Origin of the sequence: Achromobacter insolitus (assembly GCF_002209555.1) — a bacterium.
Classification (GTDB): Bacteria; Pseudomonadota; Gammaproteobacteria; order Burkholderiales; family Burkholderiaceae_B; genus Achromobacter; species Achromobacter insolitus.
This window is the reverse complement of the sequence record NZ_NJIF01000013.1, coordinates 1-57,671: the sequence shown is the minus strand read 5'-3', so window position 1 is coordinate 57,671 and position 57,671 is coordinate 1. Positions and strand designations below refer to the sequence as shown.

General features: G+C 65.0%; 50 protein-coding genes. 24 read left to right on the top strand and 26 right to left on the bottom strand.

The features are described from left to right. The first annotated feature begins 31 nt into the window (after positions 1-31). Positions 32-349 carry a quaternary ammonium compound efflux SMR transporter SugE gene (gene sugE, locus CEY08_RS27255; protein WP_042792832.1) on the top strand — a complete coding sequence of 106 codons (318 nt, stop codon included), beginning with the start codon at positions 32-34 and terminating at the stop codon, positions 347-349. A gap of 30 nt (positions 350-379) precedes the next feature. Here the strand turns inward: sugE and CEY08_RS27250 are convergent, their stop codons facing one another. From CEY08_RS27250 to CEY08_RS27225, 6 genes are all read right to left on the bottom strand, one after another. After that, a complete protein-coding gene (locus tag CEY08_RS27250) occupies positions 380-1,252 on the bottom strand; it encodes an MOSC domain-containing protein (protein ID WP_076812339.1) in 873 nt (290 codons plus the stop codon). A gap of 94 nt (positions 1,253-1,346) precedes the next feature. Then, a complete protein-coding gene (gene thpD, locus CEY08_RS27245) occupies positions 1,347-2,273 on the bottom strand; it encodes an ectoine hydroxylase (protein ID WP_063962042.1) in 927 nt (308 codons plus the stop codon). A 17-nt stretch (positions 2,274-2,290) separates the two neighbouring features. Continuing rightward, positions 2,291-2,695, bottom strand: coding sequence for an ectoine synthase (locus CEY08_RS27240; protein WP_042792830.1), 405 nt, complete (start codon positions 2,693-2,695; stop codon positions 2,291-2,293). After that, on the bottom strand, positions 2,692-3,999 hold the full coding sequence (gene ectB, locus CEY08_RS27235; protein WP_042792829.1) for a diaminobutyrate--2-oxoglutarate transaminase: 1,308 nt from the start codon (positions 3,997-3,999) through the stop codon (positions 2,692-2,694). Before ectB ends, CEY08_RS27240 begins: the two co-directional genes overlap by 4 nt. A gap of 121 nt (positions 4,000-4,120) precedes the next feature. Continuing rightward, on the bottom strand, positions 4,121-4,681 hold the full coding sequence (ectA, locus tag CEY08_RS27230; RefSeq protein WP_042792828.1) for a diaminobutyrate acetyltransferase: 561 nt from the start codon (positions 4,679-4,681) through the stop codon (positions 4,121-4,123). Beyond that, complete coding sequence (locus CEY08_RS27225) at positions 4,678-5,226, bottom strand: MarR family winged helix-turn-helix transcriptional regulator (RefSeq protein WP_042792827.1); 549 nt, start codon at positions 5,224-5,226, stop codon at positions 4,678-4,680. The genes ectA and CEY08_RS27225 overlap by 4 nt, the downstream gene beginning before the upstream one ends. Positions 5,227-5,484: 258 nt before the next feature. Here CEY08_RS27225 and CEY08_RS27220 point away from each other — a divergent pair, with 258 nt between their 5' ends. From CEY08_RS27220 to CEY08_RS27205, 4 genes are all read left to right on the top strand, one after another. Then, entirely contained in the window at positions 5,485-6,417 is a 933-nt protein-coding gene (locus tag CEY08_RS27220; RefSeq protein ID WP_063639668.1) for a MurR/RpiR family transcriptional regulator, read from the top strand. Positions 6,418-6,460: 43 nt separating this feature from the next. Continuing rightward, positions 6,461-7,801: an aspartate aminotransferase family protein gene (locus tag CEY08_RS27215; RefSeq protein WP_076812335.1), complete on the top strand. Its 1,341-nt coding sequence runs from the start codon at positions 6,461-6,463 to the stop codon at positions 7,799-7,801. A 154-nt stretch (positions 7,802-7,955) separates the two neighbouring features. Then, positions 7,956-8,960 (top strand): TAXI family TRAP transporter solute-binding subunit, encoded by a 1,005-nt coding sequence (locus tag CEY08_RS27210; protein WP_076812332.1) that lies wholly within the window; start codon positions 7,956-7,958, stop codon positions 8,958-8,960. A gap of 152 nt (positions 8,961-9,112) precedes the next feature. Further along, positions 9,113-11,731: a TRAP transporter permease gene (locus tag CEY08_RS27205; RefSeq protein ID WP_088607850.1), complete on the top strand. Its 2,619-nt coding sequence runs from the start codon at positions 9,113-9,115 to the stop codon at positions 11,729-11,731. On the opposite strand, the gene CEY08_RS27200 is transcribed toward CEY08_RS27205, so the two are convergent. Then, on the bottom strand, positions 11,732-12,931 hold the full coding sequence (locus CEY08_RS27200; protein ID WP_076812329.1) for a DUF418 domain-containing protein: 1,200 nt from the start codon (positions 12,929-12,931) through the stop codon (positions 11,732-11,734). Further along, on the bottom strand, positions 12,928-13,548 hold the full coding sequence (locus CEY08_RS27195; protein ID WP_076812326.1) for a TetR/AcrR family transcriptional regulator: 621 nt from the start codon (positions 13,546-13,548) through the stop codon (positions 12,928-12,930). The genes CEY08_RS27200 and CEY08_RS27195 overlap by 4 nt, the downstream gene beginning before the upstream one ends. On the opposite strand from CEY08_RS27195, the gene CEY08_RS30050 reads away from it, so the two are divergent. Continuing rightward, positions 13,459-13,665, top strand: a complete 207-nt coding sequence (locus CEY08_RS30050) for a hypothetical protein (RefSeq protein ID WP_167380329.1) — start codon at positions 13,459-13,461, stop codon at positions 13,663-13,665. The two genes, CEY08_RS27195 and CEY08_RS30050, sit on opposite strands and share 90 nt — an antisense overlap. Here CEY08_RS30050 and parC read toward each other — a convergent pair. From parC to CEY08_RS27180, 3 genes are read right to left on the bottom strand one after another with little or no spacing between them, the layout of a single operon-like run. Continuing rightward, positions 13,662-15,992, bottom strand: a complete 2,331-nt coding sequence (parC, locus tag CEY08_RS27190) for a DNA topoisomerase IV subunit A (RefSeq protein ID WP_063639674.1) — start codon at positions 15,990-15,992, stop codon at positions 13,662-13,664. The genes CEY08_RS30050 and parC overlap by 4 nt on opposite strands. A 35-nt stretch (positions 15,993-16,027) precedes the next feature. Then, positions 16,028-16,633, bottom strand: a complete 606-nt coding sequence (locus tag CEY08_RS27185; protein ID WP_076812323.1) for a YcxB family protein — start codon at positions 16,631-16,633, stop codon at positions 16,028-16,030. Then, positions 16,633-18,594, bottom strand: coding sequence for a DNA topoisomerase IV subunit B (locus CEY08_RS27180; protein WP_042792819.1), 1,962 nt, complete (start codon positions 18,592-18,594; stop codon positions 16,633-16,635). Before CEY08_RS27180 ends, CEY08_RS27185 begins: the two co-directional genes overlap by 1 nt. Before the next feature lie 328 nt (positions 18,595-18,922). Between CEY08_RS27180 and trxA the strand changes: the two genes are divergently transcribed. Both trxA and rho read left to right on the top strand, forming a co-directional pair. Then, complete coding sequence (trxA, locus tag CEY08_RS27175; protein WP_006218534.1) at positions 18,923-19,249, top strand: thioredoxin TrxA; 327 nt, start codon at positions 18,923-18,925, stop codon at positions 19,247-19,249. Positions 19,250-19,366: 117 nt separating this feature from the next. After that, on the top strand, positions 19,367-20,626 hold the full coding sequence (rho, locus tag CEY08_RS27170) for a transcription termination factor Rho (protein WP_042792818.1): 1,260 nt from the start codon (positions 19,367-19,369) through the stop codon (positions 20,624-20,626). A 119-nt stretch (positions 20,627-20,745) separates the two neighbouring features. On the opposite strand, the gene CEY08_RS27165 is transcribed toward rho, so the two are convergent. Beyond that, the gene (locus CEY08_RS27165; RefSeq protein ID WP_076812319.1) at positions 20,746-24,411 is read right to left on the bottom strand and encodes a YhdP family protein; all 3,666 of its coding nucleotides are present in this window, start codon (positions 24,409-24,411) and stop codon (positions 20,746-20,748) included. Between the two features lie 82 nt (positions 24,412-24,493). On the opposite strand from CEY08_RS27165, the gene glnE reads away from it, so the two are divergent. Both glnE and CEY08_RS27155 read left to right on the top strand, forming a co-directional pair. Next, positions 24,494-27,277 carry a bifunctional [glutamate--ammonia ligase]-adenylyl-L-tyrosine phosphorylase/[glutamate--ammonia-ligase] adenylyltransferase gene (gene glnE, locus CEY08_RS27160; RefSeq protein ID WP_063639678.1) on the top strand — a complete coding sequence of 928 codons (2,784 nt, stop codon included), beginning with the start codon at positions 24,494-24,496 and terminating at the stop codon, positions 27,275-27,277. An 83-nt stretch (positions 27,278-27,360) separates the two neighbouring features. After that, positions 27,361-28,035, top strand: coding sequence for an epoxyqueuosine reductase QueH (locus CEY08_RS27155; protein ID WP_063639679.1), 675 nt, complete (start codon positions 27,361-27,363; stop codon positions 28,033-28,035). Here the strand turns inward: CEY08_RS27155 and CEY08_RS27150 are convergent, their stop codons facing one another. From CEY08_RS27150 to CEY08_RS27105, 10 genes are all read right to left on the bottom strand, one after another. Then, complete coding sequence (locus CEY08_RS27150; protein WP_063639680.1) at positions 28,036-28,995, bottom strand: AraC-like ligand-binding domain-containing protein; 960 nt, start codon at positions 28,993-28,995, stop codon at positions 28,036-28,038. A gap of 148 nt (positions 28,996-29,143) precedes the next feature. After that, on the bottom strand, positions 29,144-29,683 hold the full coding sequence (locus CEY08_RS27145; RefSeq protein WP_076812316.1) for a cytochrome c family protein: 540 nt from the start codon (positions 29,681-29,683) through the stop codon (positions 29,144-29,146). Then, positions 29,680-30,201 (bottom strand): methylamine dehydrogenase light chain, encoded by a 522-nt coding sequence (locus tag CEY08_RS27140; protein ID WP_042792811.1) that lies wholly within the window; start codon positions 30,199-30,201, stop codon positions 29,680-29,682. The genes CEY08_RS27145 and CEY08_RS27140 overlap by 4 nt, the downstream gene beginning before the upstream one ends. Next, complete coding sequence (mauD, locus tag CEY08_RS27135; RefSeq protein WP_042792810.1) at positions 30,185-30,823, bottom strand: methylamine dehydrogenase accessory protein MauD; 639 nt, start codon at positions 30,821-30,823, stop codon at positions 30,185-30,187. Before mauD ends, CEY08_RS27140 begins: the two co-directional genes overlap by 17 nt. Before the next feature lie 10 nt (positions 30,824-30,833). Further along, a complete protein-coding gene (locus CEY08_RS27130) occupies positions 30,834-31,391 on the bottom strand; it encodes a MauE/DoxX family redox-associated membrane protein (protein WP_076812301.1) in 558 nt (185 codons plus the stop codon). Continuing rightward, positions 31,388-32,578, bottom strand: coding sequence for an amine dehydrogenase large subunit (locus tag CEY08_RS27125; protein ID WP_042792808.1), 1,191 nt, complete (start codon positions 32,576-32,578; stop codon positions 31,388-31,390). Before CEY08_RS27125 ends, CEY08_RS27130 begins: the two co-directional genes overlap by 4 nt. Positions 32,579-32,610: 32 nt before the next feature. Further along, the gene (locus tag CEY08_RS27120) at positions 32,611-33,492 is read right to left on the bottom strand and encodes a transporter (RefSeq protein WP_042792807.1); all 882 of its coding nucleotides are present in this window, start codon (positions 33,490-33,492) and stop codon (positions 32,611-32,613) included. A 68-nt stretch (positions 33,493-33,560) separates the two neighbouring features. Further along, positions 33,561-35,072 (bottom strand): phenylacetaldehyde dehydrogenase StyD, encoded by a 1,512-nt coding sequence (gene styD / locus CEY08_RS27115; RefSeq protein ID WP_088607848.1) that lies wholly within the window; start codon positions 35,070-35,072, stop codon positions 33,561-33,563. Between the two features lie 255 nt (positions 35,073-35,327). Next, positions 35,328-36,317: a quinone oxidoreductase family protein gene (locus CEY08_RS27110; RefSeq protein ID WP_042792806.1), complete on the bottom strand. Its 990-nt coding sequence runs from the start codon at positions 36,315-36,317 to the stop codon at positions 35,328-35,330. A 70-nt stretch (positions 36,318-36,387) separates the two neighbouring features. After that, positions 36,388-37,365 (bottom strand): DMT family transporter, encoded by a 978-nt coding sequence (locus CEY08_RS27105; protein ID WP_088607847.1) that lies wholly within the window; start codon positions 37,363-37,365, stop codon positions 36,388-36,390. Between the two features lie 73 nt (positions 37,366-37,438). Between CEY08_RS27105 and CEY08_RS27100 the strand changes: the two genes are divergently transcribed. From CEY08_RS27100 to CEY08_RS27080, 5 genes are all read left to right on the top strand, one after another. Further along, positions 37,439-38,335, top strand: coding sequence for a DMT family transporter (locus CEY08_RS27100; protein WP_088607846.1), 897 nt, complete (start codon positions 37,439-37,441; stop codon positions 38,333-38,335). Positions 38,336-38,366: 31 nt separating this feature from the next. Further along, positions 38,367-38,873 carry a MarR family winged helix-turn-helix transcriptional regulator gene (locus CEY08_RS27095; RefSeq protein WP_063639685.1) on the top strand — a complete coding sequence of 169 codons (507 nt, stop codon included), beginning with the start codon at positions 38,367-38,369 and terminating at the stop codon, positions 38,871-38,873. Between the two features lie 98 nt (positions 38,874-38,971). Beyond that, on the top strand, positions 38,972-40,393 hold the full coding sequence (locus tag CEY08_RS27090; RefSeq protein ID WP_088607845.1) for an efflux transporter outer membrane subunit: 1,422 nt from the start codon (positions 38,972-38,974) through the stop codon (positions 40,391-40,393). Between the two features lie 22 nt (positions 40,394-40,415). Next, entirely contained in the window at positions 40,416-41,609 is a 1,194-nt protein-coding gene (locus CEY08_RS27085) for an HlyD/EmrA/EmrK family protein (protein WP_042792802.1), read from the top strand. After that, positions 41,606-43,204, top strand: a complete 1,599-nt coding sequence (locus tag CEY08_RS27080; protein ID WP_063639687.1) for a DHA2 family efflux MFS transporter permease subunit — start codon at positions 41,606-41,608, stop codon at positions 43,202-43,204. The genes CEY08_RS27085 and CEY08_RS27080 overlap by 4 nt, the downstream gene beginning before the upstream one ends. Positions 43,205-43,258: 54 nt before the next feature. Here CEY08_RS27080 and CEY08_RS27075 read toward each other — a convergent pair whose 3' ends face one another. The 3 genes from CEY08_RS27075 to CEY08_RS27065 all read right to left on the bottom strand — a co-directional run bounded on the left by CEY08_RS27075 (position 43,259) and on the right by CEY08_RS27065 (position 46,973). Continuing rightward, positions 43,259-44,218 carry a hypothetical protein gene (locus CEY08_RS27075; protein ID WP_063639688.1) on the bottom strand — a complete coding sequence of 320 codons (960 nt, stop codon included), beginning with the start codon at positions 44,216-44,218 and terminating at the stop codon, positions 43,259-43,261. Positions 44,219-44,249: 31 nt separating this feature from the next. Beyond that, on the bottom strand, positions 44,250-45,317 hold the full coding sequence (locus CEY08_RS27070) for a tartrate dehydrogenase (protein WP_042796889.1): 1,068 nt from the start codon (positions 45,315-45,317) through the stop codon (positions 44,250-44,252). A gap of 126 nt (positions 45,318-45,443) precedes the next feature. Further along, entirely contained in the window at positions 45,444-46,973 is a 1,530-nt protein-coding gene (locus tag CEY08_RS27065) for a helicase HerA-like C-terminal domain-containing protein (protein WP_063639689.1), read from the bottom strand. A 160-nt stretch (positions 46,974-47,133) separates the two neighbouring features. Between CEY08_RS27065 and CEY08_RS27060 the strand changes: the two genes are divergently transcribed. The 7 genes from CEY08_RS27060 to CEY08_RS27030 all read left to right on the top strand — a co-directional run bounded on the left by CEY08_RS27060 (position 47,134) and on the right by CEY08_RS27030 (position 52,426). Beyond that, the gene (locus CEY08_RS27060; RefSeq protein ID WP_042792801.1) at positions 47,134-47,865 is read left to right on the top strand and encodes a YebC/PmpR family DNA-binding transcriptional regulator; all 732 of its coding nucleotides are present in this window, start codon (positions 47,134-47,136) and stop codon (positions 47,863-47,865) included. Positions 47,866-48,007: 142 nt separating this feature from the next. Beyond that, entirely contained in the window at positions 48,008-49,315 is a 1,308-nt protein-coding gene (gene purD / locus CEY08_RS27055) for a phosphoribosylamine--glycine ligase (RefSeq protein ID WP_063639690.1), read from the top strand. Positions 49,316-49,327: 12 nt separating this feature from the next. Next, complete coding sequence (hemF, locus tag CEY08_RS27050) at positions 49,328-50,239, top strand: oxygen-dependent coproporphyrinogen oxidase (protein ID WP_076812295.1); 912 nt, start codon at positions 49,328-49,330, stop codon at positions 50,237-50,239. Beyond that, a complete protein-coding gene (gene nadD, locus CEY08_RS27045) occupies positions 50,236-50,823 on the top strand; it encodes a nicotinate (nicotinamide) nucleotide adenylyltransferase (protein ID WP_076812292.1) in 588 nt (195 codons plus the stop codon). The genes hemF and nadD overlap by 4 nt, the downstream gene beginning before the upstream one ends. A 74-nt stretch (positions 50,824-50,897) precedes the next feature. After that, the gene (gene rsfS / locus CEY08_RS27040; RefSeq protein ID WP_042792798.1) at positions 50,898-51,299 is read left to right on the top strand and encodes a ribosome silencing factor; all 402 of its coding nucleotides are present in this window, start codon (positions 50,898-50,900) and stop codon (positions 51,297-51,299) included. A 7-nt stretch (positions 51,300-51,306) separates the two neighbouring features. Next, positions 51,307-51,777: a 23S rRNA (pseudouridine(1915)-N(3))-methyltransferase RlmH gene (gene rlmH, locus CEY08_RS27035; RefSeq protein ID WP_042792797.1), complete on the top strand. Its 471-nt coding sequence runs from the start codon at positions 51,307-51,309 to the stop codon at positions 51,775-51,777. Between the two features lie 34 nt (positions 51,778-51,811). After that, positions 51,812-52,426, top strand: a complete 615-nt coding sequence (locus CEY08_RS27030; protein ID WP_076812288.1) for a Maf family protein — start codon at positions 51,812-51,814, stop codon at positions 52,424-52,426. Between the two features lie 89 nt (positions 52,427-52,515). Here CEY08_RS27030 and CEY08_RS27025 read toward each other — a convergent pair whose 3' ends face one another. Beyond that, positions 52,516-53,883 (bottom strand): dicarboxylate/amino acid:cation symporter, encoded by a 1,368-nt coding sequence (locus CEY08_RS27025; protein ID WP_076812286.1) that lies wholly within the window; start codon positions 53,881-53,883, stop codon positions 52,516-52,518. Positions 53,884-54,283: 400 nt separating this feature from the next. On the opposite strand from CEY08_RS27025, the gene CEY08_RS27020 reads away from it, so the two are divergent. Together CEY08_RS27020 and CEY08_RS27015 are read left to right on the top strand one after the other, a co-directional pair. Continuing rightward, positions 54,284-56,152 carry a sensor histidine kinase gene (locus CEY08_RS27020; protein WP_076812283.1) on the top strand — a complete coding sequence of 623 codons (1,869 nt, stop codon included), beginning with the start codon at positions 54,284-54,286 and terminating at the stop codon, positions 56,150-56,152. After that, entirely contained in the window at positions 56,136-57,545 is a 1,410-nt protein-coding gene (locus CEY08_RS27015) for a sigma-54-dependent transcriptional regulator (RefSeq protein WP_232033751.1), read from the top strand. The genes CEY08_RS27020 and CEY08_RS27015 overlap by 17 nt, the downstream gene beginning before the upstream one ends. The last annotated feature ends 126 nt before the right edge of the window (positions 57,546-57,671 follow it).

The following is a 57,671-nucleotide window of genomic DNA, read 5'->3' as shown; positions in this document are numbered from 1 at the left end:
TCATGCCGGCAGCATAAGCGTAGGAGTCGTCATGACCTGGATCATCCTGGTACTCGCAGGCCTGTTTGAAATCGTCTGGGCCGTGGGCCTGAAGTACACCCATGGATTCACCCGCCTCTGGCCGTCGGTCATCACCGCCGGGGGCATGATCATCAGCTTCTGGCTGCTGGCCTTGGCAATGAAGTCCCTGCCCCTGGGCACCGCCTATGCGGTTTGGGTGGGCATAGGCACGATCGGCGCCTTCGTGGCCGGCATCGTGCTCTTCGGCGAGTCGACCAGCTGGATGCGCATTGCAAGCGTCATCCTCATTGTGCTGGGCCTTGTGGGCCTGAAGTTGTCCTCGCCCTGAGCCACCGGCGGAGGGCGCCGGGGCTGCTGATCAGAAATCCAGTTCGATTCCGACCTCGTCGCCCACCTTCAGGCGCGCCCCCGCGGGCGCGTCCAGGATGGCGTTCTGGCCGAACACCACGCCGATTTCCAGATTCCGGTATCCCGCCAGGGTGCGGCCGGGCTCTTCATACTGCCGGGCTGTGCTTTGGTCGATATCGGGAATCGAACAACGGGTGCAAGGCTTGACGAACGCCATTTTCACGCCCCCGGCCTCGATCATGGCGGTGTGGTCTTCCTCGAAGGCTTCCCAGTCACCCTGTACGACAATGTTGGGACGAAACCGGTCCATCGGCACCGGGGCCACGCCTTTGGCGCTTAGCCGGGCATTCAGATCGTCCAGTGAAGCCTGATTGGCCACCAGCAGGGGAAAACCGTCGGCAAAGCCGAAGCAATGCGCGCCGGCGAACGATTCGGCCAGATCGGGATGCGCATCCACCCAGCGCGAAACCCAGTCCGGCTTGGCATTGCGTTGCGCCGCCGTATCCACCTTGTACAGCCGGCACGGCGTCTTCAGGAATTCGGAAAACCACTGTCCGGCCGCGGCGCTCTCGCGCCGGGCCGAAATGGTATCGCTCCATACGCCCACGGATTGCGCCCCCGGCTCCAGCCCCGACCCGTCCAAGGCAATAGCCAGGTCGGACATGCCCGGCGCGGACAGGCGCAGCGCATCGGCGGTGAGCGCGGTGCGGATCAGCGCCATCGCGGGCCATTGCCGCTGCGTCATGAATTGGCCGTCGGCGCCGATCAGCATCCAACGACGGTCGTGGGCCAACCCGGCGCGGTCGATGGGCGATTCGTTCAGGGCGATGCCTGCGCAGGATTTCACCGGGTAGATATGCAGACTGAGAATGCGGGCGGACATGGCGTGCGGTGTCTCAAGAGGGCGAAGTGCGCAGAGAATAGCAGACGCCAAAAGGAAAAAGCCCAGGCGGCGCCTGGGCTTTTTCATGGGAGGCTCAGCCTCCGACCAGCTTCAAGGCATCCAGCGGCGTAACCGCCTTGAATCCCTTGCGCGTCGCGATGTGCTCGGGACGCGGCGTCAGCCCGTACTTGGGCGGGTTCAAGGTGTTGTCCATGCTGTTATAGACCATGAACACATTGGCGCGCGGCCAAGGCGAGATATTGCTATTGGAGCCGTGCATCGTGTTGCAGTCGAAGAACACCACCGAGCCGGCCTTGGCGGTCATGGTACGGATGCCGCCCTGCTCCACCAGCAGCTGCAGGCTGACCGGATCCGGCACGCCGTATTCCTGTTTCTTCAGCGACTGCTTGTAGTGCTCGTTCGGCGTCTCGCCCACGCACGAGATGAACTGGCGATGCGATCCCGGCACCAGCATCAAGGGGCCGTTGCACTCATTGTTGTCGGTCAACAGCACCGAGCAGCTCAGGGCGCGCATGGCGGGCATGCCGTCTTCGACGTGCCAGGTCTCGAAGTCGGAGTGCCAATAGAACTCCTTGCCCTTGAAGCCCGGCTTCATGTTGGCGCGCGACTGATGGATGTACACCTCGGAACCGAGGATCTGCCGCGCCACGTTGACCAGCCTGGGGTCGCGCACCAGACGCGACAGGACGGGATTGAGCACGTGCACCATGAAGATGGAACGCACCGCATTGCTGCCTGGCTCCGTAATGGCTTCTTCGCGGCGGACGATCGAAGGATCGCGCGTCATGCGCTCGACTTCCCCAGACAGCGCGCGGACTTCGTCCTCCGAGAACAGATTCTCCAGCAGGATGAAACCGTCGCGCTCGTATTGCTCGACCTGGCCGGCGTTCAGGGCGCTGGCGTACTGGCCGTTTTCATAGACCACCGGATCCTGGCGGGCGATGATGGCGGAACTTCGATCCGTACGGGAGGCGTACGGATCCTGTGCAGGTGAGATCATGCGAACCTCCTTATATGTCAGGCCGCTTGGGCTTCGGGCTCAGGCAAGGCGTAGACGCCTTCTTTGTCGTGCACTTCCTGGCCGGTCAGCGGCGGGTTGAAGACGCAGATGACGCGCAGCGGCTCCTTGCCGCCGCACAGCCAGTGCTCGTCATGTTCGTTCAAGGCGTAGACCACGCCGGGGCCGAGTTCGTACTTCTTGCCGTCCGCGATGGTCTCGATGGAGCCGTCGCCTTCGATGCACCACACCGCTTCAAGATGGTTCTTGTAGTGGATATGGGTACGGCCGCCCGGAAAGATGGTGGTTTCGTGAAAGGAGAAGCCCATGCCGTCCTTTTTCAGCAGCACGCGGCGGCTGACCCAGGTATCGGTGCGGACTTCGTCGGCGGTGCCGATCACATCTTTGACATTGCGTACGATCATTGACGTTTTCCTCCAAATTTCAGAATGCGGGCGGACTGCCCTTCTTCGGCGAGCGCTTCCGCGACACTGGCTTCGATCACGTCCAGGCCTTTGCTCAGCAGCTCTTCTTCGATGGTCAGGGCGGGCAGCAACTTCAGCACTTCGTCGTGCGCGCCAGACGTTTCAATCACCACGCCCTTCTTGAAGGCGTTCTGCGCGATGCGGTTGGCCAGCGCAGGCGTGGCGTTGCACACCAGGCCCTGGATCAAACCGCGGCCGCGCGCCGACAGGCCGGCGTTCGGATAGCTGTGAACCAGGTTCTCCAGCCAGTCGCGCACCTGGCGCTCCTTGCGCTGGATTTCGGTGGCGAAGGCGGTGTTGGCCCAATAGGTTTCCAGCGCCTGTGCCGCCGTGACGAAAGCCAGGTTGTTGCCGCGGAACGTGCCGCTGTGGGCGCCGGGCTTCCAGATATCCAGCTCGGGCTTCATCAGCACCAGCGACATCGGCAGGCCGAAACCCGACAGCGACTTCGACAGCGTGATGATGTCGGGACGTATGCCCGCGGCCTCGAAACTGAAGAACGTGCCGGTGCGTCCGCAACCGACCTGGATGTCGTCCACGATCAGCAGCATGTCATGGCGCTTGCACAGCTTTTCCAGCTCTTTCAGCCAGCGCAGCGTCGCCACGTTGACGCCGCCCTCGCCTTGCACCGTTTCCACAATGACGGCGGCCGGCTTGTCCATGCCGCTGCTGGGATCCTCGAGCATGCGCTCCAGGTAGGCCATGGTGTCCACGTCCGGGCCGAAGTATCCGTCGTAGGGCATGAACGTGGTGTTGCCCAGCGCGTAACCGGACGCGTCGCGGAACTTCATGTTGGCCGTCACGGCAAGCGAACCGCCGCTCACGCCGTGAAAGCCATGGGTAAAGGAGATGACGTTGGGACGCCCCTTGACCTGGCGCGCGATCTTCAGCGCGGCTTCCACCGCGTTGGTGCCGGTCGGGCCGGTGAACTGCAAGGTGTATTGCCAATTGCGCGGCTTGAGCAGCACGCGGTCCACCGTCTCCAGGAAACGCTTCTTCGCGCTGGTGGCCATGTCCAGGCCATGAACCACGCCGTCCGACTGGACGTACTCCAGCAGCTTTTCCTTGAGAACAGGATTGTTGTGGCCGTAGTTCAGCGTGCCGGCGCCGCTGAAGAAATCGATGTATTCGGTGCCTTCCTCATCGATCAGGGTCGAGCCCCGGGCCTGGCTGAATATCACGGGGAACGACCGGATGTAGCCCCGCACCTCCGACTCCATCCGGTCAAAGATTTTCAAGTCCATGATTAATCCTCCCTTTCATCTCATAAGTGGACGGACGGCCTGAGCCCTTCCGGGTGCGCAAGCGCATCCGGATCGGCCAACCATCCCGGTATTCGATAAGACCGCTGGGCTTGCGCCGCCCCTAGGGGGCCGGCAAGGCGAACGGACCTATCCTCAACAACATCTCGTCGTCATGGTCCGCGCCGCCGAAGAGCTGCCGGTCGAAGAACGGCTGCTCGGAGACGTGGGCGCCCAGTTCGCCGGCCAGGCCGGCAAAGCTGCGGCGCGATGCCTGGTTGTCAGGCCCCACCGTGGTTTCGAGATAGCGGACATGCTCGAGACCCTTGCGGCGCAAGAGCTCGCGAAGCATGGCGCGGCCCAGTCGATGGCCGCGTGCGCGGGTGTGCACCGCAACCTGCCAGACAAACAAGGTGTCGGGCCGGTCCGGGATCACATATGCGGAGATAAAACCGTCGATGCGTCCGCCGGCACTTTCGGCCAGGACGCAGGTGTCGCGAAAGTGCTCAGCCAGGAGCAGGTACGCGTAGAGGGAATTCAGGTCGAGTGGCGGGCACTCGGAAATGAGGCGGTGGATGGCGGCGCCGTCTTTGCGGTCGGGCAGACGCATGGTATGGGTCTGCGCGCTGACCGCCGGCGCCACGGCACTTGAGAGGGTTGGGGTATCCAGTTCGTTTTTCTTCATGCAACGATTCCTGATTCAGGGGGTGCCCCGCCCGTGGGCACTTCAAGGATGGGCGACGACACATCGCCATGCGTCTCGACGGCGGCCTGGCCGTCCTGCTCCATGAGCGCCACGATGCGCTCCAGGGACAGTGTGATGGTGGCCTGTTCAAGCTCTGGCAAGGCATTGAGCGCGTCGGCCAGGTGCTTCTGCAACGGCGACGGCGCGCCTTGCGCCAGGTCACGGCCGGCGTCGGTAGCCGTGACGAATACGATGCGGCGGTCTTCGCGGCCGCGTTCGCGGCGGATCAAGCCCTTGTCCTCCAGGCGATCCAGAATCCCGACCACAGTGCTGGGACTGACGTGCATTTCACGGCTGATGGCAGTCGCCGTCATCGGACCGTTGGCGATCACGGTGCGCAGGCACATCAACTGAGGCGCCGTGATGTGGCTGACGGCGGACAGCTGGCGCGAGTGCAAAGCGATGGAACGCGTAATGCGGCGCAGCGCCCGCAAGATGCGCAAATCGTATTGCTGCGAAGGATCGGATGTCACGGCGTCAGTCATGGGATAAAGAGTGTTCGGTCAAATCATTTCTACACAAATGATATGCGCACGATTCATTCCCGTCAAACAAAAACACCCGGGCACGATGTAATTAAATGAACACAAATTTGCAGAGGATGGCAGCAGAATTCCGGAACTTGTCAGCGCAGGCCTGGGACGACACGCATCCGCTCCATAGGGGGAAATCCTTATAAAAACATATGTTTTTTTATTAAACGCAGATTTATCATATGTTTTTTATGCTCCGTTCTGCCGTACATGTCCCTGCCGTCCGACCTCCTCCTGACTCTCCAGGAAAAACTGGAGCAACTGCCACCCGAATTGCAACGGGCCGCGCACTGGGTCGTGGCGCATCCCGCTGAAGTCGGCCTGTGGTCCATGCGGCGCCAGGCCCAAGCCTTGGGCGTTGCACCGGCAACCATGTTGCGATTGGCCCGGGCAGTCGGCTTTTCCAGTTACGAAGACTTCCGCCTGCCGTTCCAGCAGGCGTTGGCAGGGCAAGGCACGCCGGGCCTGCGGGACCGCGCCGCCGCCCTGCAGGCCGCCGCGGGTGAATCCGCCGCGCCCGGACACGACGTCCTGACCGACTATCAGATCCACGCCATGAGTTCAGTCTGCGCGTTGAATCCGCCGTCTACCTTCGACGCCGCGGTGCAGACCCTGCTGGAAGCCCGGCAGGTCGGGTTTCTGGGCACGCGCTCCGCCTTCGGCATTGCCTTCCAGATGCGCTACGCCTACCAATTGGTCCGCCGCAACAGCGTGCTGATCGACGGGCTGGGCGGCGCGCCAGCCGAACAGGCCGACAACCTGGGCCCAGGCGATGCGCTAATCGTCATTTCCCAGGCGCCCTATCCCACCGCCACCGTGCAACTGGCCCGCCAGGCCGCGCAACGCGGCGTGGCGCTCATCGCGCTGACCGACGACCCGCTGTCCCCGCTGGCCGTCGAAGCCCGCCATACCTTGCGCTTCGCCCCGCCGGACCGCGAGGGTGTTCGCGCCCGTCCGGCGCGCCAGGGGCCCGGCTCGTTCTTCCACACCACGGCAGGCCTGCTGGGCCTGGCAGAGCACCTGATCGCGCGCCTGACCGCGCGCGGCGGCGACGAGGTCCTGAACCGCCTCACCGAAGTCGAACAACGCCTGCTCAACGACAACGTTTACTGGAGCGCCGCCCAACCGCGCCGCCCCGCCTGACACCTGGATTCGCCTTTAACCCCTGCACTGCGGAATTGCCTCCATGAGCCACACCCACGTCATGCATCGTTCATTGCGCCAGACGCCCCCCGTCGCCGTCCGCGGCCAGGGCGTATGGGTCTACGACAACGCCGGCCGCTCCTATCTCGACGGCTCCGGCGGCGCCGCGGTCTCCTGCCTGGGGCACAATCATCCCGACATCCAGGCCGCCATGCATGCGCAGGTCGACGCGCTGGCCTATGCCCACACCAGCTTCTTCACGACCGAGGTAGCCGAGCGGCTGGCCGAGCGGCTGGTAGCGGACGCCCCGCAAGGCATTTCGCACGCCTATTTCGTGTCGGGCGGCTCGGAGGCCGTGGAAGCCGCTCTGAAGATGGCGCGGCAGTACTTCGTGGAAATCGGCCAACCTGAACGCCGCCACATCGTCGCGCGCCGGCAGAGCTATCACGGCAACACGCTGGGTGCGCTGGCAGTGGGCGGCAACGCGTGGCGCCGCGCACAGTTCGCGCCGCTGCTGATCGAAGTCGAGCATGTCTCGCCCTGCTACGCCTACCGCGACCAGCGCGAAGGCGAAAGTCCCGAACAATACGGCGAGCGCCTGGCACGGGAACTGGAACAGACCTTCGAGCGCCTGGGCGCCGGCACGGTCATGGCGTTCGTGGCAGAACCCGTGGTGGGCGCCACCGCCGGCGCCGTGACGGCCGTGCCTGGCTATTTCCGTCGCATCCGCGAAGTCTGCGACCGCCACGGCGTGCTGCTGATCGCCGACGAAGTCATGTGCGGCATGGGCCGTACCGGCACCTTGTACGCGGTGGAGCAGGAAGACGTCACGCCCGACCTGATCACCATCGCCAAGGGCCTGGGCGGAGGCTACCAGCCCATAGGCGCGGTCATGGTGCAACAGCGCATCGTGGACGCCATGCAGCAAGGCAGCGGTTTCTTCCAGCACGGCCACACCTACCTGGGCCATGCGATCGCCTGCGCGGCTTCGCTCGCCGTGCAGGACGTCATCCGGCGCGACCAGCTGCTGGCGCGCGTACGCGCCCAGGGCGAAGGCCTGCGCCAGCGCCTGGAAAGCGCGCTGGGCGCGCATCCCCACGTCGGCGACATTCGCGGCCGCGGCCTCTTCATGGGCGTCGAGCTGGTGCAGGACCGGGGCAGCAAGCAGACTTTCGACCCCGCCCTTACGCTGCACGCCCGCATCAAGCGCGAGGCCATGGCGCGCGGCTTGATGGTCTATCCGATGGGCGGCACCATCGACGGGCGCCAGGGCGATCACGTGCTGCTCGCCCCGCCCTTCATCATCTCCGACGATGAGCTGGATCAACTGACCGAACGTCTGCGCGGCGCCATCGACGCCGCCATTTCGCAGGCGCGCGCCTAGCCGCCTGCAAGCGCGGCGACGGGAAACGCCGCCGCGCCGCCCGCCTTGCGCGGGCTCGTGATGATACGCACAGGGCGTTCCGCGGCTCGCGGGGCGCGCCAACCGCCGGCAAAGACCGGCAATATCACGGGGAAAAACCCCAAAAGGAGTTTGCATGACCACGTCCGTCAAACACCCCTTGGGCCATCGCAACGCCTGGGCGCTCGCAGCCGCAGGCATCGCTACGGCATTGATGTCCACGGCGTCGGCGCCCGCCGCCGCACAACAGAAGTTCGTCAGTATCGGCACGGGCGGCGTCACCGGCGTCTACTATGCCGCCGGCGGCGCCATCTGCCGCCTCGTCAACAAGGACCGTTCCAGCCACGGCATCCGCTGCTCGGTCGAATCGACCGGCGGCTCGGTCTTCAACGCCAACACCATCAAGGCAGGCGAACTGGACCTGGGCGTCGTGCAATCCGACGTAGGCTTCAACGCCTACAAGGGCGAAGGCCAATTCAAACAGGCCGGGCCGTTCACCAAGCTGCGCTCCGTGTTCTCCATCCACCCCGAGCCCTTCACCGTGGTGACGCGCAAGGAAGCGAACGTCAAGAGTTTCGAAGACCTGAAGGGCAAGCGCTTCAACGTCGGCAACCCCGGCTCGGGAACACGCGCCTCGATGGAGGAATTGCTGAGCACCATGGGCTGGACCCTGAAGGATTTTTCGCTGGCGTCGGAACTGCGCCCTGATGAACACGGCTCGGCTCTGTGCGACGGCAAGATCGACGGCTTCTTCTATGGCGTGGGCCACCCCTCCGCCAACATCCAGGATCCCACCACCAGCTGCGGCGCCAAGCTCGTGTCGCTGACGGGCCCCTCCGTGGACAAACTGGTCGAAAAGTATCCCTACTACGCTCACGCCACGATTCCGGCCGGGCTGTATCCGAACAACCCTTCCGAGACCAAGACGTATGGGGTCACGGCCACCTTCGTCACCTCTGCCGATGTGCCCGACGCCACGGTCTACACCGTGGTCAAGGCAGTCTTCGACAACTTCGACGACTTCAAGAAGCTGCATCCTGCGTTCGCCAACCTGAAGGCGGCGGACATGGTGAAGAACGGACTGTCGGCGCCGCTGCATCCGGGCGCCGAGAAGTACTTCAAGGAAAAGGGCCTGCTCTGAGGCCTGGCCCCAGGGCCGCTGAAACGGCATGCCTGTGTGGCCGAGCCCTGGCCCGGCCACACAGGCGGCCGGGCCTTGCGCACCGTTACCGCGCGCAGGGACACAACGCGCGCCGCGCCGTCGGCGCGCGCCATGACACGTAGGGGAAATTCATGAATAAAGAGCCGCACACGCCGGCCCCGGACCTCGAACAACTGGTCGCCGACGCCGACCGCGGAGGCCGCAACGTCCGCGGCCTGGCAGGCGCGACGCTGGCGGCGGGCGCGCTGATCTGGTCCGTGTTCCAGCTCTGGTATGCGTCGCCGCTGCCGTTCTCGCTCAACTGGGGCATCTTCAACGACACCGAGGCCCGCGCCCTGCATCTGGGCATCGCCATGTTCCTGGGCTACCTGGCCTACCCCGCCAGCAAGCGCTCGGCGCGCGACCGCATGCCCTGGTACGACTGGGCGCTGGCCCTGATGGCCGGCTTCTGCGGCAGCTATCTGTACCTCTTCTATAACGAGCTGGCGGGCCGCCCGGGGCAACCCACGACCATGGACGTGGCCACCGCCGTCATCGGCCTGGCGTTGCTGCTGGAAGTGACGCGCCGGGCCCTGGGCCTGCCCATGACCGTGCTGGGCCTGGTGTTCGTCGCCTATGCGCTCGCCGGCCCATGGCTGCCCGACGTGCTGGCGCATCGCGGCGCGTCGCTGGAACGGTTGATGTCGCATATGTGGCTGACCACGGAAGGCGTGTACGGCGTGGCGCTGGGTGTGTCGGTGTCGTATATCTTCATTTTCGTTCTGCTGGGCTCCATGCTGGACAAATGCGGCGCCGGCAACTACATGATGCAGGTGTCGTTCGCTTTGCTGGGCCATCTGCGCGGGGGGCCGGCCAAGGTGGCCGTGGTGTCCTCGGCCGTCAACGGCCTGGTGTCGGCCTCTTCCGTGGCCAACGTGGTGACTGGCGGCATCTTCACGATTCCGCTCATGAAAAAGGCCGGCTACGGCGGCGTGCGCGCCGGAGCGATCGAAACCGCGTCGTCCGTCAACGGCCAGATCATGCCGCCCGTCATGGGCGCGGCCGCGTTCCTGATGATCGAATACGTCGGCATCCCTTATACCGACATCATCCGCCACGCGATCCTGCCGGCCGCGATCTCGTACATTGCGCTTTTCTACATCGTCCACCTGGAAGCGCTGAAGCTTGGCATCCAGCCCATGATGGCGTCGGGCCCCGCCCGCACGCCGTTGCAGAAGCTGGCGGGTTGGGGCATGAGCATCAGCGGCACCTTGGTGGTGATGGGCGCGGTCTACTGGATAGGCACCGGCGTGCAGGCCGTGGCCGGCGCTGCGGCCATCTGGGTGCTGCTGGGCATGCTTGCGGCGCTATACGTGTGGCTGCTGCGCGTCGCGGCGCGCCACCCGGACCTGCCGCAGGACATCGACATCAACCATCCCGTGCGCCCGCAGCCGTGGCCGACCGTACGCGCCGGACTGTACTTCCTGATTCCCATCGGCATCCTGGTCTGGTGCCTGAGCGTGGAAGAGCTGTCGGCCGGGTTGTCGGCATTCTGGGCCGCGATGGCCATGCTGTTCCAGATGGTGACGCAGCGTCCGCTGATCGCCTGGTTCCGCAAACAGCCGCTGTCCGGGCCCTGGCGCCAAGGCTGGCGCGATGCCATCGGCGGCCTGGGGGATGGCGCCCGCAACATGATAGGCATTGCCATCGCCTGCGGCACCGCGGGACTGATCGTCGGCGCCATCACGCTGACCGGCCTGGGCCTGCGCATGACGGCCTTCGTCGAGCTGGTGTCGATGGGCAATGTGCTGCTGATGCTGATCTTCACGGCCATCGTGTGCCTGATCCTGGGGCTGGGCATGCCAACCACGGCCAACTACATCCTGATGGCGACGCTGATGGCGCCCGTGGTGGTGGAACTGGGCGCCCAGAGCGGCCTGGTGATTCCGCTGATCGCCGTGCACATGTTCGTTTTCTATTACGGCATCATGGCCGACATTACGCCGCCCGTGGGCCTGGCCACGTTCGCGGCCGCAGCCATTTCCGGGGAGGACCCGATCAAGACAGGCATTCAGGGCGTGACGTACGCGGCACGCACGGCCATCCTGCCGTTCATGTTCGTGTTCAACCCCATGTTGCTGCTGATCGACGTCACCTATGGCTGGGAGCTGGCGCTGGTCGTGACCGGCGCCACACTGGCCTCGCTGACTTTCGCCGCCGCCACCATGCGCTGGTTCCGCGTGCGCTGCACGCTGGCCGAAGTGGGCGTGCTGCTGCTGGTGACATTCATGCTTTTCCGCCCGGACTGGTTCATGGACCATTTCGCGCCGCGCCACGAAAGCCGGCCGGCGTCCGAGATGCAGGCCATCGCCGCGGCTCTGCCCGACAACGGGCGGCTCACCGTGGTGCTGCGGGGAATCAATCTGGAAGGCGATGAACTGACCAAGACCGTGGCAGTCGCCCTGCCCGAATTGACGGACGACGCTGGCGGACAAGACGCGGGACGCAAGCGGCTGGCCGAAGCGGGGCTGACGCTGATGAGCCTGGGCGACCAGACGCAGATCGGCGGCGTGCGCTTTGGCAGCCGCGCCCAGCGCGCCGGCTGGGAACAAGGCTGGGACGTGCTCGAAGTGAAGGCGCCCAACCCGCAGCGCTGGTCCGACTTCTGGGTGTACGTGCCCGCGCTGCTGTTGCTGGCAGGCATGTGGGCGCGCCAAGGCCGTCGCGATGGCGGCGCCGCCGTGGGCCGGCTCCACGCCAAGCCGGTCTGATCAGCCCGTCCGCGCGCGCCGCCAGGCCGGCCATGCGCCGATGGTGAGCGCGCGCAAAAACCACTCCACCGGACCATAGGCGTGGCGTCGCAACCACCATGCGGATAGCGGCAGCTGCGCCGCGAAGATGGCCACGGCAATGCAGAACGCCGCCAGCGGCGAGACCGAGGCGAACAGGCGCAGGCCCCAGGCGGTGAACAGGAATGCGCAGATGATCGACTGCATCAGGTAATTGCTCAGGGCCATCCGCCCTGCGGGCGCCAGCCAGCCCGCGAAGCGCGCGCCAGGGCGCGTGCGCATGGCCAGCAGCAAGGCCGCCGCATATGACATGCTTAATAGCGGCGCGGTCAGGAGGTCTGCCGCCAGCCCCGGCAGTTCCCAGGCCGCGTCGGCCGCGGGCATAGAGGTAAAGGCATACACGGCGGATCCGGCCAGGCCGGGCGCCAGGCCCAGCGCGCACAGCAGCCACAGGGCGCGCGGCTGACGCCATGGATCCGCCAGCGCATGACGGCGCCCCAGTGCGTAACCGGTCAGGAACATCGCGAACACAAACGGTCCCTGCACGAACAGGACGGTGAACCACACGCCTTCAGTGAGTTCCTTTACGTGCTGCGCAATCGTGGTGCCGATAGTGCCCCGATACGCGTCGATAGCCGCCAAGGCGTCCGCGTGGTACTGCGCCTCGTATCCGGGCGACACCGGGTCCAGGTAGCTCAATGCGCCCAGGATGGCCCACAACGATGCCGTCAGCACGATAAGCCACAGCGAGATGCGCAGCGCCCGCCTGGGCTCCATCCGGCGGCATAGCAGCAGCGCCAGCCCCAGCAGCGCATAGGTCAGGAGTATGTCGCCCTGATAGAACAGCACGGCGTGCGCCGCCCCCAGCACCGCCAAGCCCGCAAGACGGCGCAGGAAGCGCGGCGCGAAAGCCGCCTGGCTGCGCTCGGCCGCAGCCATCTGCAAGGTGAAGCTATAGCCGAACAGGAACGAAAACAACAGGTAGAACTTGGTCTCGAACAGCCAGGCTATGAGCCAGCGCACGGTCAAGTCCAACGGTTGCGAAAACGCCGGATCCGCGACGCCTGCGCCGTAAAACGGCGACGAGAACACGCCAATGTTGACCACGAGAATGCCGAACAACGCAAAACCGCGCAGCGCGTCCACCTGCTCCAGGCGCCCAGGATTTGCCGCCGAGCTCATGCACGCCTCCCTGCGGTGTTCCGCTCCGCGCGGGTGGGCAGGCATCGCAGCAATGCCTGCTCCAGGAGGCGCCCTCCCGCCGCCGCGCCGAAAGCGGGATCAACCACCGAACGGCTGTAGACGCCGTCCAGCAACAGCAACAGCGTGTCGGCCATCTCAGCCGCAGGCTGAGGCGGGACCCGCTGCCGCCAGACCGTCTCCAGCAGCAACACCAGACCGGCCTTGCGGGCCGCCTCGTTTTCCATCACCAACGCATGCACGCGCGGGTTGCGCACGGCCTCGGCCAGGATCTCCATGCCCAGCCTGACGTAGGTCGGATCCTGATGCAACGCCAGCTGCGCGGCGACCCAGTCGGTCAGCGCCTGCCTGGCGTCTGGCGCCGCGCACGCCGCCTGCATCTGGGCGCGCGCGGACTCAGTGTCCGCGGCGATCAGCGCTTCGACGATCTCGGCCTTGCTGCCGTAGTAATGGAACAGATTGCCGGGGCTCATCCCGGCGCGGGCGCAAATCTGCGCCGTGGAAGTCGAATGAAAACCCTGTTCGGCAAAACAATCCGCCGCCGCGGCCAGTATGTGGCTTCGCCGCGCCTGCTGTTTGATGGGGTCGATCTTGCGCATTTTATTAATAGATCAATTGGTCTATCTATTAAATATCAAGATCGCAATACCGGTCAACAGGCGAAAAAAATGGCGGGCCGCAGCCCGCCATTACCCTGCGTAGCCGCGGGCGCCTAGCCCAGCACCGGCGACAACACCGGCTGCTTGGGCCGCACATCCAGCGCCCTGCCCTTGCGGGCACGCTTGCCGACGTACGGAGCAAGCGCGTCGCCGGCCAGGATGTCCTCGGTGTGCTTGTTGCGGTAGATGCCGGACGCACGCAGGCCGCCCGCGCCGATAGGCACGGTCTGGTCCAGCTTGTCCGTTCCGTCCAATCCCATCAGGATGGTGCCGCGACCGCCGCCAGACAGTGTCTTGACTTCGTCCAGGCCGAAGACCAGGAATTTGCCCTTGTGGGACAGCAGCGCCAATTGCGTGGCACCTTCGAATAGCGGCACCGGACGCAAGAGTTCGTCGCCCGCTTCCAGAGTAATGAACTGCTTGCCCGCGCGCTGGCGGCTGACCATGTCGGACAGCTTGGCGGCAAAGCCGTAGCCGCCGCGCGTCGCCAGCAGCCAGCGGCTGTCGGCGGACGCTGCAATCGTATGGACGATGCGCGTGCCGCTTCCGAGGTCGATCATGGTGGTAACCGGCTGGCCGTCGCCCCGGGCGGAAGGCAGCCCGGCCACGGGCACCGAATAGACACGCCCGTTGTCGCCCACGGCGATCAACGTATCGGTCGTGCGGCATTCGAAGGCGCCGTACAGGTCATCGCCCTGCTTGAAGCCGAATTGGCTGGCATCGTGGCCGTGGCCCTGGCGGGCGCGCAGCCAGCCCTTTTGCGAGACGATCACGGTGACGGGCTCGTCCAGCACCTTGGTTTCGAGCACAGCGCGCTCTGCGGTCTCGATCAGCGTGCGGCGATCGTCGCCGTACTGCTTGGCGTCGGCCTCGATTTCCTTGATCAACAGTCGCTTGAGCGCAGCGGGGTTGTCCAGCAGTTCCTGCAGACGCACCTGCTCATCGCGCTTGTCCGCCAGTTCCTGTTCGATCTTGAAACCTTCCAGGCGGGCCAATTGGCGCAAGCGCATTTCGAGGATGTCCTCGGCCTGCCGTTCCGACAATTTGAAGCGCTCCATCAGCGCGGCGCGCGGCTCGTCGGATTCGCGGATCGTCTGGATCACTTCGTCCACGTTCAGGTAGACGACCATGCGGCCTTCCAGCACGTGGATGCGGTCGATGACCTTGTCCAGGCGGAAGCGCGTGCGGCGCACCACGGTATTGGTGCGGAACGCCAGCCACTCGACCAGGATGTCGCGCAGGCCCTTCTGGCGCGGCCGGCCGTCGGTGCCGATGCACACGAGGTTGATGGACGCGCTGCTTTCCATGCTGGTCTGGGCCAACAGCGTGTTGACGAATTCGTCGCGGTCCACGCGCGAGGTCTTGGGTTCGAAGACCAGGCGCACCGCGGCATCCTTGCCCGACTCGTCCCGCACCGCGTCCAGCAGGTTCAGCATCACGGCCTTGGCCTGGGTCTGCTCGGGCGTCAGGCTCTTCTTGCCGGTCTTGACCTTGGGATTGGTGATCTCCTCGATCTCTTCCAGCACCTTCTGGCACGAGGTGCCGGGCGGCAGCTCGTTGACCACCAGCTGCCACTGGCCGCGCGCCATTTCCTCGAACTGCCAGCGCGCCCGCACCTTGAGCGACCCGCGGCCGCCCGAGTAGATCTGGGCGATGTCCTCGGCGGGCGTGATGATCTGTCCGCCGCCCGCGAAGTCCGGGCCGGGAATCAGGGCGTGCAGCTCCGTGTCCGGCAACTGGGGATGCTTGAGGAGAGCCACGCAGGCCTGCGCCACTTCGCGCAGGTTGTGCGGCGGGATTTCGGTGGCCATGCCGACCGCGATGCCCGAGGCGCCATTGAGCAACATCACGGGCAGGCGCGCCGGCAACATTTGCGGCTCTTGCTGGCTGCCGTCGTAGTTGGGCACGAAGTCCACGGTGCCTTCGTCCAGCTCGTCAAGCAACAGCTTGGCGATGGGCGTCAGGCGGGCTTCTGTGTATCGCATGGCGGCGGCGTTGTCGCCATCGCGCGAACCGAAATTGCCCTGGCCGTCGATGAGCGGATAACGCAGCGAGAAATCCTGCGCCATGCGCACCATGGCGTCATAGGCGGCCTGGTCGCCGTGCGGATGGTACTTGCCCAGCACGTCGCCGACGACGCGCGCGGACTTCACGGGCTTGGCGCCGGCGGCCAGCCCCATCGCCTGCATGGCGTAGAGGATACGGCGCTGCACGGGCTTCTGCCCGTCGCCGACGTCCGGCAGGGCTCGGCCGCGCACCACGGAAACGGCGTAGTCCAGATAGGCCTGTTCCGCGTAGCGCGCCAGGGTGATGGCGGCGTCGCCGTCGCCATCGCCGCCGGGCGGGTTGGAATCGAACAAGCCGGGTTGATTGCTGTCGGTCATGATGTATTCAGGTAGACAATTTCATCGAAACGGCGTCAAAGCGCCTGCGCGGACGGCATCAGCTGTGTATCGGCGACATGCGCGCGCAATTCGCTGCGCACCCTGTCCAGCGTGGCGGCGTCCTGACCGCGCTTGGGGATGATCACGCCCTGCAAAGTGCCGAGAATGACATAAAGGTGTTCCGGAGTTTCCTCGACCCGCCGCACATCGGACCAGTCCATCCGCCCCGAGGCGGTGGCGGTGGTATCCGTAATGCCCTCGGGACCGAAGTCCAGCTGATGACGGCCCAGGAAAAGCTCGTCGGGCTGCCTTTTCAGCATGCGGCGTGTGTTCATCCTGACCAGCGAGGGCAGCACGAACTCGTAGGCCAGCGCCAGCAGCGCCAGGATGCCCAGGCCCACGGCCAGTCCCTCGAAGTACACGGGCAGGATCTGCGCCCAGTTCGGCCCCTTGCCGTCCCAAGTCTGCCAGATCAGGTAGGCCAGCAAGGCCACGATCATCAGGACCGCGAAACGCAGGTGGGACCGGTAGCGGCGCCGGCGCAGCTCCGGCCGCTTGTACACATAGACGGCGAAGTCCGCATAGTCGTCGGCCGTCATCTGGACGTCCATGCGGGCGGAGCCGGGCGCGGAAGCGGCCATCAGATGTCCAGCTCCGCCAGGTTGCCCTTCTCTTCGATCCAGGCGCGGCGCTGCGAGGACTCGCCCTTGCCCATCAGCATGTCGAACATGCGAGTGGTGTCTTCGGGGGTCTGGTCACCATAGCCCACGGGCAGCAGCCGGCGCGTGTCCGGATTCATGGTGGTTTCCCAGAGCTGTTCCGGATTCATTTCGCCCAGGCCCTTGAAGCGGCTGACGGCCCATGCGCCTTCGCGCACGCCTTCCTTGCGCAACTTGTCCTGCGCGGCCTCGAGCTCGCCCTCGTCCAGGCAATAGATCTTGCGCGCCGGACGCTTGCCCTGCGCCGGCACGTCCAGGCGGAACAGCGGCGGCCGGGCCACGAACACATTGCCGGCTTCGACCAGCTTGGGGAAGTGCTTGTAGAACAGCGTCAGCAACAGCACCTGGATGTGCGAGCCGTCGACGTCGGCGTCGGACAGGATGCAGATGCGGCCGTAGCGCAGCCCCGACAGGTCCGGCGTATCGCCAGGACCGTGGGGATCCACGCCGATGGCGACGGAAATGTCATGGATTTCGTTGTTGGCGAAGAGCCTGTCGCGATCGACCTCCCAGGAATTGAGCACCTTGCCGCGCAGCGGCAGGATGGCCTGGAACTCCTTGTCGCGCCCCATCTTGGCCGACCCGCCCGCCGAGTCGCCCTCGACCAGGAAGACTTCGGTGCGGGTGGAATCGCTGGACTCGCAGTCGGTCAGCTTGCCCGGCAGCACGGCCACGCCCGAACTCTTGCGCTTTTCCACCTTTTGGGCGGAGCGCTGGCGCGCCTGGGCCTGGCGGATGGCCAGCTCGGCCAGCTTCTTGCCATATTCAACGTTGCTATGCAGCCACAGATCCAGCGCGCTCTTGGAAAAGCCGCCGACCAGGCGCACTGCGTCGCGGCTGTTCAGGCGTTCCTTGATCTGCCCCTGGAACTGCGGGTCCAGCACTTTGGCCGAAAGCACGAAGCTGGCGCGCGCAAACACGTCCTCGGGTAGCAGCTTGACCCCTTTGGGCAACAGGCTGTGCAGCTCGGCGAAACCCTTGACCGCGCCGAACAGGCCTTCGCGCAGCCCCGATTCGTGGGTGCCGCCGGCAGGCGTGGGGATCAGGTTCACGTAGGACTCGCGCACGGCGTTGCCGTCCTCGGTCCAGGCCACCACCCACTGGGCGCCCTCGCCTTCGGCGAAGTTTTCGTGATCTGCCCCGGCGTACTGCTCGCCTTCAAAGAAGGGAACCATCAGTTCCGCGCCGGCCAGCGCCTCGGACAGGTAGCCGCGCAGGCCATCCTGATACTGCCAGGTCTTGGTGTCCCCGGTCTTCTCGTTGACCAGGGAAACCTTGACCCCGGGCAGCAGCACGGCCTTGCTGCGCAGCAGGTGCGTCAGTTCGCCCAACGGAATATTGGGGCTGTCGAAATACTTGGCATCCGGCCAGACGCGCACGCGGGTGCCGGACTTCTTGCGCCCGCCCTGGTCGTAGGGCGCCAGCGGCTCGGCCACGTCCCCGCCCTTGAAGACCAGGCGATTGACGGCGCCGTCGCGCCACACCACGACTTCAAGGCGCGTGGCCAGGGCGTTGGTGACGGAAACGCCCACGCCGTGCAGGCCGCCGGAAAAGGCGTAGGCGCCGCCGCCTGCCTTGTCGAATTTGCCGCCGGCATGCAGGCGCGTAAACACCAGCTCCACCACGGGAGCGTTCTCTTCAGGATGCAGGCCGACGGGAATACCGCGCCCGTCGTCCTCGACGGAAACGCTGCCGTCGACGTGCAGCGTGACCTGGATCTGCTTGCCGTAGCCGGCCAATGCCTCGTCTGCGGCGTTATCAATGACCTCCTGCACGACGTGCAGAGGGTTTTCGGTTCGGGTGTACATGCCCGGGCGCTGGCGCACGGGCTCCAGTCCCTTCAGGACGCGAATGGACGCCTCGGTGTAACGTGGAGTGGCCAAGTTATCCCCAACATCTGTGGAAAAAAACCGACATTTTACGGATAAGCCTAGATTCTGCGCGGCTCCCAGTGGGATGAGCACGACCTGAGCAGCTCCGAATTCGGTAGGATGATGACAGTCACAGCCAGCGCACCGGAGCCCATACAGCCCGGATCGCGACAACTGCGCCGCAACATCCTACACAAATCCAGCAACTCCTGTTGTTATTAACAGTGGTATGCCTGTTGTTATTGACAGTGGTATGCTTGAGTCCATTCCACAAACAAGAACAACGGCGAGGCGCGTCCCTTTTTACGCGCCTTTTGCTGCCGAACCGAGAATCACCATCATGAGCGACCAAATCAAGAACGTCAGTGACGCGAGCTTCGATGCCGATGTGTTGAAATCCGGCCAGCCGGTGCTGGTGGACTACTGGGCTGCCTGGTGTGGCCCCTGCAAGATGATTGCCCCGATCCTGGAAGAAGTGGCCACCGAGTACGCTGGCCGCCTGACGATCGCCAAGCTGAACGTTGACGAAAACCAGGGCACCGCCACGAAGTACGGCATCCGCGGCATTCCCACCCTTATGCTCTTTAAAGACGGCCAAGCCGCCGCCACCAAAGTTGGCGCGCTGTCGAAGTCGCAACTGACCGCATTCCTGGACGGCGCGCTGTAAGCCGCGTGCCGTGAACGAAGGCGCCGCCCTCGGGGCGGCGCTCATTCAATACCGCGTGTGCCCGTCCGTGGCGCGCCGCCAGAACTCTCCTTCACTTTCCCCCAAACACCCACCGCGATGCACCTCAACGAACTGAAGGCGCTGCATGTCTCGCAGCTGCTGGAAATGGCCGCCGGCCTGGAAATCGAGAACGCCAACCGCCTGCGCAAGCAGGAACTGATGTTCGCCATCATGAAGCGGCGCGCCAAGCAAGGCGAGCAGATCTTTGGCGACGGCGTCCTGGAAGTCCTGCCCGACGGCTTCGGATTCCTGCGCTCGCCCGAGACCTCCTATCTGGCTAGCACGGACGACATCTACATCTCGCCCTCGCAGATCCGCCGTTTCAACTTGCACACCGGCGATTCGATCGAAGGCGAAGTGCGCACGCCCAAGGACGGCGAGCGCTATTTCGCCCTGGTGAAGGTGGACAAGGTCAACGGCGTGGCGCCGGAAGCGATCAAGCATCGCATCATGTTTGAAAACCTGACGCCGCTGCACCCGAACCGCACCATCCGCCTGGAACGGGACATCAAGAGCGAAGAGAACCTCACGGGCCGCATTCTTGACGTCTTCGCCCCCATCGGCATGGGCCAACGCGGCCTGATCGTGGCCAGCCCCAAGTCCGGTAAGACGGTGATGATGCAGCACATCGCGCACGCCATCACTACCAACTATCCCGACGCCGTCATGATCGTCCTGCTGGTGGACGAGCGCCCCGAGGAAGTGACCGAAATGCAGCGCACGGTGCGCGGCGAAGTCGTGGCTTCGACCTTCGACGAACCCGCCACCCGTCACGTGCAGGTCGCGGAAATGGTCATCGAAAAGGCCAAGCGCCTGGTCGAAATGAAGAAGGACGTCGTGATCCTGCTGGACTCGATCACCCGTCTGGCCCGCGCCTACAACACCGTGGTGCCGGCTTCCGGCAAGGTGCTGACCGGCGGCGTGGACGCCAATGCGCTGCAACGGCCCAAGCGCTTCTTCGGCGCCGCCCGCAACCTGGAAGAAGGCGGTTCGCTGACGATCCTGGGCACGGCGCTGATCGAAACCGGCAGCCGCATGGACGAAGTCATCTACGAAGAATTCAAGGGCACCGGCAACTCCGAAGTCCACCTTGAGCGCCGCCTGGCTGAAAAGCGCGTCTACCCGTCGATCAACCTGAACAAGTCGGGTACCCGTCGCGAAGAACTGCTGATCGCTCCGGATCTGCTGCAGAAGGTCTGGGTCCTGCGCAAGTTCATCCACGACATGGACGAAGTCCAGTCGATGGAATTCATCCTGGACAAGATGCGCGCCACCAAGACCAATGCCGAATTCTTCGACATGATGAAGAAGAAGTAAGCCCAGTCACGGCCTGCGGTCCACGGCGCGCGCGCCCTGGACCCGGCCATGAAAAACGCCCTGGAGCGCTTGCGCCCAGGGCGTTTTTCATGGCCCGGACAGGCCGCTGCCCACGCGGCTCACTGCCCCCCCATGAACTCCTCCAGCGTGCCGGGCTGCGGCGCAGGACGCGGGGTCTGCTTGTTGCCTGCCGGCTTGCCGGACGCGTCTATCGGTTCGATTTTTGGATCGTCCCAGCTGCCGGTGACGGCGTATTCCATGGTCATGGCCCGCGCCAACGGCTGCTTCAGCAGCCACTGCGTCACGAACGCCCCCAGGCCGATCAGCGGGTTGACCGCCAGCGCCGTCACCATGGCCGCCCCGCTGGCGTCCAGGTTCGGAATCACCACGGCCTTCATGTCCCAGCGTTCGCGGATAATGTTGACGCCGCCCGCCAACACGATCGCGGCGACCGGTCCGTTGATCTTGTAGCCCTCGGTCGAGGCCGTGCCGTCTGCCAGCTTGACCTTGCCGCGGATGGTGTCGAAGGGGAATCCATCGCGCAGCAGATTGGTCGGGTTTACGTCCAGCCGCGCCAGCCGCTGCAGCGATTGCAGGGACAGCAGTTCCAGCAGCCGCGCCGTGCGGGAGTTCACATGCATGAAGCGGCCCTTGTCCAGGCTGACGTCGACCTCGCCCGTCAGGTCTTCGATCTTATGGGTCCAGGGCAAATTGCGCCAGGTTGCCTTGCCTTGCATCGTGCCGGTGCCACCCGATACCACCTTTTCGAAGCCGATGCGGTCCAGGAACTTGCCCACGTCCTCGAACTTGGCCGAAGCGTCCACGGTCAGGCCGCGGTTCTGGCCTTCCAGGTTCCAGTTGCCGGTGGCGTTTAGCGAGGCCGCCTCGTTGACGATGGACAGCTTATCCAGGCGCCATTGGCGGCCGCGCTGCAGATTCGTGCCCAGCACCTGGAGTTCGCCCACATTCTTGCCATACAGCAGAAATTCCTTGGCCTGCAGGTCGATCGCCGGAATGTCGGATAGATCGCTGCCGGAGGACAGCGCCTCGTCGGCCTCGTTGGTGTCGCCCTCGCCGCCCAGGGACAGATGCTTCAGGCGCGCGGTGATCTGACCAGCGATGGCACCCGAGGCCTCGCGCCATTCAAGCGAGCCCGTGGCCTGCTTGGACTGCAGATCCACGCGCCACTGCGCGGGTCCCGGCCGGGTCGCATACAGCGTCATGTCGTTCAGGGTAAAGCCACCGGTCCGCAAGACACCGGTTGCCAGGCTGATGCGCTCGGCCGCGGGCAGCATCGGCTTGGGCGCGGGACGGCCCTTGCCAGCAGGCGCGCTGAAGCCGTCGGACACGTGTTCCCAGGCGTCCAGATCCAGCTCAGGCAGGCTGGCATTCAGACTGAAGCCGCGTTCCGGCAGGCTTGCGGGCCGATTGATGCCCAGCGCGCCACGCGCGAAATACGAGGATCCGCCTTCGGACGGCGCCCGCTCGAACAGCGCATTGACGCCATCGCCCAGGCTGGCGGTAAGCCAACGCCGATTCTGCGCGCCGCGGTCCTGCGCGGGCGACCATTCCACTTTCAGCAGCTGCGACGCCTGAGCCGCCTTGCCTACCGGGGCGGGCATGTCGATCGCCATGCCCACCAGATCGGATTCGACGGAGATATCCACCGCGCCGCCACGCTGGTAACCCACCTTGCCCTTGTAGGCAGCCTTACCCGTAAAGCGCGACATGGATGGCGTGTTGCTCAGTTGGGTCAGCGCCGGCCCGGCCAGCGTGCCCTCGAAGCGCAGCGCGTCCGTGCTCTGCGCCAGGCGCCCGAATATCCGCGCCGGGCCGCCCAGGAATTGGGCCCGCAGGTCCTTGGCCTCGACGCCCTTCTCCGAGAATGCCAGGTCGCCATGCATCTGGCTGAGCAGCGGCATCTCCGGCATGAAGGTGAATGTATTGCCCGCAAACAGGATATTCCCCTGCACCTCGGTGTCATCGGTATTCAGCAGGGGCACCTTGAGCTTGAGTTTCACCCGCCAGTCGCCGGTGCCGCGCGCCTCATCCAGGGCGCCGTCCAGCAGCTCGCCCAAGGGCGAGTTGGCCGCCAGCGCCAGATAGGCCGGCACGGTACCCGCGGTCTCGCCGGTCAGCAGCAGTTCGGAGTTCTCTTCCATGTTGGGAATGCTTGCGGCAACCGCCCCCAGTGTCACGGTATGCCCCGACCCGGTATGAGCGACCGCGCCCCCCGCGCTGTCCAGCGCCAGGCTGACTTTGTCGATGCGGAAATTGCCGGACAGGTTCTCCAGCATCGGCCAGCCCTTGCGGCGCTCTCGCGCAGGCGCGTAATCGACCTTGGCGCCGCTGAATGCACCGGCAATCACGAATTCGCCCTGGGATGCTGGCGCGCCAAAAGGAAACTCGTCGAGGTCGCCCTTGAGCGTGATGGAGGCGGACTGCATTTCGCCGGCAGGCAGGCCGACGGCCAGCCACTCGCGGGCGTCGGCGTTGACCTCCAGGGGCAGGTAGCGGTGGATGGCGGACATGGAGCCGCGCGCCATCACGCCGTGCATGTCGACGCTGCCCGCCGCGGTCTTGCCCTCGGGCCGCCACTGTCCTTGCACGCGCACATCGAGATCGTCGTTCACCAGTTGCAAGTGGCCCACGTCCACGAACCAGTGATCGGCGTCCGGCCCCTTTATAGCGGCCTCCAGCGCCACTTCGCGCACCGCCAGGTCGGGCTGTTCGAAGACGCCCGGCAGGCTCAGTGCCAGCTGCTCGACCTTGCCGTTGACCGATACCGCCGGTGCGCCCGGGCTGCGCGCCAGGGGTACGCTGTCCGGTTGCATGAAGTCGCCCGGCAGGCCTTGGAGGCGTGCCTGAAGGTAGCCAGCCTTGAAACCGGGGGCCTCCGCGCCTTGCGGGGTCTGCGCCCATTGCACGCCACGCGCCGCGGTGTCCACGGTCAGATCGGTGAACTTGCCGCGTTCCAGCTGCAACCATGCCCGCCCGCTCAAGCGTCCGGCCACCGCCGGGACATCCAGCCACGGCCGCCACGCCAGCGGCTCCGCGTCGTCCAGCTGAACGTACAGCTGGCCGCCCCAGTTGCCCGGGTTGGCCGCGTTTACCGAGAACAGGCTGCGATTGAATTCCCCGCGCAGTTCCACATTGCGTGCCAACGCGTCGCCCGCCGCGGCCTTGAGCACAAAGCGGTGCGAGAGGCTGCCGTTGCGCGCCAGAAAATTGACGCCACTCAGGGTCAATTCGGGCGCGCCGCGCAATTCGTCCTGCCAACGGATGGTGGCGCCGCGAATACGCAGTTCGCGCTGCGCGCCCAGCCAGCGCAAGGCCGGATGGTCCAGATCGGACCGCTGGTCGCTGGCATTGAGATCGATGTCCTGGCCCGCGACCCACAAATGGTTGGACCGGTCACGGCGCAGAATGAGTTCGGGCCGTTCGAGCTGCAACCGCAGCAGCTTGGGCGACAGGGCCAGGATGCTGCGCCAGCCCAGCACGGCCGAAACCGAGGGCAAGGACAGCACGGGGGCCGCCTCATCGTCGTAGACTTGAACGGAGGCTAGATCGAGCTTGGGGTTGAGGCCTTGCCAGTTCGCCTGGATGGAGCCAATGGCCACTCGGGAGCCCAGCGCCTGGCTGACGTAGGCTTCGATCTGGGGACGCCATTGGTCCACGCGGGGCAGCACCCAATAGCGAACGCCCAGCAGTCCGAGGGCCACGACGCCATAGACGGTCAGCACGGCCCAGAAGACCCAGCAGAGCACTTTTTTTGAAACAGACACGGATCGGTGGGCAGGAGAATATGTCTTGCGGTATCGTCCCCACTTATACCTGAAACGCGCCCATTCCGCCGCCCCTTTTGCCATGTCCACGCCCTCTACGCTTGCCCCCGCCCTCGCCTGGTCCGGCCATCTGCGCCGCAGACTTGATGCCCACCCGGACTTGGCCGCCTGGCTGGCCGATGCCGTGCGTGATCCGGTCACGCCCGAACAGATCGCGCGCTGGCAATCCGAGCTGGCCGGACCGCAAGCCGGCGACGATGCCCTGCCCGTGGATGTCTGCCGCATGGTGCTGCGCAAGCTGCGTGAACGGGTCTTCAATGTGCTCATCGTCCGCGACCTGACGGGCCAGGCCGATCTGGAAGAAGTCGTGGGCGCCATGACCACGCTGGCCGACACCGCGGTCGCGGCGGCGTATCGCAGCGTGGCCGCGGATCTGGCGGCGGTGCACGGCGTGCCGCGGGATCCCGCCACCGGCAAGCCTCAGGAAATGCTGATCGTAGGCATGGGCAAGCTGGGCGGCTGCGAACTGAACGTCTCGTCCGACATCGACTTGATCATGCTGTATGGCGAAGAAGGCGAGACCGACGGTCCGCGCCGCATCAGCCATCACGAGTTCTACGGCCGGCTGACGCGGCGCATGATGCCCGTGCTCTCCGAGGTGGACGCCAACGGCCAGGTGTTCCGCACCGATCTGCGGCTGCGCCCCGACGGCGACTCCGGCCCCCTGGCCTGGAGCCTGGACGCGCTGGAGCATTACCTGATCGGCCAGGGCCGCGAATGGGAGCGCTATGCCTGGCTGAAAGCGCGGCTGATACCGGCCCAGGCGTTCGAAGGCAGCGACAGCGCCGCCCAGGCGCGCCAGCTGGAAAGCCTGCGCGTGCCCTTCGTCTACCGCAAGTATTTCGACTTCGACGCGCTCTCGGCCCTGCGCGCCCTGCGCGAACGCATCCGCCAGGACTGGCAGCGACGCGCCAGCGCGCGCAACGGCATCGACAGCGCCAACAATATCAAGCTGGGCGACGGCGGTATCCGGGAAATCGAATTCGTGGTGCAGTTGGCGCAACTGATCCGGGGCGGCCGCATGCCCGCGCTGCAAAAGCGCGGCCTGCTGGAAGCGCTGCACGCGGAATGCACGGCCGGCCTGGTGCCCGAGGAAGACGCGCGCCGGCTGGAAGAGGCCTACCGCTATCTGCGCCGCACCGAACATGCCCTGCAGTACCGCGAGGATGCCCAGACCCATCTGCTGCCGGGCGACCCTGAGCAGCGCGCCGCGCTGGCCGCGGCGCTGGGCATGAGTCCCGCGGACTTCGAAAGCACGCTGGCCACCCACCGCCAATTCGTCTCGCAGACCTTCCGCAACGTGTTCCGCCTGGTGGGCATGGGCGACGCCGAAGTGCCGGCGCCCGCGCCTGGCGCCAGCGACCCCGGCTCCGGTCAGGACGAGCCCGACAGCAGCAGCGAACTGGCCGAGCAGATCCGCCAGGCCTTCGGCGACGACGCGCAGGATCTGCTGCGCCGTACCGAGACCCTGCTGGGCAGCCACAGGGTGCGCAGCCTGCCCGAAAGCAGCCGCAAACGCATGGATGCCCTGCTGCCCGCCGCCCTGCGCGCCGCCCTGCAAACGCCGGCGCCGCTGCAAGCCGCGGTACGGCTGTTCGACCTGATCGAAAAGATCGTCCAGCGCAGCGCCTACCTGGCACTGCTGGCCGAATACCCTGACACGCTGGCGCGCGTAGCGCGCATGGTTGCGGCCAGCCCCTGGGCCGCGCAGTACCTCACGCAGCACCCCTTGCTGCTAGACAGCCTGATCGACTGGCGCACGTTGTTCGAACCACTGGACTTCGCCCAGATCGCACGCCAGCTGACCGCCGACCTGGACGCCTGCCGCCTGCCTGACGGCGATCCGGACATCGAACGCCAGATGAACCTGATGCGCGACATGCAGCGCCAGGCCAGTTTCCAATTGCTGGCGCAGGACCTGGAAGGCGAACTCACCGTGGAGAAACTGGCCGACCAGCTCTCCGCGCTGGCCGACCTGTTGCTGACCGAAACCATCCGCCGCACGTGGCCGCTGGTCAACAAGGCCGAAGGCGCTGAACCACGCTTCGCCGTCATCGCCTACGGCAAGCTGGGCGGCAAGGAACTGGGCTATGCCTCGGACTTGGACCTGGTCTTCCTGTTCGACGACCCGCGCGAAGACGCCGCCGAGGTCTACGCCAAGCTGGGCCGGCGCATGACGTCGTGGCTCTCGACCATGACCTCTTCGGGCCGCCTGTACGAAGTCGACCTGCGCCTGCGGCCAGACGGCGACGCGGGGCTGCTGGCCGTGTCGGTGGAAGCGTTCGAGCAATACCAGCACAAGCATGCCTGGGCCTGGGAGCACCAGGCGCTGACCCGGGCGCGCTACGCCGCGGGCGACCCCAGCATCGGCGCCCGCTTCGAGCAGATTCGCGAAGACATCCTGGTGCTGCCCCGCGACGCAGCCAAACTGCGCGAAGAGGTGCTGGCGATGCGCGAGAAAATCAACGCGGGCCATCCCAACACCAGCCAGCTATTTGACCTGAAGCATGATCGCGGCGGCATGGTCGACGTGGAATTCGTCACGCAATACCTGGTGCTGTGCCACTCTGCCACCCATCCGGTTCTGGTCCGCAACCTGGGCAATATCGCGCTGCTGCGCCTGTCCGGCGAGGCAGGGCTGATTTCTGGCGAGCTGGCCGCGCGCGCGGGCGACGCCTATCGCACCCTGCGCCGAGTGCAGCACCAGTTGCGCCTGCAGGGCGTGGAAAAAGCACGCGTGCCGCAGGATCAGCTGCAGGAAGAGCGCGCCGCCGTGCGCGAACTCTGGGATGCCGTACTGGGCTGAAGACATAGGGGGACGGGGCATCCCCCCTCCCCCGGCAACTCAGCGTAAAATAAGGAGTTTTCCGCTATCTTTGCCTGCAAGCCATGTCTGAATTCGTGCGCCCCAAACTCGACCTGCCCGCTGGCCGCCGCAAGGTGCTGATGCACTCGTGCTGCGCGCCCTGTTCTGGCGAAGTCATGGAAGCGATGACTGCCTCGGGCATCGACTACGCCATCTACTTCTACAACCCGAACATCCATCCGGTCAAAGAGTACGAAATCCGCAAGCAGGAAAACATCCGCTTCGCCGAGCAGCATGGCATCGAATTCATCGACGCTGACTACGACATGGACAACTGGTTCGAACGCGTCAAAGGCATGGAAAACGCCCCCGAGCGCGGCGAACGCTGCACGGCCTGCTTTGACATGCGCTTCGAACGTACCGCGCTATACGCGCATGAACATGGTTTCGACACCATTACCAGTTCGCTGGGCATCTCGCGCTGGAAGGACATGAACCAGATCAACGGCTGCGGCGAACGCGCCGCGGCGCGCTATGACGATCTGATCTACTGGACTTACAACTGGCGCAAGGGCGGCGGCTCCGCCCGCATGATCGAAATCAGCAAGCGCGAGAATTTCTATCAACAGGAATATTGCGGCTGCGTCTACTCGTTGCGCGACACCAACCGCCACCGCCGGTCGCAGGGCCGCGAACGCATCCACATCGGCGTGAAGTTCTACGGCAAAGAAGACCTGATCAACGAAGAGCAGCTCTGATCAGGGTTGGCGCCCGAGCCGCCGGTACTCCGACGGCGATACGCCGAAACGCTTGCGGAACGCGTGGCTGAACCTCGCCGCATCTGAAAAACCGAATCGGTAGGCAATATCGCCTATCGGCCGCGCCGCCTGCGCGGCGTCGCACAGCGTGTCCCGGCAACGTTCCAGCCGCGCGCTGAGGATGAAATCGGCCGGCGTCGTGGACGCCTGCGCAAACAGGTTGTACAGATAGCGCCGCGACATCCGGAAGGCCGCGGCAGCGGCGGCCGGCGACAGCGCGGGATCGTGCAGGTTTTCCAATATGTGCTGCTGCACGCGGCGCAGCTGCGCTTGCCGCAGTTCAGCCTGATCGTGTTCAGCCTGGACTCCCGCGCGCTCGCTGATATCCAGCCCCATCATCTGCAACACGGCATTGGCCGCATCGCGCGAGGCGCTTTCGGACAGGTGCGCATGCTCGGTCAACGCCACGCGCAACAGATCCATGGCCATGCGTCCGCACCCCTGGCGAGCGCTGAAGCTGCGGGCCACGGCGTTCTGCATGAACGATTGCCAGGCGTCGAAATGCTTGCCTGGCACTTGCATCACGAGGAAATGCGCGCCGTCGTCCACATCGACCTCGTACGGCCGGGTGGTGTCGTAGATGCTCCATTCGCCCGGCACCAGCAGAGCACTGCGCCCGGACTGCCGAATCTCGCTGCGGCCGGCTAGCTGCAGCGTCACTTTGTAGCCCGGCGCTTCAGAGCGATCAGCCAACAGCTTGCTGCGGCGCACGCGCTGGGCGCTGCTGCGCAATTCGCAGACCTGCATCCAGCCCAGCGAATCCACCGCCACACTGTTGCGGAAGCGGGCCGGATACATCGCGGACACTTCCAGCGGAACAAAGGTATCGCTGACACTTTCCTGCCAGCTTGCGCAGTCCAGGAAATGCCTGGGCGTGCTGCGCAAAAGAGATGGGGACATGGCGACTCCGGTGTCTCGAAACGGCGTGCCTTCTTGCCTGGCGCGGCGAGGCCGGCAGCACAGCTACAGCGTTGAATGGAATGCTGCCTCTTTCTAGCACCGGTCAACCGGAGGGAGTATCGGTGACAACCCCTAAGGTGCTGGCCCGCTAGGGCTTTCTGTCGCTGCCATATGAGTAATCGGCCAACTGGAAGCCGAGTGCCGACAGGGATTGCGCCAGTTCGTGCCGCACCGGCACCACGTCCTCATAGCGGCGCGGACGAACCTGCGCGACCTCCTCTTCGGTGTAGGGGCGAAAATCCGCCGGAAGCTGCGCCGGGCTGAATTCTTCCACCACCCAGTTAAGCACCGCCGCAAGTTCGGCATTGCTCAGTTGCGATTGCGCCGCGCCAGGAACGCGGACCAGATACTCCCGGCCCGCGGGCAGGTGCGCGAACGCGCCCACCGAATTGCGGAAATCGGGGATGCCATGGCGGCCGCTGCCGCGGCCGTCCACGCGGTGGCAGCCGGCGCATTGCAGCACATAATCGGCGCGAACGGACTGACGCAGCCTGTCGGCCGCGGAAGCGTCCGGGGCCGGCGCGCCGCCCGAGGAATCCCCCGCGACGGCCTGGCCCGCGCACAGCAGGATGGCGGCGGCGCAATGCCGGCGCCATCCCTGTCGCGACGGTCGAGCACCGGGCGTCATGATTTCGGCTTAGGCTTGGCCAGGCCCACGATCACCGACGTGGTGCAATGGAAAATAGAAGACTCGTTGGACATGCACCAGTTCACGTCGTTATGCAGGAACATCTGATAGCCCGGCCGCTCACGCTCGGCGGACGCGCACATGCACTTGCCGCAAGCGGCCTTGCCGCAGCAATCGTTATAGCTGATCAGGTAGTCCTTGCCGTCCAGCGGGTTGTGGCAAGTGCCAACCCACGACACCGCCGACGGCGAGGTGCCCGGCGGGCAAGACGTCATGCTTCCCCCGCAGCAGGAGCACAGGAAGCCGTCCACCGCGCAATAGCGCCAGTAATCGCACGCCGTATCATCCATCTGCGGCTTCTTGCTGTCCGCCGGCGCCGAGCGCGCCACCGGTAGCACGGGCATCAGGAATGCGGTTCCCACGAGCACCCGGCCGATGCGGTTAAGCACGCTGCGCCGGGAAGTGGTGTGCGCGACCGAGCGCGCGGCGCGCTCTCCAAGTTTATCCAGCCAGTGCATTGCCGCTCTCCTTGCGGGAAATCCGAGTTTCTTCCAATGCGCCGGCGGCGAGGAACTCCTGCACCGACGCCACGCCCAGCTCCTTCGCGGTGAACAGGCTTTCAAGCTGCTCGCGCGAGTTGATCAAGCCCTTTGCGCGCAGGGTTCCGGTTTCATCGATCAGCACGGCATAAGGCAGTTTGCTGATCTGGAACTTCATGCCCAATTCGGTCGACAGCAAATACGGAAAGCGTTCCAGGCCGGCCTGCTTGTAGAACGCCAGGTGCTCGGGCATTTCGCCGTCGCTGGCCAGGACGATACGCAGCCAGGCGCTCTCCGTGCTGGCCACCGACTTCAGGATGGGCAGCAGCTTCTTGCAAACCGGGCAGGTGGGCGAAAGAAAGAACAACAGCTGACTGTGCTGCCCGCGTTCGCCGATGACGATACGGCGGCCAAGCAGATCGGGCAGTTCGAAGCGCGGCGCGGGCTCGCCCACGCCGGGGCCCTTGTCCATCGTGAGGGCTCCCATCGGCGCCACGCGCTCGTACAGCACGCCGATCTGCCGCGACAGCGCCAGGATGACCAGCACCAGGCAGAGCACTACGCCCCACAGCAGGAAATTGGAAATGATCAAGGCATCCATAGGTATTCCTTCAGAGATTGCGCAACTTGAGATGGGAGGCCAACAGGTGGTTGGCTGTGAAGTACAGACCTACGGCGGCCATGGCCAAACCGAAGACGGCAGCGGAATCGGTCCACTGCAGCCCCCGGGATAAGCCTCCTGCGGCAAGCAGCGCTGGAGCGGTCCACAAAGCCAGCAGCGCGTTGCGCAACACCAGCCACCACGACAGCCCCGCGCGCTGCGCGCTGCGCCTCGGTCCGGTGGACGCCGGGCCGCCGCAACCGCAATCGATGTCGCGATGGCCGCGCAGCAGGTTGAAAACCAGCGCCATCGTGGCTGCCGCCAGCACCAGCAGCGCCAGCTCCGCGCCCACCGCCTGCCGCGATGGCACGAGCAGCAGGGTTCCGGCCAGCGCCTCGGCCAGCGCGTAACCCCACGCAAATGCGTGACTCCAGCTGGCCGGCAGGAGGCGGTAGGCCGACACCACCGCGGCAAAGCCCGCCATGTCTTTCAGCTTTTCCACCGCCCCCAGCAGCAATACACAAGCCAGCGCCGCGCTCGCGGCATACAGCAGCACGGGATCGTTCATGGCGTGCCTCGCGGTTGTGGTTCCACCTGCAGCGCGGTTTCGCCCGCCGCCTGGATCGTTCCCTTGAAGACCGGCGCGGCGGGAGCAGCGTCATAGATATTGACGTTGCCGCCATCCAGCGTGTACAGGCGCGGCTGGTCGTCCTGCGATACCGACATCGACAGGGCATTCTTGCCCGGCACGCGCGCCACCCGCTTGCGCGTGGCCAGGTCGTAGACCCAGATCTCTGCGGCCGGCGTCTTGTGCGAGCCCTCCGCTCCATTCGGATGCATGCCCACGTACAGCCGCTTGCTGGCCTGGTTCACAGCCAGCAGGTTGTAGCCCCCGGGGCGCCAGCCCTGGTCCTTGCCCGATGCCTCCAGCAAGGACCAGGGCTTGCCGAAAACGGCATCCTTGCCGCTGAAGTCGGCGCTGTAGACGTTGCCGTTGTAGGACACGAAATAGAAGGTGTTTCCCAGGTTCTCGGTGTGCGTGAAGATGGGATCCTTTTCCGGCTCGAACATGGGCTGGCTGCGCTGTTGGCCCATGGGCTTGCCGGCCTGGTCCAGATCCACGGTGAGCAACGCGCCGTCGCCGCAAATGCTGGCGAAGCTGCGCGGACGCGAGGGCAGGACAATAATGCTCCAGCATCCCGCGGCCGCGGTCACTTCGTCCGCGAACTGCCGCGTCTTCAGATCCACCACAGTGACGGAAGACGCGGGCGTGGCGTTCTGCACCAGCAGCAGGCCGCCGTCCGTGCTCTGCCTCAGATAGTTGCGGTAGTTCAATGCCTGCGCGCGTTTCTGCGGAATGGGCACCTCGAACTTGGGGGTGAGGGTTTCGGCGTCCCAGGCCTCGACCACATCGGTGCGCTTGCCGCGGTTCAGGCGCTCGTAGTAGGTGGTCATGACATAGATGTCCTTGCCGTCCGCGGACACGGTCATGTGTCCATTGAACGACGTGGGCACCAAGCCCAGGAACTTCATCGTGTCGCCATCATAGATATTCACCCGGCTGTCGACCAGGTGATTGAAGACGGCATCCATCACGTACAGCCGGTGGGGCGTTGCCGGCGGCAGCCGTGTGCCGCCCTTGAGTTCTTCCACGGGCAAGTCCGCCCGGGCTAGGCCCGCCGAGGCGGCCAGGGCCGCATACAGCGCCCAGCGTCCGGCCCGCAATGCGCATGATCTGGCGCGTAGCGCGTTCATCGATATCCTCCTGGTCTCATGATCCGTTTCCCCTAGAACGCGTAGACGTAGCGCAACTGCACGCCACGCATCCGCGGCCCGTTCTCGACCTTCAGGTCGTGGATGTACTGCATCTGAATCTGGTTGGCGTCGTTGATCTGGTGCGTCAATTCAACGGCCAACTGGTGATTGCGCGCCCGCGTCGCGACGGTTTCGCCGGACGAGGTTTCCTTTCCGCCGGTCTCATAGCGGTAGCGGATGCCGGTGTAGGTGTCCGGGGTCAGGTTGGTCGAAGCCAGGGCGAAGAAGCGGAACGAGGGATCCTTCTTCAACGTCTGCCCGTACCAATCCGTGTTGCGGCCGTATATCTCCACTTCCGCGATCGCTTCCAGATAGGTGGATTCGCCAAAGCCCTGGACGAATGCGAAATCCTGGATGGTGGACCAGCGGTTCTTGCCCGGCGACACATCGGGACGCGAACCGTCGTAGCGGCCTACAGGCGCGACAACGAACGGTTCCCAGGCAAACCAGGTCTTGGTCTGTTCGTTGTTGTACAGCCAGATGGCCGACCCGAGCGTCACATCGCCGATACCCGTCTGGTGATCGCCTGGCGCGCCGGGCAGATCCAGCGACGTGCGGTACATGGGCACGATGAACTCAAGCTGCATCGTCTTGCCGTAGAAATCGCGGTAGTGCATCTGCCGGTAGACCAGCGCATTCACATCGACGGACGCGCCGTCCACGCGCTGGCCTTCGGAGTACAAGCCCGAAGACCTCAGTCCCGCCAGATACCCGGCGATGATGTTGGTGCCCACCGGCGCGGGTATCCAGTCGCGCGCGCTGGGGTCTCCCGCCCATGCCGCCTGCGATACGCCCGCGCACGCCAGCAATAGCGCCGCCCGCCGGCGAGCCCGGCTGCCTGTCCTGCCTGCCATGTCTTCCCCTTGGTGTCATGAAGGCGCGGCCGCCGGTATCTCCCGGCTTGGGCCGCCCGATCATCGATCTAGTAAGCGATGCAAACGGACTTCCGTTCCAGGTACATCTCCAGCACGGCGCGACCATGTTCGCGGCCGATGCCGGATTGCTTGAACCCACCGAAAGGCATGTTGGGATCCAGCATGTTGTGGGTGTTCACCCAAAGCGTGCCCGCCGCGATGCGCGGGATCAGGCTTTGCACGCGGGCGAGATCATTGCTCCAGAGGCTGGCGCCCAAGCCATAGGCGCTATCGTTGGCCAGCCGCACGGCATCATCCAGAGTGTCGAAAGGCTGCGCCACCACGACGGGGCCGAAGATCTCCTCTCGGGCAATGCGGGCGTCTTGGGGAACATCGGCGAACACCGTGGGCTGCACGAAATAGCCAGCGTCCCCGCCGCGCTCGCCCCCCGCCAGGATGCGCCCGCCCTCGCCCCGTCCGATGCCGATGTAGTCCATGACGCGCTTCTGATGGCGGGCCGACACCAACGGGCCGACCTGCGTGGCTGGATCGAACCCCGACCCCAGCTTCATGCCGGCGGCCAGGTCGGCCAAGCCCTCAACAACCTTGGGATACAGGCGCTTTTGCACATACAGGCGCGACCCCGCCGTGCATACCTGTCCCTGGTTGAAGAAAATGGCGGCCGCGGCTCCCTGCACGGCGCGGTCGAGGTCGCAATCGTCCAGCACGATCACGGGAGACTTGCCTCCCAGTTCCAGCGACACCCGCTTCATGTCGTCCATCGCGGCGCGCCCGATCAGCTTGCCAACTTCGGTCGAGCCCGTGAACGCAATCTTGTCCACGCCGGGATGTTCGACCAGCGCAGCGCCAGCGCTCTCGCCCCGGCCCGTCACTACGTTGACGACTCCCGGCGGAAAGCCCGCCTCCAACACAAGCTCGGCCAGGCGCAGCGCGGTCAACGGCGTTTCCTCGGCGGGCTTGAGCACCACGGTGCAGCCCGCGGCCAGGGCGGGCGCGATCTTCCAGATCGCCATCAGCAGCGGGAAATTCCACGGAATGATTGCAGCCACCACGCCCACGGGCTGCGGCAGCGTATAGGCGCTGTAACGGACGCCGGGCGGAAACGGTATGGACAACGACAGCGTGTCGCCGGTGATCTTGGTGGCCCAGCCCGCCATATACCGCAGCCACTGCGCACCTGACCCGACTTCCAGTCCTTGCGCCACCCCCAGCAGCTTGCCGTTGTTCAGGGTTTCCAGGCGGGCCAATTCCGTACCGTGCTGCTCGACCAGATCGGCCAGCTTCAGCAGCAGGCGTTCACGTCCCGCAGGCAGCATGTCGCGCCACGGGCCGGCATCGAATGCGCGCCGCGCGGCCTGCACGGCCTGGTCCACCTGCTGCGGGCCTGCGTCGGGCTGATGGGCGATGACCTCGCCGGTAGCGGGGTCATGGACGGCAATGGGCGCGCCCAGCCCCTCGCGCACCGGCTTGCCATCAATGAACATGGACTCCCGGATGGCGCCCAGTTCAGGGCGGTCCGACCCGGCGTGGCCGGCACTGCTAGCGCTTGCTGAAGACATTCGAAGCTCCAACGAAATGGTTGAAGCCAGAATAGCAACGGCATAGGCGGAAGGCTTGTCGGCCCGTGCATGGCGATTTGTCATTCTGCGCACGAAGCCGTGCGGCAACCGTCCCGACCCTTGGCGCACTGTGTCCTGCGAGGCCTTCCCCAAGACGCTTCCAGGCCCACAAAAAAGCCCGGCACCGCGCACTGCGCAATGCCGGGCCTGGCGCGGCAGACCCAAGAGCCGCCGCGCGCGTTGTGCTCGCCCGGATCAGTCCAGCATCAGCACCGTGGCGCCGGTGGTCTTGCGCGCGGCCAATGCGGTCTGCGCTTCGCCGGCCTGCTCCAACGGATAGCGCTGGTCGATACGGACCTTGATCTTCTTCTTCAGGACCAAATCGAACAGTTCCTCGGAAGCGGCCTGCAGCTTGGCCAGCGTGTTCACGTGCAAGCCCAGCGACGGGCGCGTCACGTACAGGCAGCCCTTCTGGTTCAGTGTCGCCAGGTTGACGCCCGAGACCGGGCCGGACGCGTTGCCGAAGCTCACCATCAGGCCGCGCGGCTCGATGCAATCCAGCGAGGTCTCCCAGGTGTCCTTGCCCACGCCGTCGTACACCACCGGCACTTTCTTGCCGCCGGTCAGCTCGAGCACGCGCTCGGCCACGTTTTCGCGCGAGTAGTCGATGGTTTCCCAGGCGCCGTTGGCGCGCGCCAGCTCGGCCTTCTCGGGGCTGGAAACGGTGCCGATCAGCTTCACGCCCAGGGCCTTGGCCCATTGGCACGCAATCAGGCCCACGCCGCCGGCGGCCGCATGAAAGAGAATGGTTTCGCCGCCTTGCAGACGGTAGGTCTGGCGGAACAGGTATTGCACCGTCAGGCCCTTGAGCATCAGGGCGGCAGCCTCGTCGAAACCGATGCCCTTGGGCACCTTGACGACCTGGGCGGCCGGCACGTTGCGCGCCTTCGCGTAGGCGCCGATCGGGCTCTGGCCGTAGGCGACGCGGTCGCCCTTCTTCAGATGCGTAACGTCCGCGCCCACTGCGGTCACGACGCCGGCAGCCTCGAAGCCCAGGCCGTGCGGGAGCGCGTGGGGATACAAGCCCGTGCGGTAATAGATATCGATGAAGTTCAAGCCGGCGGCGTGCTGCTCGATCGTGACTTCATTGGCGGCGGGCGGAGGAACTTCCACCTCGACCAGCTTCAGGACTTCAGGACCACCGTGCTGCTCGATACGAATTGCCTTGACGAGATTGCTGGCCATGCTGGCCTCCTTTCATTGGAAAAAATGCTAACGGGAGCCTTTTTGCGGCCCCTGAACGAGAAAACCAGATTCAACGCGATGGCCGGGCCTCGCGCTGCCTGGCGGACGACAGCCTGCCGGCCCCGCCCCCCATCAGCACGAACACGCCAGCCAGCACCAACGCAGTCCCCGCCATCTGCCACACCGTGATGGGTTCTTGCAGGAACCACGACGCCAGAAACAGCACCGATACCGGTCCGATCATGCCCAGCAAGGACGCCGTGGGCGCGCCGATCAGCGCCACCGCCCACATCAGCATGAACACCGGCACTACCGTATTCAGCGTGGCGTGGATCACCGAATACCCGTAGACGCCGGCAGGCTGGATCAGCATGCCTGGCGGATGCACGGCAAAGAACTGGATGATGCAGGCCACGCAAGACACCAACATGGCATATGCGACCAGACGCGTCGCGCCGAGCCGCTTGACCAGCTCCCCGGAACAGATCAGGTACACAGAATAGCTTGCGGCCGACCCGAAAACGAACAAAGACCCTAACAGCACCTCGCCGCCGCCAAAGGACAGGTCGTGGGCGAACACCAGCACCACGCCCGCATAGGACAACACCATGGCCATCCATTGGCGGCGTTCGACCGGCCGCTTGAACCAGAACGCCGACAGCAGCACCACCAGCGAGGGCGACAGGAACAGGATCAGACGCTCCAGGCTGGCGGTGATGTAGCGCAGCCCCAGAAAGTCCAGGAAGCTGGACAGGTAGTAGCCCAACAGGCCCAGCACGCAGACCTGCAGGCGCTCTTTGGACGTCATGACGGGAATCTCGCCGCGCGCCGCGCGGCGCGACTGATACCAGGCCACGGCAGCAAAAAACGGCATGGCAAAAAGCATGCGAAACGCGATCAGGGTGACCGCGTCAATGCCGTAGCGGTACGTGAACTTCACCACAATCGCCTTGGCCGAGAACAGGACCGCCCCCAGGGTCGCCAGGATGAAGCCGGCCGCGCGGCTGGAAGGACGGAAGGGCGGCGAAAACTTGGCAAGGCGATTCATGCGATGATTTTATGTTCTGTGCAAAAACACCGCACGCCCTGCCTATGCTTTCCGGCCAAATTTCGTCTTACGCATGACCCGACACCGCGCCCTTACTTATATTCATATTGCCGCCGTGCTGTTCGGCCTGACCGGCGTATTCGGCGAGCTGATCCAGGCCAGCGCCGCCGTCATCACTCTAGGCCGGGCCATCTTTGCGGTGCTCGCGCTCGGACTCTTCGCCCGCATGCGCCGCAAGCCGCTGCTGGGCGCCCTCACGCCCGCGCAATTGTTCGTCCTGGTGGTGTCGGGCGCCTTGCTGGCAGGACACTGGGTCACCTTCTTCATCGCCGTGAAAGTCGGCGGCATCGCCATTGCCACGCTGGGTTTCGCCAGCTTTCCCGCCTTCATCACCTTGTTCGAGGGCCTGCTCTTTCGCGAGCGCATCCGCGCGACCGAATGGCTGCTGCTGGGCTTGGTGACCGCGGGTCTCGTGCTGGTGACGCCCGCGTTCAATCTGGCCGACCAAGGCACCATCGGCCTGGCGTGGGGGCTGTTATCGGGCTTGAGCTTCGCCCTCCTGGCCTTGAGCAACCGCCGCTCGGCCTCGGGCATGGACCCGATGCAAGTCGCCTGCTGGCAAAACCTGGTGGTGGCGCTCGTGATGCTGCCCTTCGCCGTCTCCCAATTGCCCGTCCTGCCGGCGCTGGACTGGTTCTGGCTGGCGCTGCTGGGCATCTTCTGCACGGGCTTGTCCCACTACCTGTTCGTGTCCAGCCTGACGCGGTTGAACGCCCGCAGCGCCGGCTTGGTCATCGCGCTGGAACCGGTGTACGCCATTGCCTTTGCCTGGATCCTCTTCAGCCAGCAACCCACACCCCGCATGATGGCGGGCGCCGCCCTGATCGTCGCCGCCATCGTCTGGTCGGGACTGCGCAAGCAAACGCCTAATGCCGCAGCGCCCGAGGCTCCCGCGAAGATACAGCCTTGACAATAACTGACTAGGCAGTAAAATTTGGCGCATGAATGCTGCGCCTCCCCCCTCTACGCCTGAAACCACTGTCCATTACCGCGGTGACGCCCGCTGCATGATGGAGGACAACGCCGGTTTCCTTATCAAGCAGGTCTACAACTCCCTGAACCGCATGCTGGATCAGGAAATGGCCCCCCTGGATCTCACGGCCATGCAATGGCGTCCCATTGCCTTGATCTTCCTGGGCCGCGCCGATACGCCCGCGGAACTGGCCCGCCTCAACGGCATGGACACGGGCGCCATGACGCGCGCGCTGGATCGCCTGGAAGCCAAAGGCCTGCTTCGCCGCAATCGCAGCCAGGACGACCGCCGCGTGGTCAAGATCGAACTGACCGAACTCGGTGAGGCCAAGGCACGCCAGATTCCCGCCAACATTGCTCGATCGCTCAACTGCCATTTGCGCGGCTTCTCCTCCGACGAAGTCGCCCAGCTCATGCACTTCCTGCGCCGGATGATCGCCAACGGCTCGGCTGCGTCTGCGCCGCCCGATCGCTGACGTCCAGCACGCTTACCCCAGATGCCTGGGGTTTTATTTGGCATAATAATTGCCTAGGCAAATACAGATTAATCAATTACTTTCAGCAAACAGTCAGGATGAAACGCCTTCTCACTACCGTATTGGTGCTGGCCCTGAGCGGTTGCGCATTGATGGAGTCCGGCTCCGAGCCCGTCGCCGCACTGGACGAGGCAAGGCTGGGCATTAGCGGCCAGGACACGGCCTGGCCCACCGCGCAGTGGTGGCAACGCTACGGCGACCCGCAGCTCAATGCCTTGCTGGATGAGGCCCTGGCCAACAATCCATCCATGAGTGCCGCGCAGGCCCGCCTGGCCAAGGCCAACGCCGCCGTTGGCATCGCGCGCGCCCCGCTGCTGCCGCGCGTGGACGCGAACTACACATTGACCCGCGAGCATTTGTCCAAGGACTACATCTATCCCGCCCCCATGGGGGGCTCGGTCGTCAGCGACAACCGGCTGGCCCTGGACTTCAGTTATGAACTGGATTTCTGGGGCAAGAACCGCTCGCGTCTGCAGGCGGCCGTGTCACAGCAGGCGGCCGCAGCAGCCGACGCGCAAGCGGCACGCAATCTGCTGGCCGGAGCCACCGTCCGCGCCTACCTGAACCTGCAAAACGCTTTTGCCCAGCGCGACGTGCTCAACCGCGTGCTGGACCAGCGCGCCGAAGTGTTGTCACTGACCCAGGGCCGTTACAAGGCCGGGCTGGACACCCAGGTGGAAGTCAAACAGGCGGAATCCTCGCTGGCCGCCGGCAAGGTGGAACTGACGCAGACCGACACCACCCTGGCGCAATTGCGCAATCAGGTCGCCGCCCTGGCTGGCGCCGGCCCGCAACGCGGACAGTCCTTGCAACCGGTAGCGTTGACGGCGCCCGCCGGTGGCGTGCCGGCCAGCGTGCCGCTGGACCTGCTTGGACACCGGCCCGATGTCACCGCCGCAAAATGGCGGGCGGAAGCCGCGCGCCATGCCATCGACAGCGCCAAGGCCGAGTTTTATCCCAATGTGAACCTGGCGGCATTCGTCGGTTTCCAGGCCATGGGCACCGGCAACCTGCTGGGCGCGGATGCCCGCATGGCCGGCTTCGGGCCGGCAGTCACGCTGCCCATCTTCCACGGCGGCGAACTGAATGCGAATCTGGCCGGCCGCCGCGCCGACGCCGACCTCGCGGTATCGGACTACAACCAGACCGTGCTGGACGCCGTGCATCAGGTCGCCGACGCTCTCGACGGATTGCGCCTGCTGGACCAGGAAAAGGCCCAGCAGCGCCAGGCCCGCGAAGCCATCGACGCCGCCTACGACCTCGCGGTCAAGCGCTACAAGGCCGGCATGGGCAACTACATCTCGGTGCTCATCGCGCAAACCGGCGTACTGACCCAGGCGCGGCTGGACACCGATCTGCGCATCCGCGCCTATCAGCTGGACGCCAGCCTTGCCAATGCGTTGGGCGGCGGCTACGCCCCCCCGGCCGAGTCCGCCCCCGCCACGAACCCCACCCATTGAACGCTCCCCGGATTCAGACGTCATGACCGCAGCCACTCCCGCCGCCAACCCCGCCCGCAAACGCCTGCTGCTGCTGGCGACCGGGGCCTTCATCCTCATCGCGATCGCATATGGCATCTGGTGGGCGCTATTCGGCGCTCACTTCGAAAGCACCGATGACGCCTACGTACATGGCAACCTGGTGCAGATCACGCCGCAGGTGCCCGGCACGGTCGTGGCGATCGAGGCCGATGACACGGAAACCGTCGCCGCCGGCCAGCCGCTGGTGCGCCTGGATCCGGCCGACACCGACGTGGCCCTGCAGCAAGCCCAGGCCAAGCTCGCGCAAACGGTGCGCCAGGTCCGCACCATCTATGTCCAGAACGATGCCCTGGCCGCCGACGTCGATCTGCGCAACGCAGACATCCTGCGCGCCCAGGCCGAACTGACCCGCGCGCAAAGTGACGTAAATCGCCGCCAACAACTGGCCAAGTCCGGCGGCGTCAGCGGTGAAGAAATCCTGCATGCCGAAGCCGCGCTGAAATCCGCCCAGTCAGGCCTGGCGCAGGCTCGCGCCGCGCTGGCCGCCTCGCGCGCCAAACTGGCCACCAATCAGGCGTTGACCCAAGGCACGACCGTCGCCGACCACCCCGACGTGCGCGAGGCCGCGGCCGGCCTGCGCAACGCCTGGCTGGCGCAATCGCGCACCGTGCTGCCCGCCCCGGTGGGCGGCGTGGTAGCCCGGCGCAGCGTGCAAGTCGGCCAGCGTGTTTCGCCCGGCTCGGCCCTGATGACGGTCGTGCCGCTGGACCAGGTATGGGTCGAGGCCAACTTCAAGGAAGGCCAGCTGCGCAAAATGCGCATCGGCCAGCCGGCCAAGATGGTCGCCGACCTGTACGGCAGCTCGGTCACCTACCACGGCACTATTGCCGGGCTGGATGCCGGCACCGGCAGCGCCTTTGCCCTGCTGCCCGCCCAAAACGCCACCGGCAACTGGATCAAGGTCGTGCAGCGCGTTCCGGTGCGCATCGCGCTCGATCCCGAGGACTTGAAGAAACATCCCCTGCGGGTAGGCCTGTCGATGGACGTGGAAGTAGACGTGGGCAAGCAGGAAGGCGAGCCGCTGACGCAGGCCGAACGCAAGGAGCCGGCGTGGTCAACGCGAGCATTCGAACCCGCCCACGATGAAGTCGACACCATGATCAGCAAGATCATCGAGGCCAACCTCGCATCATGAGCGCCGCCCAGCAGCCCGCTGCCCCTGCGGCATCTCCGCCGGGCACCTATCCGCCGCTAGAGGGCGCGACCCGCATCATCGGGTCGATCGCCCTGTCCACGGCGGTGTTCATGAACGTGCTGGACACGTCGATCGCGAACGTGTCCATCCCCACCATCTCCGGTGACCTGGGTGTCAGCACCAGCCAGGGCACCTGGGTCATCACCTCGTTCGCCGTCGCCAACGCAATCACCGTGCCGCTCACGGGTTGGCTCACGCAACGCTTCGGCCAAGTGCGGCTGTTCCTGGCGTCCACGCTGCTGTTCGTGCTGGCGTCATGGCTGTGCGGCTTTGCGCCGTCGCTGGAGGCCTTGATCGCCTTCCGCGTGCTGCAAGGCGCGGTCGCCGGCCCCATGATCCCCCTGTCGCAAGCACTGATGCTGGCGAGCTTCCCCAAGTCCAAGGCGGGCATGGCGCTGGCGGTATGGTCCATGACCACGCTGGTCGCCCCGGTCGCGGGGCCCTTGCTGGGCGGGTGGATTTCCGACAACTACACCTGGCCCTGGATCTTCTACATCAACGTGCCGGTGGGCCTGCTGGCCGCCTGGATCAGCTGGCGCATCTATGGCGAGCGGGAATCCGTCACGCGCAAGCTGCCGATCGACAAGATCGGCCTGGCGTTGCTGGTCGTGTGGGTAGGCGCGCTGCAAATCATGCTGGACAAAGGCAAGGAGCTGGACTGGTTCGCCAGCCCCACCATCATCGTGCTGGCTGCTACCGCCTTCGTCGCCTTCGTCTTTTTCCTGATCTGGGAACTGACCGATGCCCATCCCGTTGTGGATCTGCGCCTCTTCAAGATCCGCAATTTCACGGTCGGCGCGCTGACGCTGGCAGTGGCCTACGGCGTCTTCTTCGGCAACGTGGTGCTCCTGCCGTTGTGGCTGCAGAGCAATATGGGCTATACGGCGACCTACGCCGGGTTGGTGACCGCCCCGGTGGGCCTCCTGGCGATCCTGCTGACACCCATCGTCGGCAAGATGCTTGCCACGCGCGACCCGCGCCAGATCGCGACCGTGGCGTTCCTGATCTTCGCGCTGGTGTGTTTCATGCGTTCGGGGTTCAACACGCAGACCGATGTCCGCACGCTCATGGTGCCGACCATCATCCAGGGCGCGGCCATGGCGACGTTCTTCGTGCCGCTCACCTCGATCACGCTGTCCGGCATCGAGCCATGGCGCATTCCTGCCGCCTCGGGTCTGTCGAATTTCCTGCGCCTCACGGCCGGCGCGTTCGGCACGTCCATCGCCACAACGCTGTGGGAAAACCGCGCGACCATGCACCACTCGCAACTGACCGAAGTGGCCAAGCCCGGCCAGCAGGCGTTCGACCGGACCATGGACGCGCTGCAGAACGGGCTGGGCATGACGCATCAGCAAGCCCTGACGATGGTAGACGGCCTGATCAATACGCAAGCCTTCACCATGTCGGCGGTGGACGTGTTCTATGCGTCGGCCATCATCTTCCTGGCCCTGACTGGCCTGGTCTGGTTCGCCCGCCCCAGGTCCGCCAAGGCGGGCGGCGGCGGCGCGGCGGAAGCGGCGGCCGGCGCCCACTGACGCGCGGCGTGGCCGGCCCCGGACGTTACTGTCCGGGGCCGGCCACGCAAAGTCTTATTCTTTCAGCAGGACCTGCCAATCGGCGCGCTCGATGATGTCGGCCGACAAGGCACTGATGGGAGACAGGTTGAACACCGAGATGCCGCGCGCTCGCCATTGCGCGGCCGCGAATCGGAACGACGGCTCGATCAACTGCGAAAATTTGCGCGCCAGCCTGCTGGGTTGCGGAATCTGCCCTTCATCGTAGAAGCGCACCCCGTTCTGCAACGTCAGGTCCAGTCCGTGCGCATAGATTTTGCGGGCACCGCTGGACACCAGTACCTGCAAAGCGGCATAGGCCACCGTGTCCGCGTCGAACACGCCCAGCCCGGCATTGAAGCTGAATCCCATCCCGCGCTTCGCATCCAGCAATTGCACATCGGGAGAGGCCGCCGCCATTCGCTGCAGCACGGCCGGTGCGGAGATGCGTTGGTACGCGGGTTCGGAGATCAGTTCAATGATGCAGATGCGGCAGCGGATCGACTCCTGCGGCAGCCCCTGCATGATGTAGCGTAAGACTTCGGGGAGGACATACAGGGTCAGGTCGCGCGACACGATCTCCCGCACCAGGTCGATACGTTCCCGGGCGAAGTTCTGGTCGATGATGCAGTAGTACTTGAACGGCAGGTCGAACTTGCGCGCCAGCATGATGGCGCCGTTCACGCCCATCGCCGCACGGATGTCCAGCCGGTCATAGGGGATCCGCGTGACGGACGGACCACTCAGGATCAGGTGCACTTCCTGGTCGGCGGGATCGTAGCCGCGAGCCAGCGGGGTAACGGGCTGCGACCTGCCAAAGGCGCGAAAGCCGCAGATGGCGCCCCCCCGATCCCGCCAGATCCTGACGAAAGGCCACAAGTGCTGGTTATGCCTCTGCTTGCGCGACCGCAGCACGCGGAACAGCTTGCGTACGAAACGGTCGGCGCGCCCGCCGCCCACATGGGCGGCGGATGAGGAAAAGACAGATTCGTCCATTGACTAGCCTGAGGGCCTTGCCGGCTGGTCCTCAGCCGGCGGCGATCAGCGTGGCGATCGCGCTGCCGACCTCGGCGGTGGAGGCCGTACCCTTCATGTCGCGCGTGCGCGGGCCTTCCGCCAGGACGGTCTCGATAGCCTTGACGACCGCGGCCGAAGCGTCCGGATAACCCAGGAAATCCAGCATCAACGCACCGCTCCAGATCTGTCCGATCGGGTTGGCGATGCCCTTGCCGTAGATGTCCGGCGCCGAACCATGCACCGGTTCGAACAGCGACGGGAACTTGCGTTCCGGATTCAGGTTGGCCGAAGGCGCGATGCCGATGGTGCCCGTGCAAGCCGGCCCCAGGTCCGACAGGATGTCGCCAAACAGGTTGGAAGCCACCACCACGTCGAACCAGTCGGGATGCTGCACGAAGTGCGCGCACAGGATGTCGATGTGGTACTTGTCCCAACGCACATCGGGGTAGTTTCCTGCCATCTCGGCCACGCGCTCGTCCCACCACGGCATCGAAATGGAAATGCCGTTGGATTTGGTGGCTGCGGTCAAATGCTTGCCGCGCTTCTGCGCCAGTTCAAAGGCGAACTTCAGGACGCGATCGGCGCCGATGCGCGTAAACACACTTTCCTGGATGACCACTTCGCGCTCGGTGCCCGCGAACAGGCGGCCGCCGCTGTTGGAGTATTCGCCTTCCGTGTTCTCGCGAACGATGAAGAAATCGATCTCGCCGGGCTGGCGGTCTTTGAGCGGCGAAGGCACGCCGGGCATCAGGCGGACCGGACGCAGGTTGATGTACTGGTCGAACTCGCGGCGGAACTTGAAAAGCGATCCCCACAGCGCTTCGTGGTCAGGCACCGTGGCGGGCCAGCCGATGGAACCGAAGAAAATCGCTTCGTGCTGGCCGATCTGCGCTTGCCAGTCGTCCGGCATCATCTTGCCGTGCTTGGCGTAATAGTCGCAGCTCCAGTCGAAATGGTCCCACTGAAAATCGATGCCGAATCGCGTTGCGACCGCGTCCAGCACCTTCAAACCCTCGGGCACGACTTCCTTGCCGATGCCGTCTCCAGGAATCACCGCAATCTTGTGTTTCTTTGCCACCACGTCTTCCTTTGTTTTCCTTGGGTGCATCACGCGCGACCCCGGAAATCAACGGCCACGCGCAGCCCCTTATCATTGCACGAGAATGTTACTCGATACCATCCCTGGCGAAGCGCGCCCAGGGGTTCAACGGCGGCCTTTCGAGCCCAGCAACGAGCCCAGGATGCCTCGGGTCAGCTCACGTGCTATCGAGCGAGCCGTGCTCTTGGCCATGGTCTGCACGACACCGTCGCGTTTGCCGCCACGCGGGCCGGTGGACCCGAACAGGACTTCATTCAGGCTGTCCATGAGGCCGCCCCCAGATTCCTCCTGCGTGCCCCTGCCTTCATCAGGCTGCGCGGAGCCGTTCTTCGCGTTGCCTGCCGGCTCCGCCGGCTTGGCCGCGCGCCCCGCCAGGACTTCATACGCGGATTCCCGGTCAATGGCCTTTTCATATTTCGATGCCAGCGGACTCCCCTGGCGCAAGCTCTGCCGTTCGGCGTCGGTCGCCGGGCCGATCCGGCTTGCCGGCGGCACGATAAAGGCGCGCTCGGTGGGCATTGGCCGTCCCTTCGGATCCAGCAGTGATACCAGCGCCTCGCCCACGCCCAGCTCGGTAATGGCCGCCTCGATGTCCAGCCCGGGATTGGGGCGCATCGTCTGGGCTGCCGTTTTCACGGCTTTCTGGTCGCGCGGCGTAAACGCCCGCAGGGCATGCTGGACGCGGTTACCCAATTGCCCGAGCACGGTGTCGGGAATATCCAGCGGATTCTGAGTCACGAAATAGACGCCCACGCCTTTGGACCGGACCAGGCGCACGACCTGCTCGATCTTGTTCAGCAGCGCCGGCGGCGCGTCGTTGAACAGCAAATGAGCTTCATCGAAGAAAAACACCAGCTTGGGCTGCTCCATGTCGCCCACTTCAGGCAATTTCTCGTACAGGTCGGCCAGCAGCCACAGCAGGAAAATGGCGTACAGGCGGGGGGCTTGCATCAGCTTGTCGGCGGCCAGGACGTTGACGATGCCACGGCCCTGCGCATCGGTGCGCATCAGGTCGCCCACGTCCAGCATGGGCTCGCCGAAGAACTTCTCGGCCCCCTGCGATTCCAGGGCCAGCAACCCGCGCTGGATCGCGCCCACGCTGGCGGATGAAACATTCCCATAGCGGGTCTTGAGTTCCGCGGCGCGATCCGCCACGTTCTGCAACATTGCCCGCAAATCTTTCAGGTCCAGCAGCAACTGGCCTTCGTCGTCCGCCACCTTGAAGACCAGCGTCAGCACCCCTTCCTGCGTGTCGTTCAATTCCAGGATGCGGGACAGCAGCAGCGGCCCCATGTCCGAAACGGTGGCGCGGACCGGCAGGCCCTGCTCGCCGAACACGTCCCACAGCGTCACGGGGCTGGCCGCCCATGCGGGCTCGCTGAGGCCCAGGTTCTTCAGGCGCTCCAGCAGCTTGGGAGTGGCCGCGCCGGCCTGGGAAATGCCGGTCAGGTCACCCTTGACGTCGGCCATGAACACAGGCGTGCCGATGCGGGAGAAGGACTCGGCCAGGACTTGCAGGGTGACGGTCTTGCCGGTGCCCGTGGCCCCGGTGATGCAGCCATGGCGATTGGCCAGGGCGGGCAGCAGCGCCAACTCGGTCTGTGCATTTTTGGCGATGACAATGGGGTTGGGCATGTGCAGCTCTCCGAACCAGGAATCAGATGGATGCCCAAGTGTAGAGCCTGCCGCACCGCTTGTGCGCGTGGCAATAAGGACACATGCGGTCCGCCCCCGGGCGCGCCGGGCGCCGGCACGGTAAAATGCCATCTTTGCACACTATTTACCCTGGGAAGCCATGGCCGGACACAGCAAATGGGCCAATATTCAGCACCGTAAAGGGCGCCAAGACGCCAAGCGCGGAAAGCTCTGGACCAAGATCATTCGTGAAATCACCGTGGCGGCGCGTGCCGGCGGCCCTGACCCGGACAGCAACCCGCGCCTGCGCATGGCCTGGGACAAGGCCACCGACGCCAACATGCCCAAGGACAACATCCAGCGCGCCATCCAGCGCGGCGCGGGCGGCGCGGACGGCGAAGCCTACGAAGAAGTCCGCTACGAAGGCTATGGCATCGGCGGCGCAGCCGTGATCGTCGACTGCATGACCGACAATCGCACCCGAACGGTCGCCGAAGTGCGCCATGCCTTCGCCAAGAACGGCGGCAACCTGGGCCAGGAAGGCTCTGTCGCCTTCATGTTCAAACACTGCGGCCAATTCGTGTTTGCGCCCGGCACGTCGGAAGACAAGGTCATGGAAACGGCCCTTGAGGCCGGCGCCGAAGACGTTACAACCGACGAGGAAGGCGTGATCGAAGTGGTCTGCGCGCCGGCCGACTACGCCGCCGTGCGCAGCGCCTTCGACGCCGCCGGCCTGAAGGCCGAGGTGGACGGCATCGTCATGAAGGCCCTGAACGAGACCGAACTCGCTGGCGAAGACGCGATCAAGATGCAAAAACTGCTCGACGCCCTGGAAGGCCTGGACGACGTGCAGGAAGTCTATACCACCGTCGTTTTCGACGAAGCGCAGTAATCCCTTTACCCCCGGCGACGCGAAGGCCCCGCCTTCTCGGCGCCACGCTGTCACCGGATCCGGGCCCGCCCGGCTTCCTTGGCCTACTCCCACGGGCTGGCGCCTTGCGGCGCTCGACTGGCAACCTTAAGAACCACGCAACATGAAACTCCTGGTAATTGGCTCTGGCGGCCGTGAACATGCCCTCGCCTGGCGTCTGGCCCGCTCCCCGCGCGTCCACAAGGTGTACGTTGCCCCGGGCAACGGCGGCACGCAACGGGCCGAACAGATCGAGAACATTCCGTTCACCAATGCCGAGGAATTGGCCGATTTCGTGCAACGCGAAGGAGTCGCCCTGACCGTCGTCGGCCCCGAGGCCCCGCTGGCCGCCGGCGTCGTGGATGTATTCCGCGCCCGTGGCCTGAAGATCTTCGGGCCGACCAAGGCCGCCGCCCAACTGGAAAGCTCGAAAGACTACGCCAAGGCCTTCATGGTCCGGCACAACATCCCGACCGCCCGCTACGAAACCTTTACCGACCCGGCCAAGGCGCACGCCTACATCGACCAGGAAGGCGCGCCCATCGTGATCAAGGCCGACGGTCTGGCTGCCGGCAAGGGCGTTGTGGTCGCCGCCACGCTGGAGGAAGCACATGCCGCCGTGGACGCCATGCTGGGTGACGGTTCCATGGGCGCAGCAGGCGCGCGCGTCGTCATCGAAGAATGCCTGGTGGGCGAAGAAGCCAGCTTCATCGTCATGTGCGATGGCCGCAACGTCCTCGCCCTGGCCACCAGCCAGGACCACAAACGCTTGCAGGACGGCGACCAGGGGCCCAACACGGGCGGCATGGGCGCCTATTCGCCCGCCCCCATCGTCACTCCGGAACTGCACCACCGCATCATGCGCGAAATCATCCTGCCGACCGTGCAGGGCATGACGCGTGACGGCATCCCGTACACGGGTTTCCTGTACGCAGGCCTCATGATCGCGCCGGGTGACGACCCCGATCGCGAAATCAAGACCCTGGAGTTCAATTGCCGCATGGGCGACCCGGAAACCCAGCCCATCATGATGCGCGTCAAGAGCGATCTGCTGGACGCCCTGGAGCATGCCGTGGACGGCACGCTCGACCAGGCCGACATCATCTGGGACCGCCGCACCGCGCTGGGCGCCGTGCTGGCCGCGCACAACTACCCCAACACGCCGCGCACCGGCGACGTCATCCGCGGCCTGCCCGCCGACGCCGAGGACTGCATGGTGTTCCACGCCGCCACCAAGCTGGATGGCGAGGAAATCAAGACCACCGGTGGCCGCGTGCTGTGCGTCACGGCGCTCGGCGACTCTGTCAAGATGGCCCGCGACCGCGTCTACGAAGCGATCGATGGCATCCATTTCGACGGCCGTCAGTACCGCAGCGACATCGGCTGGCGCGCGCTCAAGCCGTCCCAGCAGAAGTCCAAGCCCAACGTCTAGCTGGATCCGTAGATGAACGCCTTGCCCGTCTCTTCCGTCCGAGACTACCTCACCGGCTTGCAGGCCCGTATCGTCGGCGCCCTGGAAGCCGCTGAAGGCGCGGCTTTCCGCAGCGACGAATGGGTGCGCCCCGAAGGCGGCGGTGGACTATCGCGCCTGCTGGAAGGCGGCTCGTTGTTCGAGCGGGCCGGCGTGCTGTTCAGCCACGTCCAGGGCACCAGGCTGCCCCCCTCGGCCAGCGCGCACCGCCCCGAACTGGCGGGCCGTTCATGGGAAGCCATGGGCGTGTCCATGGTGCTGCACCCACGCAATCCCTATGTGCCCACCACGCACATGAACGTGCGCATGTTCCTGGCGGCCGCCCGCCCCGGGCACGACGAGGCTGACGTCTTCTGGTTCGGCGGCGGCATCGACCTGACGCCTTACTATCCGTTCGAGGAAGACGCCCGCCATTTCCACGTCACCTGCCGGGACGCGCTGGCTGCTCACGGCGCCGATTATTACCCGCGCTACAAACGCTGGTGCGACGAGTATTTCTTCCTGAAGCACCGCAATGAAACGCGCGGCGTCGGCGGCATCTTCTACGACGATCTGAATGCACCCGGGTTCGACGCCTCGTTCGCCCTGACCCGCTCCGTGGGAGACGCCTTCCTCCCGGCCTACATGCCGATCGTGGAACGCCGCCGCGGCCAGAACTACGGCGAACGCGAACGCGACTTCCAGGCCTACCGCCGGGGCCGTTACGTGGAATTCAACCTGGTCTTCGACCGCGGCACGCTGTTCGGCCTGCAGTCCGGCGGCCGCACCGAATCGATCCTGCTGTCCATGCCGCCCCTGGCGCAGTGGCGCTATGACTGGCAACCCGAGACGGGCACACCCGAAGCGGAATTGGCTGCCTACCTGAAACCGCGGGATTGGGTTTGAAAAGCATCGGCCTCCTGGGCGGCAGTTTCGACCCCGTCCACCTCGCGCATATCGCATTGGCGCAGAATGCCTTGCAGTCCCTTGGCCTGGCCGAGGTGCAGCTCATCCCCGCGGCCAATCCCTGGCAACGCGCGGCGCTGCATGCCACGGCCGAACAACGCCGTGACATGCTGCAGCTGGCCATTGCCGGCCATGCGGGCCTGGTGGTCAATCCCATCGAAATCGAACGTGGCGGCGCAACCTACACCATCGACACGCTTCGCGCCCTGCCTCAGGACGCTCGCTATGTCTGGCTGCTGGGCACCGACCAGCTCGCAAATTTCTGCACCTGGCGCAACTGGCAGGACATCGCGAGCCTGGTGGATCTGGCCGTCGCCACCCGCCCGGGCACCAAACTCAGCGCTCCGCCTGCGCTGGCCGCACATCTGCTCAGCCAGGGGCGCAAACTCCAGGAACTGCCTTTTACCCCCATGCCGGTATCGGCCTCGGAGATCCGCCGACGCCTTGCGCAAGGTGAATCCACCGACGGCATGCTTGCCGCACCAGTCGCCGCCTATATTGCGGCGCACCATCTTTACCGATAAACCCACACCCGCCGGGCACTGAAAACGCCACCGGACCAGCATTCGCTCTCCGCGCGCGGGTTATATTTGCTGCTATGGATATACAAAAACTCCAACGCGCCGTCATCGACGCCCTCGAAGACGTCAAGGCGCAAGACATCAAGGTCTTCAACACCACGCATCTGACCAGCCTGTTCGATCGCGTCGTGATTGCAAGCGCCACCTCCAACCGCCAAACTCGCGCCCTCGCTTCCAGCGTGGCGGACCGCGGCCGCGCGCTCGATCTCTCCGGAATCACCATCGAAGGTGAAGACACGGGCGAATGGGTCGTCGTCGACCTCGGCGACGTGGTCGTGCACATCATGCAGCCCGCAATCCGTCAGTACTACAACCTGGAAGAAATCTGGGGCGGCAAGCCGGTACGCGTAAAGCTCCTGCCTGAGTCCACCCGCGCAGTGCCGGTTGCCACCGACGGCGCTCACGACGGCGAATACTGAGTCCGCCGTGAAGCTGATAGTCGTGGCCGTGGGGACGCGGATGCCGGACTGGGTGCAAACCGCCTGGGACGACTACGCCAAACGCCTGCCGGCCGACTGCGCGCTGGAACTCCGCGAAATCAAGCCCGAGCCGCGCACCACCGGCAAAACGCCCGCTCAGATGATGGCGGCGGAAGCCAAACGGATCGAAGCCGCACTGCCCGCCGGCGCCTTGCGCCTGGCGCTGGATGAACGCGGACGAGACCTCACCACCATGGCGTTGTCGCAAAGGCTGGAGCAATGGCGCGCCGGCGGTCAGGACGTCGCGTTTCTCGTCGGCGGTCCGGACGGGCTGGACGCCGGCCTGAAGGCCTCTTGCGCCGGACAGTTGCGCCTGTCCTCGCTGACGCTGCCCCACCCCATGGTGCGCGTGGTGCTGGCCGAGCAGCTCTACCGAGCCTGGGCCATCATGACCAACCATCCCTATCACCGCGCCTGACCGCTGGCCGGGCCGGCGCCTACCTCGCTGACGCATGACCGACTCCGTTACCCCCACGCGCCTCTACCTTGCATCCGCCAGCCCCCGGCGGCGCGAACTGCTGACACAGATCGGCGTGGCACACGAAGTCCTGCTCGTGCCAGCCCCTCCGGGCGAGGACGAACCCCAGCATCCCGGTGAAAGCGGCGCCGACTACGTCCGGCGCACCGCAAGAGACAAGGCGCTGCGCGGCCGCGATTGGATGCGCAGCCAGCATCTGTCTCAGTTGCCGCTCCTGGCCGCCGACACGACGGTCATCCTGGCGGGCACGGTACTCGGCAAACCCGTCGACCGGGACGACGCGATCCGCATCCTGCGTGCCCTGTCGGGCTCGGCGCACGAAGTACACACCGCCGTCGCCGTCTGCTCGGGAGACCAATTGCAGGAAGCCGTCTCCGTCACCGAAGTCCGCATGCGGGAGCTGACGGACGCGGAAATCAGCCGTTATTGCGACAGCGGCGAGCCCTTTGGCAAAGCGGGCGCCTACGGCATCCAGGGCCTGGCCGGCACGTTCATTTCCCATATCGCCGGCAGCTATACCGGTGTCATGGGTCTGCCCTTGTTCGAAACGGCAAACCTGTTGCGCGCGGCAGGCATCCAGATTCCCTGATAGACGCGGCACTCGTCCCGAAAAAAACCCCCGAGACCTTGCAGTCCGGGGGATTTTTCATCGCAATCCAGTCTTTCTTCAAGCACCCATCAACCGTGCTGCACCGGCCGGCCCAGCGTCACCACGCCCGCGGAGGGCTTCTCCTGGACCGGGACGGAAGCCGGCACGGGCTGGACGTCGCCCTCCAGGGCTGCATGCAACTGCTCCTGATCCAGTTCCCCTTCCCAACGCGCGACGACCACGGTAGCGGTCGCATTGCCGACCAGATTGGTCAGCGCGCGGCATTCGGACATGAAGCGGTCCACGCCAAGAATCAGTGCCATGCCAGCGACCGGCACGGAAGGCACGACTGACAGCGTGGCAGCCAAGGTGATGAAGCCCGCACCAGTGACACCCGCCGCGCCTTTGGAACTCAGCATCGCAACCAGCAGCAGCAGGATCTGATCGCCCAGCGACAGAGGAATGTCGCAAGCCTGGGCAATGAACAGCGCCGCCATCGTCATGTAGATATTGGTGCCATCCAGGTTGAACGAATAACCGGTAGGCACCACCAGGCCCACTACCGACTTCGAACATCCGGCGCGCTCCATCTTCTGCATCAGCGTGGGCAGCGCGGCCTCGGAAGAACTGGTACCAAGCACCAGCAGCAGTTCTTCGCGGATGTAGCGCACCAGCTTGAGGATCGAGAAACCGTTGTAGCGGGCCACCAGGCCAAGCACCACGACCACGAACAGCACCGACGTCGCGTAGAAGGTGCCAACCAGCATCGCCAGATTGATGACGGATTTGATGCCGTACTTGCCAATGGTAAAGGCCATCGCACCAAAGGCCCCGATGGGCGCGGCCTTCATCAAGATGGCGACCAGCTTGAAAACCGGCTGGGCCAGGGCAGTCATGAAGTTCAGTATCGGCTTGCCGCGCTCCCCCACCATGGCCAGCGAGACTCCAAACAACACGGCCACAAACAGGACCTGGAGAATATCGCCGCCCACGAATGGGCTGAAGATCGTGGTCGGGATCACGTTCATCAGGAAGCCGGTGATGGTTGAATCATGCGCTTTGGCCACGTAACCCGACACCGCCTTCTCATCGAGCGTCTTGGGGTCGATGTGCATGCCGGCACCCGGCTGGACGATATGGCTGACGATCATTCCCACAATGAGCGCGAGCGTTGAGAACACCAGGAAATACAGCATGGCCTTGCCCGCCACGCGACCGACCTTTTTCAGGTCGCTCATCGCGGCGATGCCAGTGGCCACGGTCAGGAAAATCACCGGGGCGATGATCATCTTCACCAGCTTGATGAAGGCATCTCCCAGCGGTTGCATCTGCTGGCCGAGCTCCGGCTTGAATGCACCCAGCAGCACCCCCACCAAGATGGCGAAAATCACCTGCACATAGAGGATTTGATAGAACTTGAGCTTGCGCGCGGGCGCGACTTGATCCACGTCGATCATTGGGATTTGTCCCCACCAAGGCCCCTTGCTCCGGGCGGTTGGGCACGGGCGACGGGGCGTTATCTGTTTTCTGGCCTGCGGGTGTCATCACAAGCCGATTTCATCTCTGCCAAATCGCGAGACTTGGACTGGGTAATGCAAGACTCGTGCCAACCGCCCAGGCGTTATCTGACTTACGCAAGTCATTGATTGAAAACGGTTATCCCCATCACCACGGAAATTCAACCGCTCTTTTCAGGCGAAATTCCACACACAAGCAAGGTAGAATGTGCGAAAAACCGCACAACCCATGTCTAGTCGCCCTTCCTCCGCCGCCTCGGCGCCCAATCCGGACTCCGAAAATCGGCCTGCCCGCACGCGCCCAGCTTCCGCATGGTCGTGGCCCTGGCGGGCCGCCGCCATGCTCTTGGGCACAGGCATCGTCTTTGGCGTGCTGCATATCGCCACGCTCTGGGCTCGCGACGGCGCGCTGCAAAATGCATCGGCGCAGGCGCGGGGCGCCGCGCAGATCAATGCCGCGCTCCTGCGCAACAATCTCGACAAGTTCCGGGCGTTGCCATTCGTCCTCACCCGGGACGTCGATGTGCGTGCCGCCTTGCAGCAAAGCTCGCCCGCGCAGATCGAATCCCTGGACGAAAAACTCGATACGCTCAGCCGCGGCGTGGGCGCGTCCGCTATCTACGTCCTGGACAAGAAGGGCCTCGCCATTGCTGCCAGCAACTGGCGCGAACCAGCCACCTTCGTTGGCGTGGATTATCAATTCCGGCCCTACTTCCAGGGCGCGGTCTCCAGGGGTTCGGCAGAGCATTTCGCCCTGGGCACGATCAGCCATGAAGCTGGGCTGTATCTTTCCAGGCGGGTGGACGGCGCCAATGGCGCCATGCTGGGCGTGGTCGTACTGAAAGTGGACTTCCGCGACCTGGAAGCCGATTGGCGCCAGTCCAATGCCCCCATTTTCGTCACCGACGAACATGGTGTGGTGTTGCTGGGCAGCATCTCCGACTGGCGCTTCGACGTGCTGGCGCCGCTGGCCCCGCCCCTGGCGCGCACGTTGCGCACCAGCCTGCAGTTCGGCGATGCCCTGTTCCAACCCTTGCCGCTCAAACCGCCGCTGCACCCGGTCAGCAACGGCCAGCTCGTCCGCACGGAGTCCACCCTGCCGCAGATCCCCGCCGGCGCTCCGCTACTGCACACGACCCTGCCTATCGTGGAATCGCCCGGCTGGACTTTGCACCTGTTGTCGCCGGTGCAGGCGGCCATCAACCAAGCGACCGCCAACGCGCAGCTCGGCGCTTTGCTGGCTCAGAGCGCGCTGGCCGCCATCGTCGGTTTCATCCTCTTTCGCCGGCAGCGCAACCGCGAACGCGCTGAACAGCAGGCGGCCGTCCAGGAACAGTTGGCCTCACTAGTCGACGAACGCACGTCGCAGTTGTTGAGGGTGAACGAACAGCTGGTGGATGAAATGGACGAACGCCAGCGCACGGCGGCCCGCCTGCACACCATGCAGGAAGAACTGGTCCAGGCCAGCAAGCTTGCCTTGCTCGGCCAAGTGGCCGCCGGCGTGGCACACGAGATCAATCAACCCGTCGCCGCGATACGCGCTTACGCCGACAACGCCGCTGAGTTCTTGCGGCGGCAGGATGATCGGGCCGCACAAGAGAACCTGGGCACCATCGCTGCATTGACCGAACGTATCGGCCACATCACCGGTGAATTGCGTGCTTTCTCGCGCAAGGCCGGGGCCTCGGTGGGGCCGGTCAGCTTGAAGGACTGCCTGGAAGGCGCCCTGCTGCTGGTCGCGCCGCGCGCGCGGAGGCAAGGCGTCGTATTGCAGCGGCCACCCGAGGCCCAGAACTACCAGGTTCAGGCCAACCGCGTGCGACTGGAACAGGTGCTGGTGAATCTGCTGCAGAACGCCATGGAAGCCCTGGAAGGCCTGGCGGACGGCCGCATCGTCGTCGCCTTGCAAGACCTGGGAGCCACGGTGCAGGTCTACGTCAGCGACAACGGCCCCGGCTTATCCCCGGAAACTCGCGCCCACCTGTTTACCCCTTTTCACACCACTAAGCCGGAAGGCCTGGGACTTGGCTTGGTCATCTGCCGAGACATCGTCGCTGAATTCGGCGGCGACCTGATCGCCGCAGACCCGGCCGACCCCACTTTCCCCGCTCCGCATGGCCCAGGCAGCGGTGCGATGTTTATTCTGACGTTGCGCAAGGCACCCGGCCAAGGCAACGCTACGAGCCTCCATCATGCCCCCAGCAACTGAACTCCCATCTCCCCCGCCAGCCTCCCTGGACGGCAGCCTGCAGCAGCCGTTTTCACCGCGAGCGGTGTTCATCGACGACGACGAGGAGCTGCTGCGCGCCAACGCGCAAACACTTAAACTGCACGGCATCAAAGTGGATGCGCACGCCAGCGCGCGCGCCGCGTTGCCGTTGCTGACGCGTGAGTTCGACGGCGTAGTCGTAAGCGACATCCGCATGCCGGACATGGACGGCCTGCAGCTGTTCCGGCGCATGCGCGATATCGATCCCGACATTCCTGTGATCCTCATCACCGGGCATGGCGACATCGCAACCGCCGTGCAGTGCATGCAAGACGGCGCCTACGATTTCCTGGCCAAGCCCTATGCCGCGGACAGGCTCATCACGGCGATCAGGCACGCCGCGGAAAAGCGCCATCTGATCCTGGAAAATCGCCGCCTGCGTGAAGCCGCCTTTGCGGTCGAAGCCGACGAGGTGCCCTTCATCGGCACCACGCCCGCCATGCAGCGGATCAAACAAACGCTGCGCCACATCGCCGACGCGGACGTAGACGTTCTGGTCGAAGGTGAAACAGGCACCGGCAAGGAAGTCGTGGCTACCGCTCTGCATCGTCTTAGCCGTCGTCGGCATCGCGCGCTGGTAGCGATCAATTGCGGCGCCCTGCCCGAAAGCGTTATCGAGAGCGAACTCTTCGGCCACGAGCCTGGCGCGTTCACCGGCGCCCAGAAAAAACGCATCGGCCGCATCGAACATGCCAGCGGCGGCACCTTGTTCCTGGACGAAATCGAAAGCATGCCCCTGGCCGTCCAGGTCAAGCTATTGCGCGTACTGGAATCGCGTCAGATCACCCCCCTGGGCAGCAACGAAGTGCGCAGTCTGGACTTGCGCGTGGTGGCCGCGACCAAGGAAGACCTGGGCAGTCCGGCCATACGCGATAAATTCCGCGAGGACCTGTTCTACCGCTTGAATGTCGTAACCATCCGGATCCCGCCCTTGCGCGAACGGCGGGAAGACATTCCGCTGCTCTTTGCCCACTATCTCGGGCATGCATCGCGCCGTTTCCAACGCGAAATTCCCGAAATGCCCGCGTCCATCAAGCAATATGTCATGACCCACGATTGGCCCGGCAATGTGCGCGAACTTGCGCACTTTGCCGAGCGCGTCGTGCTGGGCGTGCTGAACTCGCCAACTCCGCCCACTCCCGCCATGCCGGACATCTCAGAGAGCCTGCCGGAGCGGATGGAACGCTTCGAAGCGCAGCTCATCCGCGACGCGCTCCAGGAACACCAGGGCGACATCAAGGCCACGCTGGAATCCCTTGGCATCCCACGCAAGACTTTTTACGACAAGCTGCAGCGCCACGGCATAGACCGGCAGCAATACACGCAGCAATAGCTTTTCCAGCAGAAGCCCCAAACAAAAATCCCTCGCAGGCTGTTGCGGCGAGGGATTTTTGTTTGCTGCGGCGTCACAAAGAACGGGCCGCAAGGCGCGCAACACAAAGGGGCAACACAAAGGGGC

Bases quoted from the DNA above. Each gene is read 5' to 3' on its own strand.
- sugE (WP_042792832.1), top strand. From the start codon at position 32: ATGACCTGGATCATCCTGGTACTCGCAGGCCTGTTTGAAATCGTCTGG.
- CEY08_RS27250 (WP_076812339.1), bottom strand. From the start codon at position 1,252: ATGTCCGCCCGCATTCTCAGTCTGCATATCTACCCGGTGAAATCCTGC.
- thpD (WP_063962042.1), bottom strand. From the start codon at position 2,273: ATGATCTCACCTGCACAGGATCCGTACGCCTCCCGTACGGATCGAAGT.
- CEY08_RS27240 (WP_042792830.1), bottom strand. From the start codon at position 2,695: ATGATCGTACGCAATGTCAAAGATGTGATCGGCACCGCCGACGAAGTC.
- ectB (WP_042792829.1), bottom strand. From the start codon at position 3,999: ATGGACTTGAAAATCTTTGACCGGATGGAGTCGGAGGTGCGGGGCTAC.
- ectA (WP_042792828.1), bottom strand. From the start codon at position 4,681: ATGAAGAAAAACGAACTGGATACCCCAACCCTCTCAAGTGCCGTGGCG.
- CEY08_RS27225 (WP_042792827.1), bottom strand. From the start codon at position 5,226: ATGACTGACGCCGTGACATCCGATCCTTCGCAGCAATACGATTTGCGC.
- CEY08_RS27220 (WP_063639668.1), top strand. From the start codon at position 5,485: ATGTCCCTGCCGTCCGACCTCCTCCTGACTCTCCAGGAAAAACTGGAG.
- CEY08_RS27215 (WP_076812335.1), top strand. From the start codon at position 6,461: ATGAGCCACACCCACGTCATGCATCGTTCATTGCGCCAGACGCCCCCC.
- CEY08_RS27210 (WP_076812332.1), top strand. From the start codon at position 7,956: ATGACCACGTCCGTCAAACACCCCTTGGGCCATCGCAACGCCTGGGCG.
- CEY08_RS27205 (WP_088607850.1), top strand. From the start codon at position 9,113: ATGAATAAAGAGCCGCACACGCCGGCCCCGGACCTCGAACAACTGGTC.
- CEY08_RS27200 (WP_076812329.1), bottom strand. From the start codon at position 12,931: ATGAGCTCGGCGGCAAATCCTGGGCGCCTGGAGCAGGTGGACGCGCTG.
- CEY08_RS30050 (WP_167380329.1), top strand. From the start codon at position 13,459: ATGAAAACCCTGTTCGGCAAAACAATCCGCCGCCGCGGCCAGTATGTG.
- CEY08_RS27195 (WP_076812326.1), bottom strand. From the start codon at position 13,548: ATGCGCAAGATCGACCCCATCAAACAGCAGGCGCGGCGAAGCCACATA.
- parC (WP_063639674.1), bottom strand. From the start codon at position 15,992: ATGACCGACAGCAATCAACCCGGCTTGTTCGATTCCAACCCGCCCGGC.
- CEY08_RS27185 (WP_076812323.1), bottom strand. From the start codon at position 16,633: ATGGCCGCTTCCGCGCCCGGCTCCGCCCGCATGGACGTCCAGATGACG.
- trxA (WP_006218534.1), top strand. From the start codon at position 18,923: ATGAGCGACCAAATCAAGAACGTCAGTGACGCGAGCTTCGATGCCGAT.
- rho (WP_042792818.1), top strand. From the start codon at position 19,367: ATGCACCTCAACGAACTGAAGGCGCTGCATGTCTCGCAGCTGCTGGAA.
- glnE (WP_063639678.1), top strand. From the start codon at position 24,494: ATGTCCACGCCCTCTACGCTTGCCCCCGCCCTCGCCTGGTCCGGCCAT.
- CEY08_RS27155 (WP_063639679.1), top strand. From the start codon at position 27,361: ATGTCTGAATTCGTGCGCCCCAAACTCGACCTGCCCGCTGGCCGCCGC.
- CEY08_RS27150 (WP_063639680.1), bottom strand. From the start codon at position 28,995: ATGTCCCCATCTCTTTTGCGCAGCACGCCCAGGCATTTCCTGGACTGC.
- CEY08_RS27145 (WP_076812316.1), bottom strand. From the start codon at position 29,683: ATGACGCCCGGTGCTCGACCGTCGCGACAGGGATGGCGCCGGCATTGC.
- CEY08_RS27140 (WP_042792811.1), bottom strand. From the start codon at position 30,201: ATGCACTGGCTGGATAAACTTGGAGAGCGCGCCGCGCGCTCGGTCGCG.
- mauD (WP_042792810.1), bottom strand. From the start codon at position 30,823: ATGGATGCCTTGATCATTTCCAATTTCCTGCTGTGGGGCGTAGTGCTC.
- CEY08_RS27130 (WP_076812301.1), bottom strand. From the start codon at position 31,391: ATGAACGATCCCGTGCTGCTGTATGCCGCGAGCGCGGCGCTGGCTTGT.
- CEY08_RS27125 (WP_042792808.1), bottom strand. From the start codon at position 32,578: ATGAACGCGCTACGCGCCAGATCATGCGCATTGCGGGCCGGACGCTGG.
- CEY08_RS27120 (WP_042792807.1), bottom strand. From the start codon at position 33,492: ATGGCAGGCAGGACAGGCAGCCGGGCTCGCCGGCGGGCGGCGCTATTG.
- styD (WP_088607848.1), bottom strand. From the start codon at position 35,072: ATGTCTTCAGCAAGCGCTAGCAGTGCCGGCCACGCCGGGTCGGACCGC.
- CEY08_RS27110 (WP_042792806.1), bottom strand. From the start codon at position 36,317: ATGGCCAGCAATCTCGTCAAGGCAATTCGTATCGAGCAGCACGGTGGT.
- CEY08_RS27105 (WP_088607847.1), bottom strand. From the start codon at position 37,365: ATGAATCGCCTTGCCAAGTTTTCGCCGCCCTTCCGTCCTTCCAGCCGC.
- CEY08_RS27100 (WP_088607846.1), top strand. From the start codon at position 37,439: ATGACCCGACACCGCGCCCTTACTTATATTCATATTGCCGCCGTGCTG.
- CEY08_RS27095 (WP_063639685.1), top strand. From the start codon at position 38,367: ATGAATGCTGCGCCTCCCCCCTCTACGCCTGAAACCACTGTCCATTAC.
- CEY08_RS27090 (WP_088607845.1), top strand. From the start codon at position 38,972: ATGAAACGCCTTCTCACTACCGTATTGGTGCTGGCCCTGAGCGGTTGC.
- CEY08_RS27085 (WP_042792802.1), top strand. From the start codon at position 40,416: ATGACCGCAGCCACTCCCGCCGCCAACCCCGCCCGCAAACGCCTGCTG.
- CEY08_RS27080 (WP_063639687.1), top strand. From the start codon at position 41,606: ATGAGCGCCGCCCAGCAGCCCGCTGCCCCTGCGGCATCTCCGCCGGGC.
- CEY08_RS27075 (WP_063639688.1), bottom strand. From the start codon at position 44,218: ATGGACGAATCTGTCTTTTCCTCATCCGCCGCCCATGTGGGCGGCGGG.
- CEY08_RS27065 (WP_063639689.1), bottom strand. From the start codon at position 46,973: ATGCCCAACCCCATTGTCATCGCCAAAAATGCACAGACCGAGTTGGCG.
- CEY08_RS27060 (WP_042792801.1), top strand. From the start codon at position 47,134: ATGGCCGGACACAGCAAATGGGCCAATATTCAGCACCGTAAAGGGCGC.
- purD (WP_063639690.1), top strand. From the start codon at position 48,008: ATGAAACTCCTGGTAATTGGCTCTGGCGGCCGTGAACATGCCCTCGCC.
- hemF (WP_076812295.1), top strand. From the start codon at position 49,328: ATGAACGCCTTGCCCGTCTCTTCCGTCCGAGACTACCTCACCGGCTTG.
- rsfS (WP_042792798.1), top strand. From the start codon at position 50,898: ATGGATATACAAAAACTCCAACGCGCCGTCATCGACGCCCTCGAAGAC.
- CEY08_RS27030 (WP_076812288.1), top strand. From the start codon at position 51,812: ATGACCGACTCCGTTACCCCCACGCGCCTCTACCTTGCATCCGCCAGC.
- CEY08_RS27025 (WP_076812286.1), bottom strand. From the start codon at position 53,883: ATGATCGACGTGGATCAAGTCGCGCCCGCGCGCAAGCTCAAGTTCTAT.
- CEY08_RS27020 (WP_076812283.1), top strand. From the start codon at position 54,284: ATGCTCTTGGGCACAGGCATCGTCTTTGGCGTGCTGCATATCGCCACG.
- CEY08_RS27015 (WP_232033751.1), top strand. From the start codon at position 56,136: ATGCCCCCAGCAACTGAACTCCCATCTCCCCCGCCAGCCTCCCTGGAC.